Annotated in this window: 53 protein-coding genes, 1 tRNA gene and 1 pseudogene; 23 read left to right on the forward strand and 32 right to left on the reverse strand. The window is 60.8% G+C overall.

What is annotated here, in order from left to right:
• Positions 1-164: 164 nt before the first annotated feature.
• Positions 165-1358 carry an acyl-CoA dehydrogenase family protein gene (locus tag CYD26_RS00005; RefSeq protein WP_102051470.1) on the reverse strand — a complete coding sequence of 398 codons (1194 nt, stop codon included), beginning with the start codon at positions 1356-1358 and terminating at the stop codon, positions 165-167.
• On the reverse strand, positions 1355-2527 hold the full coding sequence (locus CYD26_RS00010) for an acyl-CoA dehydrogenase family protein (RefSeq protein ID WP_102051471.1): 1173 nt from the start codon (positions 2525-2527) through the stop codon (positions 1355-1357). The genes CYD26_RS00005 and CYD26_RS00010 overlap by 4 nt, the downstream gene beginning before the upstream one ends.
• Positions 2528-2728: 201 nt before the next feature.
• Here CYD26_RS00010 and CYD26_RS00015 point away from each other — a divergent pair, with 201 nt between their 5' ends.
• From CYD26_RS00015 to CYD26_RS00100, 18 genes are all read left to right on the forward strand, one after another.
• Positions 2729-3619, forward strand: coding sequence for a VOC family protein (locus CYD26_RS00015; RefSeq protein ID WP_065761514.1), 891 nt, complete (start codon positions 2729-2731; stop codon positions 3617-3619).
• An 11-nt stretch (positions 3620-3630) separates the two neighbouring features.
• A complete protein-coding gene (locus CYD26_RS00020) occupies positions 3631-4506 on the forward strand; it encodes a CoA transferase subunit A (protein WP_065761513.1) in 876 nt (291 codons plus the stop codon).
• Positions 4507-4518: 12 nt separating this feature from the next.
• The gene (locus CYD26_RS00025; protein ID WP_065761512.1) at positions 4519-5316 is read left to right on the forward strand and encodes a CoA-transferase subunit beta; all 798 of its coding nucleotides are present in this window, start codon (positions 4519-4521) and stop codon (positions 5314-5316) included.
• Positions 5317-5332: 16 nt separating this feature from the next.
• On the forward strand, positions 5333-6250 hold the full coding sequence (locus CYD26_RS00030) for an enoyl-CoA hydratase (protein WP_102051472.1): 918 nt from the start codon (positions 5333-5335) through the stop codon (positions 6248-6250).
• Positions 6247-7371 (forward strand): nitronate monooxygenase family protein, encoded by a 1125-nt coding sequence (locus CYD26_RS00035; RefSeq protein ID WP_102051473.1) that lies wholly within the window; start codon positions 6247-6249, stop codon positions 7369-7371. Before CYD26_RS00030 ends, CYD26_RS00035 begins: the two co-directional genes overlap by 4 nt.
• Entirely contained in the window at positions 7368-8120 is a 753-nt protein-coding gene (locus tag CYD26_RS00040; protein WP_065761509.1) for an enoyl-CoA hydratase family protein, read from the forward strand. The genes CYD26_RS00035 and CYD26_RS00040 overlap by 4 nt, the downstream gene beginning before the upstream one ends.
• 9 nt (positions 8121-8129) lie before the next feature.
• Entirely contained in the window at positions 8130-9293 is a 1164-nt protein-coding gene (locus tag CYD26_RS00045; RefSeq protein WP_099775136.1) for an acyl-CoA dehydrogenase family protein, read from the forward strand.
• 10 nt (positions 9294-9303) lie between these two features.
• On the forward strand, positions 9304-10362 hold the full coding sequence (locus CYD26_RS00050; RefSeq protein ID WP_102051474.1) for an acyl-CoA dehydrogenase family protein: 1059 nt from the start codon (positions 9304-9306) through the stop codon (positions 10360-10362).
• Positions 10363-10365: 3 nt separating this feature from the next.
• Complete coding sequence (locus tag CYD26_RS00055; RefSeq protein WP_099775134.1) at positions 10366-11517, forward strand: acetyl-CoA C-acetyltransferase; 1152 nt, start codon at positions 10366-10368, stop codon at positions 11515-11517.
• A 69-nt stretch (positions 11518-11586) separates the two neighbouring features.
• On the forward strand, positions 11587-12465 hold the full coding sequence (locus tag CYD26_RS00060) for an SDR family oxidoreductase (RefSeq protein ID WP_102051475.1): 879 nt from the start codon (positions 11587-11589) through the stop codon (positions 12463-12465).
• Positions 12466-12590: 125 nt separating this feature from the next.
• Entirely contained in the window at positions 12591-13376 is a 786-nt protein-coding gene (locus CYD26_RS00065; RefSeq protein ID WP_099775132.1) for an SDR family oxidoreductase, read from the forward strand.
• A 10-nt stretch (positions 13377-13386) separates the two neighbouring features.
• Entirely contained in the window at positions 13387-13857 is a 471-nt protein-coding gene (locus CYD26_RS00070) for a MaoC family dehydratase (RefSeq protein ID WP_102051476.1), read from the forward strand.
• An 8-nt stretch (positions 13858-13865) separates the two neighbouring features.
• A complete protein-coding gene (locus CYD26_RS00075) occupies positions 13866-15074 on the forward strand; it encodes an acetyl-CoA C-acyltransferase (protein WP_083199915.1) in 1209 nt (402 codons plus the stop codon).
• A 147-nt stretch (positions 15075-15221) separates the two neighbouring features.
• Positions 15222-16196 (forward strand): YCF48-related protein, encoded by a 975-nt coding sequence (locus CYD26_RS00080; protein WP_102051477.1) that lies wholly within the window; start codon positions 15222-15224, stop codon positions 16194-16196.
• An 8-nt stretch (positions 16197-16204) separates the two neighbouring features.
• Positions 16205-18616, forward strand: coding sequence for an RND family transporter (locus CYD26_RS00085; protein WP_178081676.1), 2412 nt, complete (start codon positions 16205-16207; stop codon positions 18614-18616).
• 83 nt (positions 18617-18699) lie between these two features.
• The gene (locus CYD26_RS00090) at positions 18700-19908 is read left to right on the forward strand and encodes a LuxR C-terminal-related transcriptional regulator (RefSeq protein ID WP_102051478.1); all 1209 of its coding nucleotides are present in this window, start codon (positions 18700-18702) and stop codon (positions 19906-19908) included.
• A gap of 101 nt (positions 19909-20009) precedes the next feature.
• Complete coding sequence (locus CYD26_RS00095; protein ID WP_256587911.1) at positions 20010-21422, forward strand: DUF1329 domain-containing protein; 1413 nt, start codon at positions 20010-20012, stop codon at positions 21420-21422.
• Positions 21423-21638: 216 nt separating this feature from the next.
• Entirely contained in the window at positions 21639-22679 is a 1041-nt protein-coding gene (locus tag CYD26_RS00100; protein ID WP_099775128.1) for a Rieske 2Fe-2S domain-containing protein, read from the forward strand.
• 433 nt (positions 22680-23112) lie between these two features.
• On the opposite strand, the gene CYD26_RS00105 is transcribed toward CYD26_RS00100, so the two are convergent.
• From CYD26_RS00105 to glaH, 13 genes are all read right to left on the reverse strand, one after another.
• Positions 23113-24042 (reverse strand): electron transfer flavoprotein subunit alpha/FixB family protein, encoded by a 930-nt coding sequence (locus tag CYD26_RS00105; protein ID WP_102051479.1) that lies wholly within the window; start codon positions 24040-24042, stop codon positions 23113-23115.
• Positions 24042-24791 carry an electron transfer flavoprotein subunit beta/FixA family protein gene (locus tag CYD26_RS00110; protein ID WP_102051480.1) on the reverse strand — a complete coding sequence of 250 codons (750 nt, stop codon included), beginning with the start codon at positions 24789-24791 and terminating at the stop codon, positions 24042-24044. The genes CYD26_RS00105 and CYD26_RS00110 overlap by 1 nt, the downstream gene beginning before the upstream one ends.
• A gap of 281 nt (positions 24792-25072) precedes the next feature.
• On the reverse strand, positions 25073-26038 hold the full coding sequence (locus CYD26_RS00115) for a helix-turn-helix domain-containing protein (RefSeq protein WP_102051481.1): 966 nt from the start codon (positions 26036-26038) through the stop codon (positions 25073-25075).
• Between the two features lie 95 nt (positions 26039-26133).
• Complete coding sequence (locus CYD26_RS00120; protein ID WP_102051482.1) at positions 26134-28224, reverse strand: hydantoinase/oxoprolinase family protein; 2091 nt, start codon at positions 28222-28224, stop codon at positions 26134-26136.
• A gap of 34 nt (positions 28225-28258) precedes the next feature.
• Positions 28259-30004 carry a hydantoinase B/oxoprolinase family protein gene (locus CYD26_RS00125; RefSeq protein ID WP_102051483.1) on the reverse strand — a complete coding sequence of 582 codons (1746 nt, stop codon included), beginning with the start codon at positions 30002-30004 and terminating at the stop codon, positions 28259-28261.
• Positions 30005-30150: 146 nt separating this feature from the next.
• On the reverse strand, positions 30151-31329 hold the full coding sequence (locus tag CYD26_RS00130) for a hypothetical protein (protein ID WP_102051484.1): 1179 nt from the start codon (positions 31327-31329) through the stop codon (positions 30151-30153).
• A 121-nt stretch (positions 31330-31450) separates the two neighbouring features.
• Positions 31451-32812, reverse strand: a complete 1362-nt coding sequence (locus CYD26_RS00135; protein ID WP_102051485.1) for a cytosine permease — start codon at positions 32810-32812, stop codon at positions 31451-31453.
• An 806-nt stretch (positions 32813-33618) separates the two neighbouring features.
• A complete protein-coding gene (locus tag CYD26_RS00140; protein ID WP_102051486.1) occupies positions 33619-34995 on the reverse strand; it encodes an aspartate aminotransferase family protein in 1377 nt (458 codons plus the stop codon).
• A gap of 34 nt (positions 34996-35029) precedes the next feature.
• Positions 35030-36442, reverse strand: a complete 1413-nt coding sequence (gene gabP / locus CYD26_RS00145) for a GABA permease (protein ID WP_102051487.1) — start codon at positions 36440-36442, stop codon at positions 35030-35032.
• Positions 36443-36557: 115 nt separating this feature from the next.
• Entirely contained in the window at positions 36558-37838 is a 1281-nt protein-coding gene (gene gabT, locus CYD26_RS00150) for a 4-aminobutyrate--2-oxoglutarate transaminase (protein WP_065761892.1), read from the reverse strand.
• A gap of 56 nt (positions 37839-37894) precedes the next feature.
• Entirely contained in the window at positions 37895-39343 is a 1449-nt protein-coding gene (gabD, locus tag CYD26_RS00155) for an NADP-dependent succinate-semialdehyde dehydrogenase (protein ID WP_099775119.1), read from the reverse strand.
• Between the two features lie 13 nt (positions 39344-39356).
• Complete coding sequence (gene lhgO, locus CYD26_RS00160; protein ID WP_065761768.1) at positions 39357-40625, reverse strand: L-2-hydroxyglutarate oxidase; 1269 nt, start codon at positions 40623-40625, stop codon at positions 39357-39359.
• Between the two features lie 93 nt (positions 40626-40718).
• Positions 40719-41696 (reverse strand): glutarate dioxygenase GlaH, encoded by a 978-nt coding sequence (glaH, locus tag CYD26_RS00165; RefSeq protein WP_102051488.1) that lies wholly within the window; start codon positions 41694-41696, stop codon positions 40719-40721.
• 190 nt (positions 41697-41886) lie between these two features.
• Between glaH and csiR the strand changes: the two genes are divergently transcribed.
• Positions 41887-42603, forward strand: coding sequence for a DNA-binding transcriptional regulator CsiR (gene csiR / locus CYD26_RS00170; RefSeq protein ID WP_245704411.1), 717 nt, complete (start codon positions 41887-41889; stop codon positions 42601-42603).
• A 73-nt stretch (positions 42604-42676) separates the two neighbouring features.
• Here csiR and CYD26_RS25740 read toward each other — a convergent pair whose 3' ends face one another.
• The 17 genes and pseudogenes from CYD26_RS25740 to CYD26_RS00245 all read right to left on the reverse strand — a co-directional run bounded on the left by CYD26_RS25740 (position 42677) and on the right by CYD26_RS00245 (position 54182).
• The gene (locus CYD26_RS25740; RefSeq protein WP_371917173.1) at positions 42677-43441 is read right to left on the reverse strand and encodes a methyl-accepting chemotaxis protein; all 765 of its coding nucleotides are present in this window, start codon (positions 43439-43441) and stop codon (positions 42677-42679) included.
• 93 nt (positions 43442-43534) lie between these two features.
• Positions 43535-44698 (reverse strand): annotated as a pseudogene (locus CYD26_RS25745) (cache domain-containing protein); the annotation flags it as partial.
• 296 nt (positions 44699-44994) lie between these two features.
• Positions 44995-45609, reverse strand: coding sequence for a LysE family transporter (locus CYD26_RS00180; protein WP_099775117.1), 615 nt, complete (start codon positions 45607-45609; stop codon positions 44995-44997).
• A 69-nt stretch (positions 45610-45678) separates the two neighbouring features.
• Positions 45679-45906 (reverse strand): hypothetical protein, encoded by a 228-nt coding sequence (locus tag CYD26_RS00185; protein ID WP_102051489.1) that lies wholly within the window; start codon positions 45904-45906, stop codon positions 45679-45681.
• 149 nt (positions 45907-46055) lie between these two features.
• A complete protein-coding gene (locus tag CYD26_RS00190) occupies positions 46056-46700 on the reverse strand; it encodes a metalloregulator ArsR/SmtB family transcription factor (protein ID WP_102051490.1) in 645 nt (214 codons plus the stop codon).
• A gap of 61 nt (positions 46701-46761) precedes the next feature.
• The gene (locus tag CYD26_RS00195) at positions 46762-47409 is read right to left on the reverse strand and encodes a hypothetical protein (RefSeq protein ID WP_102051491.1); all 648 of its coding nucleotides are present in this window, start codon (positions 47407-47409) and stop codon (positions 46762-46764) included.
• A 267-nt stretch (positions 47410-47676) separates the two neighbouring features.
• The gene (locus CYD26_RS00200) at positions 47677-48093 is read right to left on the reverse strand and encodes a glycine zipper domain-containing protein (protein WP_065761789.1); all 417 of its coding nucleotides are present in this window, start codon (positions 48091-48093) and stop codon (positions 47677-47679) included.
• A 71-nt stretch (positions 48094-48164) separates the two neighbouring features.
• The gene (locus CYD26_RS00205; protein ID WP_256587490.1) at positions 48165-48350 is read right to left on the reverse strand and encodes a hypothetical protein; all 186 of its coding nucleotides are present in this window, start codon (positions 48348-48350) and stop codon (positions 48165-48167) included.
• 185 nt (positions 48351-48535) lie between these two features.
• A tRNA-Leu gene (locus CYD26_RS00210) sits at positions 48536-48620 on the reverse strand.
• A gap of 110 nt (positions 48621-48730) precedes the next feature.
• Positions 48731-48988 (reverse strand): hypothetical protein, encoded by a 258-nt coding sequence (locus CYD26_RS00215; RefSeq protein WP_178081677.1) that lies wholly within the window; start codon positions 48986-48988, stop codon positions 48731-48733.
• 487 nt (positions 48989-49475) lie between these two features.
• Positions 49476-49673 carry a carbon storage regulator CsrA gene (gene csrA, locus CYD26_RS00220; RefSeq protein WP_065761791.1) on the reverse strand — a complete coding sequence of 66 codons (198 nt, stop codon included), beginning with the start codon at positions 49671-49673 and terminating at the stop codon, positions 49476-49478.
• Positions 49674-49982: 309 nt separating this feature from the next.
• Entirely contained in the window at positions 49983-51071 is a 1089-nt protein-coding gene (gene modC, locus CYD26_RS00225; protein ID WP_099775115.1) for a molybdenum ABC transporter ATP-binding protein, read from the reverse strand.
• 2 nt (positions 51072-51073) lie between these two features.
• Complete coding sequence (gene modB / locus CYD26_RS00230) at positions 51074-51754, reverse strand: molybdate ABC transporter permease subunit (RefSeq protein ID WP_102051492.1); 681 nt, start codon at positions 51752-51754, stop codon at positions 51074-51076.
• Positions 51754-52509 (reverse strand): molybdate ABC transporter substrate-binding protein, encoded by a 756-nt coding sequence (gene modA / locus CYD26_RS00235; protein ID WP_102051493.1) that lies wholly within the window; start codon positions 52507-52509, stop codon positions 51754-51756. Before modA ends, modB begins: the two co-directional genes overlap by 1 nt.
• A gap of 81 nt (positions 52510-52590) precedes the next feature.
• On the reverse strand, positions 52591-53664 hold the full coding sequence (locus CYD26_RS00240) for a nitronate monooxygenase family protein (protein WP_102051494.1): 1074 nt from the start codon (positions 53662-53664) through the stop codon (positions 52591-52593).
• A 39-nt stretch (positions 53665-53703) separates the two neighbouring features.
• A complete protein-coding gene (locus CYD26_RS25200; RefSeq protein WP_176717480.1) occupies positions 53704-53874 on the reverse strand; it encodes a hypothetical protein in 171 nt (56 codons plus the stop codon).
• 2 nt (positions 53875-53876) lie between these two features.
• Positions 53877-54182: a DUF1883 domain-containing protein gene (locus tag CYD26_RS00245; RefSeq protein ID WP_065761796.1), complete on the reverse strand. Its 306-nt coding sequence runs from the start codon at positions 54180-54182 to the stop codon at positions 53877-53879.
• Between the two features lie 154 nt (positions 54183-54336).
• Here CYD26_RS00245 and CYD26_RS00250 point away from each other — a divergent pair, with 154 nt between their 5' ends.
• From CYD26_RS00250 to galU, 4 genes are all read left to right on the forward strand, one after another.
• Positions 54337-54687 carry a hypothetical protein gene (locus CYD26_RS00250; RefSeq protein ID WP_065761840.1) on the forward strand — a complete coding sequence of 117 codons (351 nt, stop codon included), beginning with the start codon at positions 54337-54339 and terminating at the stop codon, positions 54685-54687.
• Positions 54688-54847: 160 nt separating this feature from the next.
• Positions 54848-55498 (forward strand): cytochrome c, encoded by a 651-nt coding sequence (locus tag CYD26_RS00255; protein ID WP_102051495.1) that lies wholly within the window; start codon positions 54848-54850, stop codon positions 55496-55498.
• The gene (locus CYD26_RS00260; RefSeq protein WP_099775110.1) at positions 55495-56406 is read left to right on the forward strand and encodes a c-type cytochrome; all 912 of its coding nucleotides are present in this window, start codon (positions 55495-55497) and stop codon (positions 56404-56406) included. The genes CYD26_RS00255 and CYD26_RS00260 overlap by 4 nt, the downstream gene beginning before the upstream one ends.
• A 189-nt stretch (positions 56407-56595) precedes the next feature.
• The gene (galU, locus tag CYD26_RS00265; RefSeq protein ID WP_065761837.1) at positions 56596-57435 is read left to right on the forward strand and encodes a UTP--glucose-1-phosphate uridylyltransferase GalU; all 840 of its coding nucleotides are present in this window, start codon (positions 56596-56598) and stop codon (positions 57433-57435) included.
• Positions 57436-57460: the final 25 nt, after the last annotated feature.

The following is a 57460-nucleotide window of genomic DNA, read 5'->3' on the forward strand; positions in this document are numbered from 1 at the left end:
GGCTTGCCCGCGATGCAGGCGCCGCGCACGTACTGACACCGCGCCAAGGCCATCGCAGGCAAGCCTGCTCCAACAGAAAAGGCAGTGCCCTGCGCAGATCCCTGTAGGAGCCGGGCTTGCCCGCGATGCAGGCGCCGCGTATGCACTGCCCCAGAACCTGTGTATCAACCACGCACACGCGCTTCGCGCGGCATCCCCAGGGCCCGTTCAGCGATGACATTGCGCTGGATCTCGTTGCTGCCACCATAGATCGTGTCGGAACGGGTGAACAGAAACAGCGACTGCAACCGGCTCAATTGGTAAGGCGCACCTTCGAGAATCTCCCCCTCGCTGCCCAGCACGTCCATGGCCAGCTTGCCAAGGTCGGCATGCCAGGTCGACCAGGCCAGTTTATAGATCATGGCCTCGCGGCTCAGGCTACCGTCCTGCGGCCCGGACAGCATCCGTAGCGAGTTGTAGCGCAGCACCTTGAGCCCTGCCCAGGCCTGGGCAATGCGTTGTCGCAGCAACGGGTCGCGGGAGGCGCCGTTGTCACGGGCAATGCGGATGATCTCGTCAAGTTCGTTCTGGAACTGCATCTGCTGACCCAGCGTCGATACCCCGCGTTCGAAACCCAGCAGGGCCATGGCGATTTTCCAGCCATCGCCGGGTTGTCCGATCAGGTTGTCAGCCGAGGTGCTGGCCTGGTCGAAGAACACTTCATTGAATTCACTGGTACCGGTCAGTTGCTGGATAGGTTGCACACGAATCTGCTCCTGGGCCATCGGCACCAGCAGGAACGACAGCCCATGATGCCCGCTGCTGCCCGGCTCGGTTCGGGCCAGGACGAAGCACCAATCGGCCTCGTGGGCCAGTGAGGTCCAGACTTTCTGGCCACTGATCAGCCAGTGCTCGCCGGTGGCATCAAGCCGGGCGCGGGTTTGCACGTTTGCCAGGTCAGAGCCGGCACCGGGCTCGGAATAGCCCTGGCACCAGAATTCAGTACCGTTGAGGATGCCTGGCAGCAACCGCTGCTGCTGGGCTGGGGTACCGAACGCGGCGAGTGTCGGCCCGACCAGGCCTTCGCCGATGTGGCCCATGCGTCCAGGACCGCCGGCGCGCGCGTATTCTTCATGGAAAATGACCTGCTGGCTGATGCTCAGACCGCGCCCACCGTGCTCCTTGGCCCAGCCCACACCGATCCAGCCGCCAGCGGCCAGTGTTCGCTCCCAGGCTTTGCGTTCGGCAGGAAAGCTGTGCTCGTCGCCAGGGCCGCCGCGAAAACGCAGGGGTGCGAAGTCGCCTGTCAGGTGTTCGGTCATCCACTGGGCAACCTGTCGACGGAACGCTTCATCTTCGTTGTTGAAACCGATTTTCATGGTTGCTCTCCAAATAGATGCGCGGCCAGGCGCTCGCGGTGGAATGCGGGTGTGCCCAGCAACTGCTCGCTGGCACGGGCCCGCTTGAAGTACAGGTGCGGGTCATATTCCCAGGTGAAGCCAACGCCGCCGTGCAGTTGAATGGACTCGGCGGCGCAGTGGAAGAACGCTTCGCTAGCGTGGATCTTGGCCGTTGCGGCGGCTGCATCGAGCTCGCTCGAGACGGCGGCATCGCCCGCTGGATCAAGGCGCTCCTGGGCTACGCAAGCGGCGTAGTAGGCTGCCGAGCGGGCGCATTCGACCTGCAGCATCATGTCGGCGCAGCGGTGCTTGATGGCCTGGAAGCTGGCGATGCTGCGGCTGAACTGCCGGCGTTCGGCGGTGTAGGCCAAGGTCAGGTCGAGGGCCTGTTGCGCGCCGCCGGTCTGTTCGGCAGCCAGGCCGATGGCGGCGATCTGCAAGGTGTCACGCAGCAACGGCCAGCCTTGGCCGGTTGCGCTCAGCAACTGGGCGTCGCTCACCTCTACCGCATGCAGTTCGATCCGGGCCAGGCGCCGGGTTTGATCCAGCGTCGGCAGTGCCTGGCGCACGACGCCCGCAGTATCCGCAGGCAGTGCGAACAGGCTGATGCCGTGTTCGCCCTGACTGCCAGGGGTACGCGCGGCGACGATCAGCAGGTCGGCCTGGGCCCCATCGATCACTTGGGTATAGGTACCTGAGAGGCGAAAACCGCCGGTGCAGGGGCGGGCCTCGGTCTGCACGCTGTTGGCGTCCATGCCCGGGCCACTGGCGAAGGCCAGGCTGGCAGTGGTCGTGCCGGCCGCAATGGCGCTGAGCCAGGTGGCCTGCAATGCGGCGTTGTCGCCCAGCAGCAGGGCTGGGGTCGCCAGGCAGGTGGTGGCAAAAAGCGGTGAGCAGAGCAGGTAACGGCCGCTTTGTTCGAGCAGGATCGCCAGCTCGACAAAGCCCAGGCCCATGCCGCCCAAGGCTTCGGGCACCATCAGGGCGGGCCAGTACAGCTCCTGGCCGATGCGTTGCCAGACGGCAGGGTCGTAGCCGTCAGGGCGGCTCATGGCGGCACGTACCGCATGCGAGTCGCTGACTTGTGTCAGAAAGCGTATCGCGCTGTCCCGAATCATCTCGTGTTCTTGAGTAAAGGCGAACTCCATGGGGCTGTCTCTGCTGGGCGGATGGATGCCCGAGTCTAGGGTTGCGGGGCTTTTTGCCGAATCATTGAAACGGACTAGTCCGCCATCTACCCAAGGGCCCGGAATGGCCAACTTGCGTAGTCTCAACGGACGATGAAGGCAGCGCCGCGGGTTTGCACAATGTTCATCAGGCAATGAACTCAGCCATTGAGGAACATAGGCATGATCGACATTCGCGGTTTGAGCTATTTCGTCTCGCAGATCGAGAACCTCAGCCAGTGGCAGCGTTACGCCGAGGACGTCCTCGGTATGCAGGTCCATCCGGCGCCAGGTGGCGGCCTGTACGTGAAAATGGACGAGCGGCCGTTCCGCATGCTGATCGTCGAGGGCAGCGAAGCGCGTTATCTGGCCTCCGGTTGGGAGTTGGGTTCCGAGCAGGCGTTCAGTGATGCACTTCAGCACCTGACCCAGGCCGGCGTTGAGTGGGAACTGGGCAGTGCCGCGCAGGTCGAGCAGCGCGGCGTGCAGGCACTGGCGACGCTGGTCGACCCGTCCGGCAACCGTCATGAGTTGAGCTGGGGGCATCGCTCCGACTGCCAGCCGTTCGTCTCGCCCCAGGGGGTGCCGCGTTTCGTCACCGGCGACATGGGGCTGGGGCACACCGTGCTGCCGGCACCGAACTTCGACGCAACGCTGGCGTTCGCCAAGGACGTCCTCGGCTTTGGCCTGTCGGACATTTTCAACTTCCGTCCTGATCCGGCGGCCGCGCCGATCCGTATCCATTTCCTGCATTGCCGCAATGCCCGGCACCACAGCCTGGCGCTGGCCGAGTACCCGGTGCCGTCGGGCTGTGTGCACGTGATGGTCGAAGTTGACTCGATGACCGAGGTTGGCCGTGCCCATGACCGCCTGCTGGCACATGACGTGCGCCTGTCGGCGACGTTGGGGCAGCACCTGAACGACCGCATGACCAGTTTCTACATGAAGACGCCGTCCGGCTTTGACCTGGAGTACGGCTACGGCGGGTTGCAAGTCGATTGGGCCGAGCACTCGGCGTTCGAATTCACCCGCGTGAGCATTTGGGGGCACGACTTTTCGGTCGGCCAACAGTAAGGAACCTGCACATGAACAAACAACTGACAGCGGCCGATGCGGTTGCTCAATTGCGTGACGGCATGACCATCGGTTTCGGTGGATGGGGGCCGCGGCGCAAGCCGATGGCGATTGTCCGCGAGATCCTCCGTTCGCCAGTCAAGGACCTGACCGTGGTTGCCTACGGCGGCCCCGAGGTGGGCATGCTCTGTGCGGCGGGCAAGGTGCGCAAGCTGGTGTTCGGCTTTGCCACCCTCGACGCCATTCCACTCGAACCTTACTACCGCAAGGCCCGTGAAGCCGGTGAGCTGGAACTGCTTGAACTGGATGAAGGCATGTTCCAGTGGGGGCTGCGCGCTGCCGGCATGCGCTTGCCGTTCCTGCCGACCCGCTGCGGGCTGGCCACCGATGTGACCCGTCTCAACCCGGAACTCAAGACGATTCAGTCGCCCTATGCCGATGGTGAAGTGCTGTTGGCAATGCCCGCGTTGAACCTCGATGTGGCGTTCCTGCATGTCAACGTCGCGGACCGCCTGGGCAACTGCCTGGTGACCGGGCCAGACCCGTATTTCGATCACCTGTTCGCCCGTGCCGCCGCGCAGTGCTTTGTCTCGTGCGAAACGCTTGAAGAGCGCCTTGAGCTGAGTGCCGAACTGGCCCGTTTCAATACCTTCGAGCGTTATCTGGTGACCGGTGTGGTGCATGCGCCGTTGGGTGCGCACCCGACCTCTTGCCCGTCGGATTACGGCTGGGACCTGGAACATCTCAAGCGCTATGTCGCCAGCAGCCAGGAAGAAAACGGCTGGCACGCCTATGTCGAGACGTATGTGGCGGGTGGCGAGCAGGCCTATCAAGCGCAGAACGGCGGTGCCGTACGCATGGGCGCCTTGCCCCTACCCGTGTTCTGAGGAGTATGAACAATGTCTGCAACCTGTGATTTCACCCTCGCGGAATTGATGATTGTCGCCGCAGCCGAAGCCTGGCGCGGCAATGGCGAGGTGATCGCCTCGGGCCTGGGCGTGATCCCCCGTTTGGGCGCAAGCCTGGCCAAGCTGACCCACAGCCCTGAACTGCTGATGACCGACAGCGAGGCCTTCCTGGTCGAAGAGCCGATCCCGCTTGGGCCGCGTGGCGATTTCGTGCCGCGCTACTCGGGCTATCTGTCGTTTGAGCGTGTGTTCGAATGCGTCTGGGGCGGTCGCCGTCACGCGATGATCGGGCCAACCCAGATCGACCGTTGGGGCCAGACCAACCTGTCGTGCGTCGGCGACTACCAAAAGCCGAAGACCGCGATTCTGGGGGTGCGCGGCTTGCCGGGTAACAGCATCAACCACCTCAATTCGTTCTTTGTGCCCAACCACAACACACGGGTGTTCGTCAGCGGTGAAGTGGATATGGTCTCGGGCGTCGGCTTCAAGGCCGAGCGCTGGCCTGAGGGGGTTCGCCGCGACCTGATGGACATTCGCCGGGTGGTCACGGACCTCTGCACCCTGGATTTCGACGGCCCGCAACGTGCCGCCCAAGTGCGCACCCTGCACCCCGGGGTGAGTTTCGACGAGGTTCAGGACAAGACCGGCTTCCCGTTGCTCAAGTCTGCGCACCTGCAGGAAACCGCGCACCCCAGCGCTGAACAGTTGGCGCTGATCCGCCGACTTGACCCCCACGATTACCGGGCCTCGGCGATCAAGGGCAACCCGGCCGGTATCCGTACGGCCTGAGGCGAGGACAGCGAACATGCACAGCCGCGACAGTGAATTCGTCGTCCGCGAAGACCAGGCGGTCTATGAGACAGATGCACCGGTGCTGTACGGCGTGGCTGAGGGTATTGCCACGCTGACACTGAACCGACCGACCTTCAACAATGCACAAAACTCGCAGATGACCTATGCGCTGGACGCCGCCTTTCGCCAGGCGGTCGACGACGACAGCGTCAAGGTCATCGTCTTGCGCGGCAACGGCAAGCATTTTTCGGCAGGGCACGATATTGGTACCCCAGGGCGGGATATCAACAAACCGTTCGAGCGGGCGCACCTGTGGTGGGACCACACCAACAAGCCGGGCGGGGAGCAATTGTACGCCCGAGAACAGGAAGTCTATCTGGGCATGTGCCGCCGTTGGCGTGACCTGCCCAAGCCGACCATTGCCATGGTCCAGGGCGCCTGTGTGGCTGGTGGGCTGATGCTGGCGTGGGTCTGCGACCTGATTGTCGCCAGTGAGGACGCGTTCTTCCAGGACCCGGTGGTGCGCATGGGCATTCCGGGCGTTGAGTATTTCGCCCATCCGTACGAGTTGAACCCGCGCATCGCCAAGGAATTCCTGTTCTGCGGTGACCGCATGAGCGCCGCACGGGCTTATCAGATGGGCATGGTCAATCGGCTGGTGCCGGGCGAGGAACTGGAACAGGCGACCTACGCGCTGGCCGCCGGTATTGCCCGACAACCGCGCATGGGCCTGGCCTTGACCAAGCAGGCCATCAACCATGTCGAGGACCTTCAAGGCAAGCGCACTGCCATGGACGCGGCGTTTGCCTGGCACCACTTCGCCCATGCCCACAACGAATTGCTCTCCGGCGACAAGCTCGGCGGCTTCGATGCCAAAGGCATGGCCCAGGCCAACAAGCGGGCGGCCACAGCCGAGGATAAATCCGTATGAGTCGCTGGTTGAACACACCGCTGACCGAGGCCCTGGGCTGTCGTTACCCGATCGTGCAAACCGCCATGGGCTGGGTCGCCGACGCGAACCTGGTGATCGCCACCACTCAGGCCGGCGGTTTCGGTTTCCTGGCGGGGGCGACCATTCCCGCGGATGAGCTCGAAGGCGAGATCCGCAAGGTGATCGACGCCACCGGTGGCAGCAACTTCGGGCTCAATTTCCACATGTTTCAGGACAACGCTGCGCAATGCGTTGACCTGGCCATCCAGTACCGCTTGCGTGCCGTCAGTTATGGCCGTGGGCCGGACAAACAGACCATCGCCCGTTTCAAGGCGGCCAAGGTGCTGTGCATCCCGACGGTGGGTGCGCTCAAGCATGCTCTGAAGGCGGTGGAGCTGGGTGCCGACCTCATCACTATTCAGGGCGGCGAGGGCGGTGGCCACACTGGCGGCGTGCCCAGTTCGATCCTGTTGCCGCAAGTCTTGGCGGCGGTCAACGTACCAGTGATTGCCGCTGGCGGTTATGCCACCGGGCGCGGCCTGGCCTCGGTGCTGGCGGCAGGTGCCAGCGGGATTGCCATGGGTACGCGGTTTCTGATGACCCGCGAGTCGCCAACCCCGCGCGCGACGCTTGAGCGTTACCTGAAAGTGGCCGATCCACAGCACGTGCGGGTTACCACTGCGGTGGACGGCATGCGCCACCGAATGATCGAAAACCGTTTTATCAATGAGTTGGAGCGGGCCGGGCCTTTTGGCCGGTTGCGCATTGCCCTGGGCAGTGCCTGGCAGTGGAAACAGCAGACTGGCATGAGCCTGGCGCATATGGCCGGGGTGTTCTTCCGGTCGCTGCGCGAAGACCCGTCCGCTTTGTCGCAGGTGGTCATGGCTGCCAACCAGCCGGTGCTGCTGCAGCGTTCGATGGTCGATGGGCACCCGGACGAAGGCATCTTGCCCAGCGGCCAGGTGGCTGCGGCCATCGATGAACTGCTGAGTTGCCGCCAGGTGATCGAAGGCATCGCCGATGAAGCCGAACAGTGCCTCGACGCGCTCCTGGCCCGTTGCCAGCCCACCGCCGAGCCGTGCCAACCCCATCATCCCGCCAGCATTGGAGAACCCCTGTGAACCAGGCCTTTACCACGCAGCTCAATCAGGGGATCGCGGAACTTGTGATCGCCAAACCACCGGTCAATGCACTCGACAGCCAGGAGTGGCTGGCATTGGCCAAGCAGATCGAAGCGCTCGGAGCCAACCCCGAGGTGCGCGTCATCGTCATCCGCGCCGAAGGCCGGGGGTTCTGTGCCGGGGTGGATATCAAGGAACTGGACGCTCACCCGGAGCGCATTGTCGAGGTCAACGCGGGCAACTACGCGACCTTCAAGGCCGTACACCGCAACCCGGTGCCGGTGATCGTCGCTGTGCACGGTTTCGTGCTCGGTGGTGGCATCGGCATTACCGGCGCGGCCGATATTGTCGTGGCCTCCGAATGCGCAACCTTTGCCTTGCCGGAGGTCGATCGCGGCGCCATGGGCGGCGGCGCGCATTTGCAGCGGCTGTTTCCGGTGCAGAAGGTGCGTTACCTGTTCTTTACCGGCGCCTCGATTGGTGCCATCGAGGCTCAGCAATACGGCTTTATCGAACAGGTAGTGCCGAAGGATCAACTGCGTGAAACCGCACTGGAAATCGCTGCGCGCATCGCGGCGAAAAGCCCGGGGATGATCCGCATTGCCAAGGAGGCCTTGAACGGTATCGAAGACGGCAACCTGGAAGACAAATACCGCTGGGAGCAGGGCTTCACTTTACAGGCCTACAGCAGCCCCGATTCGGCGGAGACCCGTCGGGCCTTTGTCGAAAAACGCGACGCCAAGTTCTGAGAGAACGCCATGGAACTGACTTACACGCCAAAACAAAAAGCCTTCCGCGCCGAAGTCCGCGCGTGGTTGGCAGACAATCTGCCGCGTGAACCGCTGGCCAGCTACGACACCCGCGAAGGCTTTGAGCAGCACCGCGCCTGGGAGGCGAAGCTGTTTGACAGTCGCTGGTCGATGGTGATGTGGCCCTCTGAACTGGGGGGCCGTGGTTGCGACCTTATCGAGTGGCTGATCTTCGAGGAAGAGTACTACGGTGCCGGGGCGCCGATGCGCGTCAACCAGAACGGCCAGTTACTGCTGGGCCCCACGCTGATGGAGTTCGGCACCACCGAGCAGAAACAACGCTTTCTGCCGCGTATGGCGGCCAGTGCCGACATGTGGGCCCAGGGCTGGTCGGAGCCCAATGCCGGTTCTGATATGGCGGCGATCACCAGCAAGGCGGTACTTGAGGGTGAACACTACGTCATCAACGGTCAGAAAACCTGGTCTACCCGGGCGATCTTTGCCGACTGGCTGTTCGGGCTGTTCCGCAGCGAACCGGGCTCCACCCGGCACCACGGCCTGTCGTTCCTGATGGTGCCGCTGAATGCGCCGGGGGTGAGTATTCGCCCGATCAAGGCCCTCAATGGCAAGGACGCGTTCGCCGAAGTGTTTTTCGACGACGTGCGGGTGCCGGTCGGCAACCGTATTGGTGCCGAGGGGCAGGGCTGGCATGTAGCGATGGCCACTGCCGGTTTTGAGCGCGGGTTGCTGCTGCGTTCACCGGCACGTTTCCAGCACACCGCCCGCAAGCTGGTCGAGCTGTACAAGGCCAACCGCGAAAGCGCCGACCGTGACCCCGGCCTGCGTGACGCCGTGCTTGAGACCTGGATGGGCGCCGAGGCCTACGCATTGTCTGCGTACCACACCGTCGGCCGGCTGAGCCGGGGAGAGGCGATTGGTGCCGAGTCGAGCATCAACAAGATCATCTGGTCGGAACTGGACCTGAAGATGCACGAGACCGCCATGCGCATTCTCGGCGCGCGCGGTGAGCTGCTGGCCACTGCACCTGTCGCTGGCGATGCGGCGGGCTGGCTGGAGGGTTTCCTGTTCGCCCAGTCCGGGCCGATCTATGCCGGTACCAACGAAATCCAGCGCAACATCATTGCCGAGCGGATGCTCGGCTTGCCGAAGTAAGGAACAGGCCATGGACTTCACTTTTACCGATGACCAGCTCACGTTTCGCGAAGCCATCAGCCGTTTTCTGATGACCGAAGCTGCGCCGGAAATGCTCCGCGAAATCTGGGAAACCGATGCCGGGCGCTCGCCCGACCTGCGTAACAAGATCGCCGCCCAGGGCCTTACTGCACTGTCGGTGCCCGAAGCTGAAGGTGGCCTGGGCATGGATGACGTGGCGTGGGCCTTGATGACCCAGGAGTTGGGCTACTACGCCATTCCCGACTCCATGGCCGACACCGCTTATGTCGCCACGGGCCTGCTTGCAGGCCTGGCGCCAGCGCATCCGGCGCGTGCTCGCCTGCTGCCCCGTATCGCCGAGGGCAGCTTGCGCCTGGCCATCGGTCACCCGGTCAACCCGCTGGTCAGTGATGCGCAACTGGCCGAGGTTCTGATCTTGCTTGATGGGGATGACATTCATGTCGTGCCGCGGGCTGAGGTTGATGTCGAGGCCAACCCGAGTATCGATGCCTCGCGGCGCCTGGGTCGGGTGACCTGGAACCCCAGCCCGGCAACATTGATCGCCAGCGCAGAGCAAGGGCGTGCCTTGCAGGCCCAGTTGCTCGACCGTGGCGCGTTGTCGGTGGCCGGGCAACTGCTGGGCTTGGCGCAACGCATGCTCGACCTGTCGGTTGACTACGTGGCCCAGCGCAAGCAGTTCGGCAAACCGATCGGCAGCTTTCAGGCGGTCAAGCACCACCTGGCTGATGTGGCCCGGCAAATCGAACAGGCCAAACCGGTGCTCTACCGTGCCGCCCATGGCCTGGCCCGGGGTGAGCGCAATGCCAGCCTCTGGGTCTCCCAGGCGCGCCTGGCCTGTTGTGAAGCGAGCTGGCTGGCGGCGCGCAAGGGTATCCAGGTGCATGGCGCCATGGGGTACACCTGGGAAGTCGATTTGCAGATGTTCATGAAACGCGCCTGGTCGCTCGACGCATCCTGGGGTGACCGTGCCTTCCACAAGTCGCGTGTCAGCGACTACCTGTTCGCCGACGGCGCCCGACTCGGGCCAGGGCATACCTTCGAGGAGTGAATCATGGCACAAGCCTATATTGTCGATGCGCTGCGCAGCCCGACCGGCAAGCGCAAAGGGGCGCTGTCGGAGGTTCACGCGATTGATCTGGGTGCCCATGTGCTCAAGGCACTGGTGGCGCGCAACGTCATTCCCGGCGAAGACTATGACGATGTGATTTTTGGCTGCGTCGATACCATCGGCTCACAGGCCGGGGATATCGCCCGCACCAGTTGGCTGGCTGCCGGGTTGCCGCTGAACGTGCCGGGTACCACGGTCGATCGCCAGTGCGGTTCGTCGCAGCAGGCGCTGCATTTTGCCGCGCAGGCGGTGATGAGCGGCACCCAGGACGTTGTTGCCGTGGGCGGTGTGCAAACCATGACGCGCATCCCGATTTCCTCGGCGATGCTGGCCGGGCAAGCGCTGGGTTTTGCTGACCCCTTCTCCGGTAGCGAAGGCTGGCGCTCGCGTTTCGCCAACCAGCCGGTCAACCAGTTCTACGCCGCGCAGCGTATCGCCGACCATTGGCAGATCAGCCGCGAGCAGATGGAAGTGTTCGCCCTGCAGAGCCATCACCGCGCCTTGGCGGCCATCGAGAGCGGGCGCTTTGCCCGCGAGATCGTCGCCTGCCAGGGGCTGCAGCATGATGAAACACCGCGCCTGACCAGCCTGGAAAAAATGGCCGAGTTGCAACCGGTAGACCCGCAGTTTCCTTCGATCACCGCTGCCGTCTCCAGCCAGACCTGTGATGCCTCGGCCGCCTTGCTGGTGGTCTCGGAGGCCGCCCTCAAGCGCTACGACCTGACGCCACGGGCACGTATTCATCACCTCACGGTGTTGGGTGATGACCCGATCTGGCATTTGACCGCCCCGATTGCGGCGACGCGCCACGCCTTGAAAAAGGCCGGCATGCGCATGGCTGATATCGACCGGGTGGAGATCAACGAGGCCTTTGCGTCGGTGGTCATGGCCTGGGCCAAGGAGCTGGATTACGACCCGGCGCAGACCAACGTCAACGGCGGCGCCATCGCCCTTGGCCATCCACTGGGCGCCACCGGAGCACGGTTGATGACCACCTTGCTGCACGAACTGGAGTGCAGCGGTGGCCGTTACGGCCTGCAAACCATGTGCGAAGGCGGTGGCCAGGCCAACGTCACCATCATCGAGCGCCTGTAGTCCCGTTCCCTCAATCAATCCGTGCCGCCGCCCTCAGGGCGCGCGGCCATGCAGTCAAAGGAGTCAAACATGGCTATTTGCACAGACCGCACCGTGATCATTACCGGTGCTGGCGGTGGGCTCGGTCGCGCCTATGCGTTGGCGTTCGCCGCGCAAGGCGCCAATGTGGTGGTTAACGATATCCGTGCCGACGCGGCGCAGGATGTTGCTGGCGAGATCCGCGCCAGTGGCGGCCAGGCCATCGCCAACAGCGACGACATTACAACCCTGGACACCGCTCAGCGTATCGTCGACGCCGCGTTGGCGGCCTTCGGTGAGGTGCATGTACTGGTCAACAATGCCGGGGTGTTGCGCGACCGAATGTTTATCAGCCTCTCGGAAGAGGACTGGGACACGGTGATGCGTGTTCACCTCAAGGGGCATTATTGCCTGGCAAATCTTCTAGGGCGTCGTTGGCGCGACCTGGCCAAGGCGGGAACCCCGGTCGCCGGGCGAATCATCAACACCAGCTCCGGTGCCGGCCTGCAGGGCTCGATCGGGCAGTCGAACTATTCCGCAGCCAAAGGGGGTATCGCCGCACTGACCCTGGTGCAGGCCGCTGAACTGGCTCGATATGGGGTCACCGCCAACGCCCTGGCACCGGCGGCACGGACGTCCATGACCGAGAGCGCCATGCCCGACGTGGTGAAAAAGCCCGAGGACGGCAGCTTCGATGCCTGGGCGCCGGAAAACGTCGCACCGCTGGTGGTCTGGCTCGGCAGCCTTGAATCGTCCCATGTCACGGGGCAGGTCTTCGAGAGCCAGGGCGGGCGAATCTCCCTCGGCGATGGCTGGCGCACCGGCACCACCCGTGACAAGGGCGGGCTTTGGCAGGTCGAGGAAATTGGCCCGGTCGTCGATGCGATTCTTGCTGAAGCGCCTGCGGCCCAGCGTGTCTGGGGCAGTTGAATCGGGGGCCGTTGAAGCGGCCCTGAAATGGCCGCTTCATGCGGCCATACCCCGTTTTGACGATGTGCCCGCCGGGGCGGCGCTTTATACCTGACAGCGTATTGATTTCTTCGGAGGTAATCGCTGTGAAACAAGCTCCCCCTTATGTACCCGGCCATCAACTGCTGGCCGGCAAGTCCGTACTGATTACCGCCGCTGCGGGTGCGGGTATCGGTTATTCGGCGGCCCGCCGCAGCGCCGAAGAGGGCTGCCGGGCATTGATGATTTCGGATGTGCACCCGCGCCGCCTGGAAGAGGCGGTGGAGCGGCTCAAGGCCGAGACGGGTTTACAGGCCATTTACGGCCAACTGTGCAATGTCACGGTAGAGGAAGAGGTTCAGGCCTTGGTCGACAGCGCCGAAACCCTGCTGGGTGGTGTCGATGTGCTGATCAACAACGCCGGCCTCGGTGGCCAGAAGCGGCTGGTCGACATGAGCGACGAGGAATGGTCGCGGGTACTCGACGTGACGCTCACCGGCACCTTCCGCATGACCCGCGCCATGCTCCCGCACATGCAGCGGCGCGGTGCTGGTGCCATCGTCAACAACGCTTCGGTACTGGGCTGGCGCGCCCAGAAAGAGCAGGCGCACTACGCCGCCGCCAAGGCCGGGGTGATGGCCCTGACCCGTTGCAGCGCCCTGGAGGCTGCCGAATTCGGGGTTCGGATCAACGCCGTCTCGCCCTCGATTGCCCTGCACGACTTTCTCAAGAAGGCCTCCAGCGAGGAGCTGCTTGCCCGTCTTGCGGACCGCGAGGCCTTTGGCCGTGCGGCAGAAGTCTGGGAAGTGGCCAACGTGATGATGTTCCTGGCCAGCGACTACGCCTCCTACATGGTTGGCGAAGTGTTGTCCGTCAGTTCGCAGCAGGCCTGAGGAGTCCGTGATGAGTCATACCTTCAGCAGCGCCCAGGCGTTGCTCGAGGCCGAGGGCCTCGACCTTGGCTACACCGAATGGCTGAGCATCAGCCAGGAGCGGATCAACCTGTTTGCCGAAGCCACGGGCGATCACCAGTGGATTCATGTCGATCCCGTGCGTGCCGCCAGCGGCCCTTTCGGCGTTTGTATCGCCCACGGCTACCTGACCCAGGCACTGGCGAACCTGTTCATGCCGCAGTTGCTCACCCTCGAAAACATGGCGATGGGGGTCAACTATGGCAGTGATCGGGTGCGCTTTCCCGCGCCGGTCAAGGTCGGTTCGCGTGTACGCGGGCATGGCGTCATTGTGCGCGCCGAGCAACTTGGCGAAGCCGTGCAACTGGTGGTGCGCATCACCGTGGAAATCGAGGGCGAGGCGCGCCCTGGCTGCGTGGTGGACACCATCAGCCGTTACACCTTCAACCCTATTGTCGAGTGAGCCTGTTCATGGACCTGAATGAAGTTGTGATTGTCGCCACCGCGCGTACCGCGCTGGCCAAGTCTTTCCGTGGATCGTTCAACGACACCGAGGCCCCTGTGCTGGGCGGCCATGTGGTACGTGCCGTGGTCGAGCGGGCCGGTATCGAAGCTGAGGCGGTAGAGGATGTGATCATGGGCGCTGCCGTGCAACAGGGCACCCAGGCCTACAACATCGGTCGTCTGTGTGCCTATACCGGTGGTTTGCCGGACACTGTGCCGGGCATGGCCCTGGACCGCATGTGCGCATCAGGCCTGATGAGTATTGGTGTCGCCGCCAAGGGCATCATGACCGGCGAGATGAGCATTGCCATTGCTGGCGGCGTCGAGTCGCTGTCCCTGACCCAGACCAAGCACAAGAACACTTACCGTGCCCAGTCCGAGGCGGTGTTGGAGGTGATGCCCAGTGCTTACATTCCAATGCTGGAAACGGCCGAAATTGTTTCGCGTCGCTATGGCATCAGCCGGGCTGCGCAGGATGAGTATGCCTTGCAGAGTCAACTGCGCACTGCGGCCGCGCAGCGTGACGGGCTGTTCGACGATGAAATCGTCGGCCTGACGGTCGACAAACTGTGTTTCGACGAGGCGGGCCAACCCAGCGGGCATACCCGGGTGTTGGTCGAGCGCGATGAGTGCAACAGGCCAGGTACCCGTCTGGAGGACCTGACGGCGCTCAAGCCGGTCTGGAAAGACGGCAAATGGGTTGCACAGGGCGAGTTCATTACCGCGGGCAACGCCTCGCAGTTCTCCGATGGCGCCTCGGCAAGCCTGTTAATGAGCCGTGCGCAAGCCCGGCACCGTGGCCTGACGCCGCTGGGCATCTATCGCGGGATCGCCGTCGGCGGTTGTGCACCCGAAGAAATGGGCATTGGCCCGGTGGTGGCGGTCCCTCGCTTGCTCAAGCGCTTTGGCCTGAGCGTGGCGGACATTGGCTTGTGGGAAATCAACGAGGCCTTTGCTTGCCAGGTGTTGCATTGCCGGGACGCGCTGGGCATCCCGGCCGAGCGCTTGAACGTCAATGGCGGGGCCATTGCCATTGGCCATCCGTTCGGCATGTCGGGCGCTCGTATGGTCGGTCACGCCTTGCTTGAAGGCCGCCGTCGCGGCGTGCGTTACGTGGTCGTGGCCATGTGCATTGGTGGCGGCATGGGTGCTGCCGGCTTGTTCGAGCTGCCGTGATCGCCAACGAACCCGGCCGAGCGCTCTGACTAGGCCGTTTGGACGATGTAGCACGGGCGGGGCGGTCTGATGATCCTTCAAACAAAATCAAGAGGATCGCCCCATGATGCCCGTCCCGTGCCCCTGCGTTTCGCCATGGAGTCCAGTATGCGCCAGCTGATTGGATACGCCATGAGCGCCATCATCATCGCTGCGGTGGCCTTTGCCTTCTCGCCGCGTAACCCCACACCGTTGGCGATCACCCGGATCAATGCCGACCGGGTTCAGGTCAACGCCTTGCTGGCCAATGGTTCGCAACTGATCGCGGTGGGAGAGCGTGGCACGATTCTGACCAGCACCGACAGCGGCCTGTCCTGGCAAACCAGCCAGGTGGCCGCCGGACGTGAGGCGACCCTCACCGGGGTCATTGCCCTGAGCCCCGAGGTACTGGTCGCGGTTGGCCATGATGGCTGGATCCTGCGTTCAAGCGACAGCGGCAAGACCTGGCAGGAGATGCGTTATGACGCGCAGCTGGGTGAGCCGTTACTGGGTGTGTGGAGTGGCGACGGCAAGCACGTGGTCGCCTATGGCAGCTACGGAAAGTACCTGGAGTCGAGCGATGCCGGCGAACACTGGACGCCCCGTGACATGCCGGGCGAGGGCGCGCATTTCAATGGCCTGGACGGCGGCGCTGATGGCCGGCAGATGCTGGTGGGCGAGCAGGGGCTGGTGCTGCGATCCAGTAATGGTGGGCAAGACTGGCAGAGCCTGACGCCGTTCTACAACGGCTCGCTGTTTGGCGTGGTGCGCTTGTCGGCCTCCCGCTGGCTGGCGTACGGCATGCGCGGGCATGTCTTTATGAGTAGCGATTTCGGGGACAGCTGGAGCCAGGTCGATATTGGCAGCAGCCAGCCAATTTATGGCCATGCGTTGTTGCCCCAGCACGCTGGCCTGGTGCTGGTCGGTGCCGGTAGCCGGCTGATCCGACTGGATGCCGACGGCGCGTTGGTCGACAGCGCGCAACGGGCTGGCTTGGGCACCTTGACCTCGGCGGTGGTGCTCAACGCCCGTCGTTTGCTGGTGGCCGGGGAGCGTGGGGTATTTCAGGGCGCAGACGGTGGTCTTGCCGCCGTTGCACAGTGAGTAGGCATATGACACAGACTACAGGTTGGATCGAGCGCCGCGTGCAAGACTGCGCGGACGTATTGCTGAACCATCGACGCTGGTGGTTGGGGCTGTTCATGCTGGTGACGGTGGCCCTGGGTTATAGCGCAACCCAGGTGCGGCTGGACCCCGGGTTCAACAAACAGATTCCGGTACGCCACGAGTACATGTTGAGCTTCCTGGACTTCAGTCGGGTGTTCACGGGTGCCAACCGGTTGCTGGTGAACGTGCACTGGAAGGGTGAGGGTGACATCTATAACCCGGAGTTTCTTCGGGTGCTGCAGCAGGTTACCGATGACGTGTTCTTCATCTCCGGGGTCAGCCGCCCGAGTGTGACCTCGCTGTTTACCCCGAACGTGCGCTATGTCGAGATCACCGAAGAAGGGTATGTCGGTGACCTGGTGGTACCGCCGCAATACGCCGGTACCGATGAGGACCTGCAGAAAGTCCGCAGCAATGCCGCCCGCGCCGGGCAGGTTGGCCGGCTGCTGGCCAACGATCAGCGCTCGGCCATGGTGCGGGCCGACTTGCAGGACACCGATCCGAAAACCGGGCAGCCGGTGTCCTATGTCGAAATCGCCAAGCGCCTCGAAGAGATCCGGGCCAAATACAACAGTCCGACCATCGAGATCAACGTGGTGGGGTTCGCCAAGTTGGTCGGAGATGTGGTCGAAGGGCTCAATACCGTCATGCTGTTCTTTGTCGTGGCGTTCATCATCACCGCGTTGCTGCTCTGGGCTTACTCGCGTTCCTTGCCATTGACCGTCGTGGCCCTGGTCGTGGCGCTGTTGCCCGTGGTCTGGTTGCTCGGGCTGCTGCCACTGTTGGGGCTGGGCATCGACCCGATGTCCGTGCTGGTGCCGTTCCTGATCTTCTCCATTGGTGTTTCCCATGCGGTACAGATGACCAACGCCTGGAAGCAGGACGTGCTGGCCGGCAGTTCCTCGCTGCAGGCGGCGCGCTCGGCGTTCTGCAAGATCTTCATTCCAGGGTCCCTGGCGCTGCTGATGAATGCCCTGGGTTTTGCGGTGATCATGCTGATCGATATCCCCATCGTGCATGAATTGGGGGTGACTGCCTGCATGGGCGTAATGCTGATGATCATCACCAACAAGATGATGTTGCCACTGATCATTTCTCATTTGTCCCTGGGATCGTCTGCGCGTGCAGCACGACCGACGCATGACGAAGCTCGCCACCCATTGTGGTGGCGGTTGTCGGCGCTGGCTGAGCCGCGTCCGGCACTGGTGGTGTTCGCCATCAGCCTGGTGTTGCTCGGCTTCGGCGTGTTCAAGGCGCGGGAACTGGCGGTCGGCGACATTGGCCCGGGTGCCCCTGAGCTGCGCGCCGACTCGCGCTACAACCAGGACAACCAGCGCATTATCGACAGCTACTCGATCGGCCTGGATGTGCTGGCGGTCTTCCTTCAGACCCAGGGTATCGACGAAGCCTGCCTGAACCCGGGTGTCATGCGTGCGGTCGAGGCCTTTGACTTCCAGATGCGCAATGTCGCGGGCGTGCAATCGGTGCAAAGCGTTGCCGGCATGGGCAAGGAAATGATTGCCGGCAATAACGAAGGGAACCCGCGCTGGTCGGCCATCCCGGGTTCGTCGCGCGGCTTGCAGCAGGGCTCGATGGCCTATTCGCCGGATTCCGGGCTGGTCACCGATGGCTGCAAGCGCATGCAGATCCTGGTGTTCCTCAACGATCATGAGGGCGCGACGGTGTTCCATGTGGTCAATGAAGCCAAGCGGATTATCGCCGGTATCCGGGCCCCTGGGGTTGAGTTCAAGCTGGCCGGCGGCAACATCGGGGTCATGGCAGCCTCCAACGAAGCGGTGAAACGTGCCGAAGTGTGGATGCTCGCGGCGTTGTTCTGCTCGGTGGCGTTTTTCTGCCTGCTGACTTTCCGTTCATTGCGCGCAGTGCTGTGTATTCTGGTGCCCATGGGCATCGTGGCGATTCTTTGCAATGCGCTGATGGCCATGCTCGGTATTGGCCTGAAAGTCGCGACCTTGCCGGTGATGGCGCTGGGCGTCGGGGTCGGTGTGGACTACGGCATTTACTTGTATGAGCGCATCCAGCATGAAATGGCGGAGGGCCGGGACCTGCGTCATGCCTTTTATCGCGCCATGTGCCAGCGTGGCACGGCAGCGGTGTTCACCGCCCTGACCATGTCGATCGGGGTCGGTACCTGGGCCTTTGCCCCCCTCAAGCTGCAGGCCGACATGGGCATTTTGCTGGCGTTCATGTTCCTGGTGAATGTCTTTGGCGCAATCTTCCTGTTGCCCGCGCTTGCGGCCTGGTTCAATCGTGGCCGGCCACTGGTTGCTGTGAAAGCCGTTTCACTCGGCACCAAGGCGTCGCCGCCGTTCTCCGGTGTGCTCGCAGGTCGTTAAGCGCGCAGCTAACCCATCACAATAAAAATCATGCAGGCCCTGGTGATTCAGACCACCACAGGGCCTGCGCTTGGGGAGTGTCTATGCAAACTAGCGTGCCCAATACTCAGGTCCTGGCGGAAATGGGGCTTGAGTTGGCCGAATACGAACAGATCATCGGCAATATGTACGATTCGGCCCTGGATACCCGCCACATGACCGAATCGCTGCAGCAGATCCGGACATTGTTCCAGGCCAATTTCGTCACGCTGATCCTGCGGGTGATGGATGAGCCGTTCCTGTCGCCGATGATGGTCGCCGGCGATATCGAACTGGGGGAGGGTGGGATCAACCATTACGCGTACTACGCCAAGTCCACGTTGTTCAACAATCTGCCCACGGATCAGGTGTTCACCATCGATGACCTGATGAGCGATGCCGAGTGGGTCAGTTCATCGTTCTACCTGCTGTTTTGCGAGCCCTATGACTGCTACCAGATGCTAGGCGCCGACATCGGCATGCCCGATGGCGGCACCTTGCGTTTCCGCATCAACCGGCCCAAGGACCACCCGCGTTTTTCGGCCGCCGAACGTGCCATGTGCGCGATGTTGCTGCCGCATTTGCGTCGCGCCTTGCACATGCACTCATTGCTGGACCGCAGCGAGTCGCTGGGTAGCCTGTACTCGCAGACCATCAGCCGCTTGTCGGTGGCGACGATTGTGCTCGACGAGGGCGGCAACGTACTGCAACTGAACCCGGTGGCGCGGGAGATCCTCGACAGTAATGACGGCCTCAAAGTGGTCGGTGGCCGGCTGGAGGCCACCTACCCGAGCGATAACCGAGAGCTGCTGCGGCTGGTGCGCAATGCGTTCCTGCGGGCCAGGCAAGGCGGCGATGTGTTGCAAGGAGCCGAGGCGATGTCGATCTCCCGGCCGTCCGGACAGGTCAGCCTGGGGGTCGTGGTGGAACTGATCCCGTCACAGGAACTGGTCGAGGGCAAGGGCAAGCCCACCGTGATGGTGTATGTGCGTGATGCCGTGAGCAAATCGCTGGTCAGCAATGCAGTGACCTCGCAGCTCTACAACCTCACGCCGGCAGAGACGGCGCTGGCGCTGGAGCTGGCCAACGGCCTGTCGTTGGAGGAAGCCTCCGAGACCCTGAACATCCGCCGCAATACGGCACGGGCGCACCTGCGCTCGATTTTCTCCAAGACCGGTGTACGGCGCCAGACCGAACTGGTGCGGATCATGCTCAACAGCGTTGTTGCACTGGGTAAGCCGGGCGCGTTACCGGTGGCGGTAAGCGTTGGCTAGCGTGTCGCTGTAAAAATGCGTTAGTCCGTGCGGACGATGCTCCTGGCTCCATTGGCTGCTGATACTGAGGGACCGCTATCGGTAACCAAGGAGAATAAGAAATGACCGGCAGTAATCTGGCCTCTCGTTGTTCTGTTTCGCGGACTGCCAATGTCACGCATAGGTGGACGTTAGCGCTGTTGCTGGGGTGCAGTGTGATTGGCACGGCCAGTGCGGCGCCGGAAGATCTGGCACGCCTGGGCAAGGATCTGACCTGTTTGGGGGCTGACAAGAGCGGTAACGCCGACGGCAGCATCCCGCCGTACAGTGGCGAGTGGCTGGGGGTTCCGCCGCATGTCGACTTCAAAGGTACTGGCAACCACCCGGTTGACCCTTACCCGGACGAAAAACCGCTGTTCGTGATCACCGCAGCCAACCTGGCGCAATACAGTGACTACTTGTCCGACGGGCAGAAAGCCTTGTTCAAGCTTTACCCCGCAACCTTCAACATGCCGGTCTATCCGTCGCACCGGGACTTCCGCGTCCCCGACTCGGTGTGCCAGGCGACCCGCGAGAACGCCAGCGTTGCCCGCCTGGTCGATGACGGAGAGGGTGTGGTCGGCAAAACCGGCGGTACGCCGTTCCCGGTACCCCGCAGTGGCCTGGAACTGCTGAAGAACGCCTCGACCTTCACCCTGCGTGCCTGGACCGAGGAATACACCTCCGACAACGCCTACGTGCTCAAGGACGGCAACATCAACTGGGGTCGCGTGCATTCACGCAACCTGGCGCCGGCACTGGAGCCGGGCAAGATTGGCGACACCGTTGGCAACTCTTCGTTCTACTTGAACGAAACCTTGCTGCCGCAGCGTGACAAGGGCGAGATCAACACCGGCACCGAATTCTGGAACGACAAGACCGAACCCCGCCAGAGCTGGCGCTACGACCCGGGCACCCGCCGCGTGCGGCAGTCGCCGGGGTATGGCTTCGACATGTCGTTCCCGGGCAGTGGTGGTTCGATCACCGTCGACGAGGTACGCCTGTTCAACGGTTCGGGGCAACGCTATGACTGGAAGATCGTCGGCAAGCGCGAGATGTACATCCCCTACAACGCCTACCGGCTGCACGCCTCTAACCTGAAGTATGCCGACCTGCTCACCCCAGGCCACATCAACCCGCAGGCCATGCGCTACGAGCGCCACCGCGTGTGGGAGCTGGAAGGCACCCTCAAGCCGGGTTACCGCCATCTGTATGGCAAGCGCAAGTTGTACATCGATGAAGACACCTGGTTCCCGATGCTTGCGGACAACTACGACAACCGTGGCGAGCTGTGGCGTACCTCGATGGTCAACTACTTCTATGCCTACGAAAGCCAGGCACAGCAAGCGGGTGTGGGGCTTTACCACGACCTCAACGCGGGCAGCTACCTGGCCTTCAACCTGATCAACGAGCAGCGCAACGGCTATCAACTGAACAAGCCAGGCTTCAGCCCGCGCGACTTTGGCCCGGAGGCCGCACGTCGCTTCGGTCAGTAGTGCTTGAGTGGGGCGCCGTTCAGGCGCTTCGCCTGCAGTGTGGTGACAGGGGCGAATCCATCATGGGGTGGCGCGTTGAGAGTCGATCTCGCTTGATCTAGTCCAATTGGAGGATGAGCACCTTGCTCAGGCTGCTCAATGATGTCTGCCATGGATTCACCCTGTTTTTTCAGGGGGTATTGCTCCCCCAGAGTTTCCAACAGAGGAACAACAACAATGACGAAACTCGCTGAACTCTCGATCGAGAACGCCCAGCGTACTCACCGTTATGCCCGTGGCTGGCACTGCCTGGGCGTGGCCGACGATTACCGCGATGGCAAGCTGCACACCCTGAATATCTTTGGCACCCGTCTGGTGGCGTTTGCCAACAGCGAGGGCGCGATCAGCATTCTTGACGCCCATTGCCCGCACATGGGCGCCGACCTGTCCCAGGGCACCATCGAGAACGATACCGTGGTATGCCCCTTCCACCATTGGAAGTACGACACCACCGGCAAGTGCGTCGAAATCCCTTACTGCAAGCGCATTCCGCCCAAGGCCAAGACCCGCAGTTGGCTGACCTGCGAGGAGAACAACCTGCTTTTCGTCTGGAACAACCCAGAGGGGCGCCCGCCGAAAGACGGCGTGATCATCCCGCACCTGGCCGAGATGGACGATCCCGAGTGGATTCACGACTGGAACATCGACACCATGCTGATCGAAACCAACCCGCGCGAGTTGGTCGACAACCTGGTGGACGCCCAGCACTTCGGGCCTGTGCATGGCACCCCGACCAAATATTTCGCCAACGTCTTTGAAGGGCATATCGGCCGGCAGATTTTCCATGGCGATTCCGAGCGCCTGGGCGGTGACCTGATCGCGCCGTCGGCCTACTACGGTCCTGCCACCCACTTCACCCACCTGAGCTCGATGTTCGGTGACGTTCGTGTGCATGCCATTCTGCTCAACAGCCACGTGCCCGTCACCCCGGACAGCTTTGAGCTGCGCTTTGGGTGCATGGTCAAGCGGATACCGGGCTGGAGCGAGGAGCAGAACCTCGAAGTGGCCAAGGCCTATGTCATGGGTAACCGCGCCTCGTTCTACCAGGACGTGGACATCTGGAAGCACAAGATCCGTATCGACAAGCCGGTACTGGCGGAAAACGACGGCCCGGTGTACCAGCTGCGCGAGTGGTACCAGCAGTTCTTCACCGATGAAGACCTGGTGCCCGCGAGCATGGCCGAGCGTCGTGAGATCGTCACTGTCGACGAGCGCTGAGTTGTAACGGGGCCGTGAACGGCGAGCCGGCACTCTGCGTGCTTGCCGTTTGACGGGCTCCGGCCAGGGAGGGTGAACCTGTACTTCGTCACGTTGTAACGACGTAGGTCCGAATCAAAGGTCACGAGAAAGCCGACAATGAAAATAAAAAGCCTTCTAGCCTATTCCGTTCCTCTGTTGATCCTGCTTTTCCTGGTGTTCACCGTGCTTGTCTCGGTGCCACCGGAAGCGCACAGTCCCTGGGCCTGCAAGACGTCCCCGGCCTGCGTTGGGGTGACGCCAAGCTTCCAGGGCTGGCCGAACGTGCGCTAACGCCAACGTTCGCACGGCATCTGGCTGATGCAAACAGCACGGGCAGGGCCCGGCGCTGTTCGGCTCGGAGTCAAGGTTCTCCGAGCCTTTTTTCGTCTGTAAACAGCGTTTGTGCGTGAACCTACAGCAGGTTTTCCAGTTCCGGGACGGCCTCGAACAAATCCGCCACCAGGCCATAGTCGGCCACCTGGAAGATCGGCGCTTCCTCATCCTTGTTGATCGCAACGATCACCTTGGAATCTTTCATACCCGCCAGGTGCTGGATGGCACCGGAGATACCGACAGCGATGTACAGCTGCGGCGCAACGATCTTGCCGGTCTGGCCGACTTGCATGTCGTTGGGTACGAAACCGGCGTCGACGGCAGCACGGGAAGCACCGACCCCAGCGCCCAGCTTGTCGGCCAGCGCATACAGGTGCTTGAAGTTGTCGCCGTTCTGCATGCCGCGGCCGCCGGAAACGACGATCTTGGCAGCGGTCAGCTCAGGACGATCGGACTTGGCCAGCTCTTCACCGACAAACGCCGACTTGCCCGCGTCGTGGGCAGCGGCAACCGCCTCCACAGCCGCCGAACCGCCTTCTGCGGCAACGGCGTCAAAGCCGGTAGCACGCACGGTGATGACCTTGACCGCAGCGCTCGACTGCACGGTGGCAATGGCGTTGCCTGCGTAGATCGGACGCTTGAAGGTGTCGGCCGACTCAACCGAGATGATCTCGGAGATCTGGTCAACGTCCAGCAGTGCGGCAACCCGCGGCAGGATGTTCTTGCCGTTGGAGGTCGCAGGTGCCAGCACGTGGCTATAGGCTTTGCCGATCTCGGCAACCAGCGGCGCAACGTTCTCTGGCAACTGGTGCGCGTAGGCAGCGTTGTCGGCGACCAGCACCTTGCTGACGCCAGCGATGTTCGCAGCGGCCTGCGCTGCGGCGCCAACGCCCTGGCCAGCAACCAGTACGTGAATATCACCACCGATTTTCGCAGCAGCGTCAACAGTGTTCAGGGTAGCCGGGGCAACGGCACCGTTTTCGTGTTCAGCGATAACCAGGATAGCCATCAGATCACCTTCGCTTCAGTTTTCAGTTTCTCGACCAGTTCAGCCACCGATTTGACCTTGATGCCGGCGCTTCGGTTAGCTGGAGCGTCGACGCGCAGGATCTGTTGGGTAGAGACAGTGGATACGCCCAAGGCGCTCGGGGTGACGGTTTCCAGCGGCTTCTTCTTGGCCTTCATGATGTTCGGCAAGGACGCGTAGCGTGGCTCGTTCAGGCGCAGGTCGGTGGTAACGATGGCTGGCAGGTTCAGCGCAACGGTCTGCAGGCCGCCATCGACTTCACGGGTCACGTTGAGCTTGTCGCCTGCCACGTCAACCTTGGAGGCGAAGGTGCCCTGAGCGAAACCGCTCAACGCTGCCAGCATCTGGCCGGTCTGGTTGTTGTCACTGTCGATGGCCTGTTTGCCAAGGATCACCAGCTGTGGCTGCTCCTTGTCGACAACCGCCTTGAGCAGTTTGGCCACGGCCAGGGAATTGAGCTCTTCAGCGGACTCGACCAGGATGGCACGGTCGGCGCCCAGCGCCAGCGCCGTACGCAGTTGTTCCTGAGCCGTGCTCGGACCGATGGTAACGACGACGATCTCGGTCGCCACGCCTTTTTCCTTCAGGCGTACGGCCTCTTCCACAGCGATCTCGCAGAAGGGGTTCAGGGCCATTTTCACGTTAGTCAGGTCGACGCCGGAGTTGTCCGCCTTGACGCGAACCTTGACGTTGTAATCGACCACTCGTTTGACGCTTACCAGCACTTTCATAGCGCTCTCCAAAGGTGGTGCATCGTGATAGCGGGCAGTGACGGCAGCAGTGGGCCGCCCCGCGTGGATCGCGAATCAGATCGCGGTGGGTGGTGCCGACAAAATGCGTCGGGCAGGCGTTCGTTAGTGTGTTTCACGGCCGCAGCCGTACTGCCGTGGCGCCGTTTACGATACCGACGCCCCTGCGGTGTCCGAATCGTCCGTTCGGATCAGGTCAGGCCTTGTTTTCTGGCGCAATGCCGCCGCCAGCAGGCGGCGGCGTGGCCTTTTTCAGTGCCTTTTCAGTGAGGGTGCCCGCTGGCGGTGGCGCGTACTTCCTTGGCGGTGCAACCGAAGCGTTGGCGGAAGCTGCGGGCAAATTGAGCCTGATCACTGAAGCCCCAGCGCATTGCCAGTTCGCCGATGGACAAGTGGCAATAAGGGTCATGCAGGTCTCTGTGCACCGCTTCAAGACGCCGTAGGCGGATCCACTCGCTGAGGCTGTAGGGGGTGGCCGTGAACAGTTTGTGCAGATAACGCACCGACAGCTTGCAGGCGTCAGCGATCATTTGCGGGGCGAGATCCGGGTTGCCCAACTGTTGCTCGACATAGTGTTCAATACGCTGCAAATGCAGGGCTGCCAGGCTTGAACTTTCGCTGTTGAGTACCCGCTGGTCATCGCGTAGCGCCATCAGCAAGGTTGAGAGCGCTTGCTCCAGCAGCATATGGCGGGCGGTATCGTCGCATTCATCGAAGCGTGCCGCGCACATTGCCAGTTGGTCGACGAAGATTCGACCCAGCCCGCGCTTGGCATCAAAGCACAGGCGGGTATAGCGCTCGGCGCCGCGCAGTTGGCCATGCAGGGCGCGTTCGGGAAGCTTGAACACCCACAGGTCGTTGTCGCTGGCATAGTGAAAGCGGTAGGGCGCATCACCGCGCTCAAAGATAAACCCGCCAGGCTGGCAGTGCAGTACGCGGCCATCCTGCTCGAAGTGCACCTCGCTGCGGCGCGGTACCGTGACCAGGTAGCACGCCTCGCGGTCCTCACTGACCTGGGCCTTGCTGCGCGAGTAGCCCATTTGGGTGGAGCGCAGCCGTGACAGGGTCAACGCGGTGCTTTGGGTTTCCCACACTTGCAGGTTGCCACTGAAACGTGCGCCGGGATCGAAATTCAGTGACAGCGGGAAATAGGTACTGCCGATCGCCGCGGCCCAACGTGCCTGGCGTTCGTTGTCGGGCCAATAGCGGCTGCTGAGTGTGATTGCCATGGCCGATCCTCGTGTCTTTTTTATTGTGAGGACGGTGCCGGGGGTAAGCCCCCGGCACCGTTGCTTTGCCATAATTTGCCAATGCTTAGCTAAGGTCAATCACTGGGCGTCAGCCGGTAGGTAGCCGAAGGCGCCAGTGTGGCTTGCCAGCCTGGTGGCACGACGATGTTGGTGGTCGCTTCCTCGATCACGCAGGGGCCTTGAACCGTGTGCCCGGCCAGCAGTCGATCACCGTTGTACACGGGGGTTTCCTGCCAGGCGTCTTGCGCGTCGAAGAGCATGGCCCGGTGAGCGATCGGGCTGGCCGGATCGAGGTTGGCCTGCACGGGCAGTTCCGGCATTGGTGGGCGCTGCAGGCGGGCGATCACCGAGCACTCCAGGTTGACCAGCTCTGCCGGGCTGTCCGGCTCGCTGTAGGAGAAGAGTGCCTTGTGTCGCTCATGGAACGCCGTGCGCAAGGCTTGAAGGCGCTCATGATCCAGCTGATCGCAGTCCAGTTCGACGCTGCATTCGTGGACCTGGCCCAGGTAGCGGATTTCCAGGTTGTACAGGCATTCGACCGCGTTGCCCGCACTGAAACCATCATCGCGCAGGTTGTTAAGGCCGCGTTCGCGCAGGGCGCGCAGGGTTTGGTTGAGCAGTGGCAGGTCGACCAGGTCGTCGTCCAGGCGCATGGGCAGGGTGCTCAACTGATCGTAACGGATGTCCGAGAGGATCTGCCCGAACGCGCACAGGCCGGAGGCGACTTTAGGGATCAGTACCACCTTGCTGCCGATTTCCTCGGCCAGGCGCATGACGTGCATGCCCGCTGCGCCACCCGCGCCGATCAGGGCAAAGTCGCGGGGGTCGTAGCCGCGTTCGACCGATACCCGGCGGATGCCGCTGACCATGTTCAGGTTGACCAGGGTAATGATACCGATGGCCGCACGCTCGACGCTGATGCCCAGCGGTTCAGCGATCTTGTTGCGAATGGCATCAATCGCCGCTTGCCGGTTCAGGCGAATGCTGCCGCCCAGCAGCGCACCGTCGGCCAGGTAGCCGAGCGCCAGGTTGGCGTCGGTGACGGTGGGTTCGACGCCACCTTTGCCATAACAGACCGGGCCAGGGGTGGCGCCGGCACTGCGCGGGCCAACCTGCAACATGCCAAAGTCGTCCAGGTAGGCAATCGAGCCGCCGCCAGCGCCCAGCGTTTCGACCTGGATCATCGGTACGCCAATACGGTAACGCAGGAAGTCGGTGTCTTTGCTGAAGTTGGTTCGCCCGGACTTGCTCAGCGTGATATCGAACGAGGTGCCGCCCATGTCCACGGTGATCACGTTGTCGATGCCGAACGGCGCGGCCACGCACAGCCCGGCTTGTGGGGCGGACGCCGGGCCTGAGTTGATCGCATTGACCGCGCGCTCGCGCATCACGACACCCGGCGCCAGGCCACCATTGGACTGGAAGTACCGGGTGGGTTGTTGCGCACCGAGTTCTTCGAACAGCGCATCGATCCGTTCGATGTAACGGCCCATGACCGGGCTCAGGTAAGCGTTGACCACGGTGGTCGAGGTACGGGTGTACTCGCGAATCTGAGGGAACACCTCGTTGCCGGTGCACACGAACACGCCGGGCAGGGCGTCACGGACCATGGCTGCGGCGCGTTGTTCATGGCTGGGGTTGCGCACCGACCAGACGAACGAGATGGCCACGGCCTTGACGTCCTGCTCGCGGAAGTAGTCGATGGCTTCCCGGATGGCGTCCTCGTCAAGCGGGCTGTACTCGCTGCCGTCGCTGAGGATGCGGCCACCAACAGGGCGGCGCAGATGACGCGGTACCAGCATGTGCGCCGGTGGGTAGCTGGCATCGTAGCGGTGGCCATCCTCTTTGTGGCCCAGGCGGATTTCCAGGCTGTCTTCATGGCCTTCGGTGCACAGCAGGCCGACCTTGACGCCGGTTTTCTCGATCAGGGCATTGAGGGCCACTGTGGTGCCGTTGATGCACAGGTCGCAGTCGGCAATGATCTGCGCCGGTGTGCGGCCGATGGCGTCGGCGATTTGCGCCAGGCCATTGCGGATGGCGAGGGTGCCGTCCTGTGGCGTCGAAGGCGCTTTGAACAACTGAACGTTGCCACTGCGGTCAGCGAGGATGAAGTCGGTGAAGGTGCCGCCGGCGTCGATGCCCAGGCGATATTGCTGCTTAGTCATGGTAAAAGTCTCTGCATTGCTCAAGGGGCATCAATCAGTGTGCGGCGCGCATGGCGTGTGTCGCGGCTTCGTCGAGGTTGCCGTTGCTGTCGAGCACCACCCCGTATTCCAGGCGGGCGCCTTCAGGCGACACCAGGCCGTTCAGCACGTCGTTCAATACCGTGGCGACAGGCCGGCGCATGGGGTTGCCGTAGCCACCACCCCCTGGATTGACGTTGATGACCCGCTCGCCCGGTTGGGCAGTCAGCAGTGCGTTGTAGGTAAAGTGGGCTTCCTCGCCGTCGACCTTGCGGTGGATCAGGCGGCCAAGCTTGGGTTCGAGCAGGACGTTGGTCGCACCCGCAGCGCCCGCCGTTGGCAGTTGCCGACCTTCACCAAACCCCACCACGGTCATGGCATGGTTCAGTGGCTCGATCTCGATGCGTGTGCCCGAGCCGCCTCTGAATTCCCCGGCGCCACCGCTGTCGGTCATCAGGCTGTAGCGGTGGATCAACACCGGGTAGGAGTACTCCAGCAGCTCGATATCACCGGACATCAGTGCACCGAAGCAGCACAGCGGACCACAGGCCGGCCAGCCATCCATTTCCTTGTTCGCACCCGCGCCGGAAATGATCGAGGCCAGCACCATGGTCACGTATTCGTCGTTGCCGTTACGCGGATCGTGACCGGCAATGTTGATGCCGCTGGCGTGGCCCCAGGAGGCGGTGACCCGCTCCGGTGCGGCTTGCTCAAGCGCCTGGCGCACGGCGTCGGCGAGGGTTTCCATGGGCGTGGTGGTGCTGTTGACGTGCGGTGCGGGTTCCTGCGCGTTGCACAGGGTGCCTGGTGGCCCGAGGTCGACGCTGACGCAGCGGTAGAGCCCTTCGTTGTAAGGCGGTGGCACCTGGGCAAACATCATCAGCCCCAGGTACACCCCGGAGACCGAGTTGCCGGCATAGGAGTTGATGAAGTAGGGCACCTGTGGCGGGCTTTCGATCAGCACGTGGGCTTCGTCACCGCGAATCTCCACCTGGGCGGTGATCGACAGTTGGCCCAGGCCATGGCCTGAGTCTTCAAGCACCGCCGTACCGCTGTAGATACCGTCAGGAACGTCACGCAGCAAGGCACGCATATGGCGGTCAGCCATGTCTTTCAACTCGGCGATGCAGGCGCGAACCTGTTCCACGCCATAGCGGTCAAGCAGCTCGATCAAGTGCCGCTCGCCGACACTGCAAGCACCGTATTGAGCATTCAGATCACCTTCCTGGTAAGCCCGGGCGCGCATGTTGGTCAGCAACAGGTTGATGACGTCTTCGCGGCGCTGGCCTCTGGACCACAGCTTCACTGGCGGAATACGCAGGCCTTCGGCGTAGATTTCCTTGGCGTCCGGGTTGTAACCGGCCGGTACCGGGCCACCGATGTCGGTCAGGTGGCCTTTGCAGACCGTCCAGAACACCAGTTCCCCTTTGTAAAAAACCGGCTTGTACATGCAGCAGTCGAGAATATGACTGCCGTTGTAGGCAGGGTCGTTGTGATAGATCACGTCGCCTTCAAGGATGTCATCGCCAAAGAAGCCGGCAACGCACTTCATCGCGGGGATCAGCGACCCCAGGTGTATGGGGATGTCCTGGCCTTGCAGGATCATTTCCGGCAGGTGGTCGAAGAGGGCGTTGGAATAGTCGTGTGCCAGGTTGAAAACACTCGAACGGCCGGTTTTTTCCAGCGTCAGGGTCATTTCCCGCTGCGCGGTTTCGAGTGCGCCTCGCACGACGGCCAGGGTGATCGGATCTACTGTACTCATGGGTCACCAAGAATCTTGTTGTTATCTGGGTGGGGCAGGACGGATGCCTGACCCACGACACAAAGCTACGCGTACCTCGAGGCGGCAGGCTTGTCGCCGCGTGCACTGTTTTTTGATACTGAGGGCACTGGTACTGTCGCGCGGGGTCAGAAGTAGTACCCGATGTTGGTGTAAAGCTGGTTCTCCCATTGATTGCTGCCACCCGCGCCCAGGCTCTGGGTGAAGCTGCTGCCACCGATGTACGGGTCGTTCTTGCCGTGCAGCCACTCCACGGCTATCCAGAGGTCCTTGAGTGAGAACGACGTGCCGAGAATGAAACGCTGGGAGTCATGGAACGCACTGTCGCGCTTGTCGAAGAGGCTGTAGTTGCCGTACAGCTTGATGCCTGACAACCAACCGTATTTCCCGGCGATGTCATAGCTGAGGTCGGTCACATACAGGTCGCCCTTGGCCGCAACGTTGAACGTCGCGTCATAGCTGCCGAACGTGACGTACTTGTCGTTACCGGGATTTCTCGGCGTCATGTCCTGGCGTGTGGCCTGCAGTTGAACGCCCCAAGGGCCATTCTTGCCCATGTAATGCACGGCCACGGCGTTACGTCGACCGCTGTCATGGGTGTCGCGGTTCTCCAGTTCCGAAGTAAGCGCCGATGCGCCGACCTCCGACTGCCAGTTGCCGAGCTTCAGGTTACGGGCCAGGCGTCCGACGACAATATTGCGCTCCTGGTTGCTGCTGCCGTCTGCCACATAGGTGTCGGCCTTGGCGACGCTGGTCGAATAGGTACGTCCACCGCGGCTGGTGCCCTGGCCCTGATCAATCGGGCGCAGGTAATAACCGGCCTGCAGGTTCCAGTCCGGGGTGTTCTGGATGTACTTGATGCCCAGGTCCTGAATGTCCTCCAACCCGATCACATTGCCCAGCGATTCAAAGAAGGGGCTGCCGAAGTAGGGCTGCAAGCCAAACGGAATGTGGTTCAGGCCGACCTGTACCTGTTGCGAATCGTTGAATTTGTAGCCTAGCCAGGCGTACTCGGGAAAAGAGATGTCGCCGATGCTGTCTGTGTAGGAAAAGGGGTAGGCATCTCCGTAGAAGCGGTATTTCGCGGCACCTATCCAACTGCTGGAGGTGTAGGTGGCGGTCAGGAAAAACGTATCGAAGCTGATTTTTTCCAGGTCTTGATCCGGGTCGTAGTCAACACGCGCACGGATGGCGCCGCCAATATCCAGGTTTTCGTTGATGGCCACGGCAAACGCGGGAGCGCCGTACAGGGTCAGTAGTTGTGCAAAAACTGCAGCCGTCACCGTGCGATAGTTCACTGAACGCATGTGTATGTCCTTGGGTCTTATTGTTGTTTTAGGCGCGTAAAAAAGCCGAACCGCAGTCATCCCGCGGCTCGGGGAGGTAAAGCGCTTTCAGGTGCTGAAAAGGGGCGGTGTGAAGTGGTTGTCAGGAACAGTGCGGTCGCACGAACCAACTGCGTTTGGCACTGTTGAGCAACAGCCAATAGGCAGCAAAGGCACTGATGAACGTCACCGGGGCAGAAAAAGTGGCGAGCGTGGCGCTGCCCGAGTTGAGCAGGAGAATCCCCAGCCCGGCGGCGAAGAACCAGGCGCCAAGACCGCAAGGGTTTATCGCGCTGACACGTTCCAGTTCATACTCGATCTTGCCGTCGAACAGTTGGTGGTACTTGGGCGAGAAAATATGCGCCAGTGCAATCGCCACCCAGGCCACGACAAAGATGCTCTGGTAAGCCAACGCCTGCAGGATGTAGTCGAACACGTTCAAGCGCATCAGTGCGTAGACCAATGCCCCGACTGCGACTGCCCACGCGATGTAAGGCACCCTGGCCAAGCCCAGGCGGCCAAAGAAGGCTTGCATGTTGGTCGCTGCCAGGAAGAAGTTTGCCGAGTTGATGCGTGTTTGGCTTACCCAGACGAAAATCAGGCCCCACACACCCATCAGCTCGACGATCGCCTTCACGACCGAAACTTCTGTCAGCCCTCCTGGCGTGGGAATCGTCCCGGCAATGAAAATTCCCACCAGGCCGTTGATGAGAAAGGTAAAGGTGTAGAACGGCAGGCCGAAGTTGAATCGGCTGTGGAACGACACGTCCTGTTTACGGCCGAACCGGGCATAGTCCCAGGTGTACATCATCAGGATCCACACGCCCATGAAGTAGCTGAAACACTGCCACCAGCCGTTTTCCACCGGGCCGCTTGCCGGCCCCATGTGCAACCACGCCGAGCTGTAGCCGTATTCGGCGATGGTCATGATCACCAACGCAACCAGGCCCACCAGGTAAAACGGCAACAGCACCCCGTTGAGCTTGTCCATCCAGTTTTGCACGCTGCCGAAGATCAACGGCACGCTGTACAGCACAACCAACAGGTAGGCCTGATTCAACGACATTGACGACACGTAGTCATGAATGGCGATGGCAATGACCGAACCTTCAAAGACGCTGTAGTAGGTGGCCGTGGCGAAGAAGATCAGTGTGGCAAGGGTTGCACCGGTTCGCCCGAACAACACCCGGGAGAAAAGCGCTACCGAAAGCCCGGTTTTCATTGCATAGCGGGAGATGACGGTGTTGATAGCGGCGTAGGCGATGACCGACAGCACCAGGCCGATAATGGCCTGCTCAGTGCCGAAGGTCATGGCCAGCGTGGCCGAGACCACTAGCCAGAACATTGCGCTGCAGATGCCCCACCAGGCCATCGTTAGCGATAGTTTACTGAGGCGGTGCGTGTCTGGAACGGCAAAGGCGGTGCAGTCGGTACTGTCGACCTGTTTGGGGATGGGTGTGGCCATGGCTCTTCTCTTTATTGTTGTATGAAGAGTCGCGATTATAAAAAGGCTCATCCGCTGAATAATTGTGCTTGGCTGCACTGTCTTTTGCAGGTCAGCGCATTGAGAACCTGTGGAGCATTGGCTTGCCAACGATGCAGGCGCCGCGTACTCGCTGACACCCCACCGACACCATCGCAGGCAAGCCAGCTCCAACAGAGCCCGCGCCAGCTGTAGGAGCCGGGCTTGCCCGCGATGCAGACGCCGCGCACTCACTGACACCGCGCCGAGGCCATCGCAGGCAAGCCTGCTCCAACAGAGCCCGCGCAACCTGTAGGAGCCGGGCTTGCCCGCGATACAAACGCCGCGAACCCACTGACACCCCACCGACGCCATCGCAGGCAAGCCAGCTCCAACAGAACCCGCGCAACCTGTAGGAGCCGGGCTTGCCCGCGATGCAGGCGCCGCGCACTCACTGACACCGCGCCGAGGCCATCGCAGGCAAGCCAGCTCCAACAGAGCCCGCGTAACCTGTAGGAGCCGGGCTTGCCCGCGATGCAGACGCCGCGCACTCACTGACACCGCGCCGAGGCCATCGCAGGCCAGCCTGCTCCAACAGAGCCCGCGTAACCTGTAGGAGCCGGGCTTGCCCGTGATGCAGACGCCGCGGACGTGCTGACACCGCGCTGAAGTCATCGCGGGCAAGTCCCGCTCCTACAGGAAAAGCAGTGTTCTGTGGGGATCGCTGTGGGATTCAGCCTGGAAAAACAAACCCCCGCTAAAAAGCGGGGGCTTGTCGTTCACGTGCCTTCCTGGCGTATGACGGTGACTTAGCGGCTGGCGTTGAACCAGTGCTCGGTCTCGTCAAGCGAACGGGCAAAGCGCTCGACGATCAGGCGGATCTCCGCTTCGCTGGAAATCAACGGCGGGCAGAAGGCAATCGCATCACCCATGTTACGGGTAATCATACCGTGCGCCTGGGCGCGACCGGCCAGGAAGCGTCCCAGTTTGCCGGTGACCTCGAACGGGGTCTTGAGCTCGCGGTCGGCAACCAGTTCGACCGCTGCAATCAGGCCACGGCCACGAATTTCGCCCACCCGTGGGTGGTCGGCGAATTGGCTCAGACCCTCATGAAGAATCGCGCCCATGGCCGCAGCATGCTCGACCAGGTTCTGTTCTTCGATGATCTTCACGTTTTCCAGCGCAACCGCCGCCGCAACCGGATGGCCACTGGCGGTGAAACCATGGCCAAGGGTGCCCAGCGAATGGCTTTGGTCAGCAATGCCCTGGTACAGCGCATCGTTGATCAGGATCGCCGAGATCGGCTGGTATGACGAAGACAGCTGTTTGGACAACACCATCACGTCTGGTTTGATACCGAAGGTCTGGCTGCCGAACAGGTTGCCGGTACGGCCGAACCCGCAGATCACTTCGTCGGCGACGACCAGTACGTCATATTTGCGGCAGACCGCCTGGATTTTTTCCCAGTAGGTGCGTGGCGGCACAATGACGCCACCGGCCCCCATCAAGGGCTCGCCATAGAAGGCGGCGACGGTTTCCGGACCTTCACGCAGGATCAGGCTTTCCAGCTCGGCGGCGAGACGGTCGGCAAACTGTTCTTCGGTTTCGCCTGGCAGCGCATGGCGGTAATGATGTGGTGCGCCGACGTGGAAGAAGCCCGGCAACGGCACGTCAAAGCCGCGCTGGTTGGCCGGTAAGCCGGTCAGGCTGGCGCTGACGATGGTGATGCCGTGGTAGCCGTTGAGGCGGCTGATGAATTTCTTCTTGGCCGGCTTGCCAATGGCGTTGTTGCGGTACCAGATCAGCTTGACCACGGTATCGTTGGCTTCGGAGCCCGAGTTGGTGAAGAACACCTTGCTCATCGGGACCGGCGCCATTTCGATCAGCTTGTCCGCCAGCTCGATGCTGGGGGCATGGGCCTTGTGGCTGAACAGGTGGTAGAACGGCAGCGTGCGCAATTGCTGCTCGGCGGCCTTGATCAGGCGTTCGTTATTGAACCCCAGGGCAGCGCTCCACAGGCCGGACATGGCCTCAATGTATTGCTTACCCTGGTCGTCATACACATAGATGCCTTCGCCGCGCTCAATGATCAGCGGGCCAAGCTCTTCGTGCATGCGGGCATCGGTGTAGGGGTGCAGTTGATGCTGGACATCTTTTTCAGCCAACGACAGTGTTTGCTTGCTCATTCGTCAACACTCATCAAATAGGTAAATGGACCTGTCAGCGCCCCAGCGCGACAGGGATGCCACTTTGTGCGGTAGCCAAGGCCTTGGCTTTGGCATGGCGACGGCTGACCAACAAGCCCGAACAGACCACCAACAGGCTCAATACGCCGGTGGAGATGACTTCAAGCTGATGATCGGGACGGAACAGCATCACGATGAGCACGGCGCTGATGAACAGGATCACGCCCCAGGTCAGCCACGGGAAAAGCCACATGCGGTAGTTGAGCGTCTTGCCTTCGGCGATCAGCTTCTTGCGCATACGCAGTTGCGAGATGGCGATGACCAGATAGACCAGCAGGGCAATGGTGCCGGAGCTTGCCATCAGGAAGCCGAATACCTTGGAAGGCACCAGGTAGTTGGCGATGACCGTCAGGAACGCCGCGCCGGTAGACAGCAACACGGCATAGATCGGTGTGCCGATGCTGTTGGTGTAACGGGCGCAGGCTGGTGCTTCACCCCGTTTGCTCAGGGAGAAGAGCATGCGCGAGGCGGTGTACAGCGAGGAGTTCAGGCAGCTGGTCACCGAGGTCAGTACGACCACGTCGATCAGCAGCTTGGCGTGCGGAACACCCAGGATTTCCAGTACGGTCACGTAGGAGCCTTGGGAGGCCAGGCGCGGATCGTTCCAGGGTACCAGGGCTACGACGATGAAAATCGACAGGATGTAGAACAGCGTAATCCGCCAGATCACCGAATTGGTGGCCCGGGAGATCTGCTTCTCGGCCGCGTCGGATTCGGCGGCCGCAATGGTCACCACCTCGGCGCCAAGGAACGAGAACATGGTGATCAGCATGGCACTGATGACTGCGCCGAAGCCGTTAGGCATGAAGCCGCCATTGTCCCACAGGCGCGAAACGCCGCTGACCGGGGCATCGGGCAGCAGCCCGAAAATGGCGCAGGCGCCCAGTGCGATGAAACCGACGATGGCGAGTACCTTGACCAACGCGAGCCAGAACTCGAATTCGCCATAGTTCTTCACGCTGGCCAGGTTGGTCGCGGTCAGCACCAGGGTGATGATCAGGGACAGTACCCAGATATCCCACTCGGGCACCCAGGTGTTGATGATGGTGGCGGCGATGTTGGCTTCGATCGGAATGATCAGTACCCAGAACCACCAGTACAACCAGCCGATGCTGAACCCCGCCCATTTGCCGATGGCGCGGTCTGCATAGGTGGAAAACGAACCGGTATCCGGCGACGCAACGGCCATTTCGGCGAGCATGCGCATCACCAGCATGACCAGAATGCCGGCAAAGACATAGGCCAGAACAGCCCCTGGGCCGGCTTCGGCAATCGCACGTCCGGAGCCGACGAACAGCCCGGCGCCAATCACCCCGGCAATCGAGAGCATGGTGACATGACGGGATTTAAGCCCGTGACTCAAGTTGTTTTTATGTTTGTTGTTCATGGTCTTACCTTTTTAACGCGATGTCGTTGCCCGCGTGAACGCAGGGCGGCCGCTGCACGCGTAGTGCGGCCACCCTGCTGTCTCGTGTTCACGTGGGCAACGACAAGTGGAGGTCTTACGCCAGTTCGTTGAAGCACTCACCGATGATCGTCAGACCGCGAGCAAGGTCCTCGTCGCTGACGGTCAGAGGTACGAGGATGCGCAGGACGTTGTAGTAAGTACCGCACGACAGCAGGATCAGACCTTTCTCGCGAGCGAGGGCAACGATTTTGCCGGTCAGTTCAGCGGCCGGCTTGTGTACGTCACCACCTTCACACAGCTCCACGGCAACCATGGCGCCGAGGGTCCGCACTTCAAGAATGCTGGAATGCTGCTCAGCGATCTTGCGCAGGCCGGTGCCGAGGATCTCGCCCACCGCCTTGGCACGATCCAGCAGGTGCTCTTGCTCGAAGGCTTCGATGACGGCCAGGGCCGCAGCACAGGACACAGGGCTGCCGGCATAGGTGCCGCCCAGGCCACCCGGGGCAACGGCGTCCATGATTTCGGCCTTGCCCGCCACGCCCGCCAGTGGGAAACCACCGGCGATGGATTTGGCGAAGGTGGTCAGATCGGCGGCGACGCCCATCTGTTCCATGGCGAAGAAGGTACCGGTACGACCGGCGCCGGTTTGTACTTCGTCAGCGATCAGGACGATCCCGTGCTCGTCGCACAGGGCGCGCAGGCGCTGCATGAAAGCTTTTGGCGCGACGTTGAAACCGCCTTCACCCTGTACCGGCTCCAGAATGATCGCGGCGATATCGCTCGGCTGGGCATCGTTCTTGAAGATGCGCTCGATGCTGGCGATGGCCTCGTCGGTAGAGATACCGTGCAGTTCATTCGGGTACTGGGCACGGAAGATGCCGCCTGGCATCAGGCCCATGCCAGCAGAGTAGGGCACTACCTTGCCGGTCAGCGACAGGGTGTAGTGGGTACGACCATGGTAGGCGCCGGTGAAGGCGATGACACCAGTACGGCCGGTGGCAGCACGGGCGATCTTGATGGCGTTTTCGACGGCTTCAGCACCGGTGGTGACCAGCAGGGTCTTCTTCGCGAAGTTGCCTGGTACCAGCGTGTTGAGTTTCTCGCACAGTTCGACGTAAGGCTTGTAGGCGAACACGTGGAAGCAGGTGTGGGTCAGTTTGGCTTGCTGTGCTTGCACGGCAGCCATGACTTTTGGGTGCAGGTGGCCGGTGTTCAGCACGGCAATGCCGCCTGCGAAGTCGAGGTACTCACGGCCTTCGACATCCCAGACAGTAGCGTTTTCTGCGCGCTCGGCGAAGATCTGGTGGATCTGCCCGACGCCACGTGGGATGGCGTCCAGACGACGTTGCTGCAGCGATTGGTTGGTGTCGCTCATTATTACCTCATAAACCGCAACGGGTTGCGGTCTTGTCCGATGTAGAAAGGAAAGGTTCAGATACCGATGCAGAGGTACTTGATTTCCAGGTAGTCCTCGATGCCGTACTTGGAACCTTCACGGCCCAACCCCGAAGCCTTGATGCCGCCGAACGGGGCCACTTCGTTGGAGATGATGCCGGTGTTGATTCCGACGATGCCGTATTCCAGGGCTTCGCCGACACGGAACACCCGGCTCAGGTCACGGGCATAGAAGTAGGACGCCAGGCCGAACTCGGTGTCGTTGGCCATGGCAATGACCTCAGCCTCGTCCTTGAAGCGGAACAGCGGCGCCAGTGGGCCGAAGGTCTCTTCCTTGGCTACCGCGGCGTTACGCGGTACGTCGACCAGAATCGTCGGCTCGAAGAAGGTGCCACCCAGTGCATGCGGCTTGCCGCCTGCAACGACGCGAGCGCCTTTGCTCACGGCGTCGTCGATGTGCTCCTGGACTTTGGCCAGGGCCTTGGCGTCGATCAGCGGGCCGGTGGTGATGCCATTTTCCAGACCGTTGCCGATGTTGAGCTTGGCGACGGCAGCGGTGAGTTTTTCGACGAAGGCGTCGTAGACACCGTCCTGAATGTACAGGCGGTTGGCGCAGACGCAGGTCTGGCCGTTGTTGCGGTATTTGGAAATCAGCGCACCGTCGACAGCCGCGTCCAGGTCGGCATCGTCAAATACGATGAAGGGCGCGTTACCACCCAGTTCCAGGGAGACTTTCTTGATGTCCTTGGCGCATTCGACCATCAGCTGGCGACCGATTTCGGTCGAGCCGGTGAAGGTCACCTTGCGCACGATCGGGTTGCCGGTCAGCTCGCCGCCGACTTCACCCGCGCTGCCAGTGACAACGCTGAACACGCCTTTTGGAATGCCGGCGCGCTCGGCCAGTTCAGCCAGTGCCAGTGCCGAGTAGGGGGTCTGGGAGGCAGGCTTGAGTACCATGGTGCAACCGGCGGCCAGTGCCGGGCCGGCTTTGCGGGTGATCATTGCCGAAGGGAAGTTCCACGGGGTGATCGCTGCGGTTACACCAATAGGCTGCTTGAGCACCATCAGGCGCTTGTCGACCTGATGCCCAGGAATCATGTCGCCGTAGATGCGCTTGGCTTCTTCACCGAACCATTCCAGGAACGATGCAGCGTAGGCGATCTCGCCTTTCGACTCGGTCAGTGGCTTCCCCTGTTCCAGGGTCATCAGACGGGCCAGGTCTTCCTGGTTGGCCATCATCAATTCAAACCATTTACGCAGCTTGACCGCACGTTCCTTGGCGGTCAGTGCACGCCAGGCCGGCAGCGCGCGGTCCGCGGCTTCGATGGCACGACGGGTTTCGGCCGCGCCCATCTTCGGTACGGTGCCGATCGTTTCGCCTGTGGCCGGGTTCGTGACCGTGATGGTCTGGCCGTTGTCGGCTTCTACCCAGGCGCCGTCGATGTAAGCGTGTTGGCGAAACAGTTTCAAATCGTTGAGTTGCACGTTGAGTTCCTCGTTACTTGGTCGCGGCGGATGCCGCTGCCACGGCAGGCCGGGCGGTATTGGCGGGCTTGACGAAGCTGGCGCCCTGACTGGAAAGCTGTTCGCGTACCTTGTCGACGATGTGGGCGCCGATAGGGATGGCCGAGGTCGCGGCAGGAGAAGGCGCGTTACACACGCTGATGCTGCGTTTGGTGTTCACGAACAGGAAGTCGTCGATCAACTTGCCATCCAGCGAAACGGCCTGCGCGCGCACACCGGCCGGGTAGGCGGTAAGGTCGCTCTTGACGATGCTCGGGCAGTACTTCTGTACTTCTTTCAGGTAGCCACCCTTGAACATCGAGTTCTTCATCTCGATAAGGCCCGGGCGCAGGTTCTTCATCAGTACCTTGAGGATGCCCGGGGTCGTCAGGGTTTCGAACAGGTCGGGAATCGAAATGTCGGTCTTGCGATAGCCTTCGCGCTTCATCGCCAGCACCGCGTTCGGCCCGACAGTGACGGTGCCATCGATCATCCGGGTCAGGTGTACGCCGAGGAACGGCATGGACGGGTCCGGGATCGGGTAGATCAGGTGGTTGACGATCTGGTTGTGCTGCTTGGGCAGCAGGTAGTACTCGCCACGGAATGGGCAGATGATGAAGTTCGGCTTGACCCCCAGCATGCGCACCACGCGGTCGGCCATCAGGCCCGAGCAGGTGATCAGGAAGCGTCCGTGGTACTCGTGGCCGTCGGTGCGCACCAGCACTTCATCCGCACGTTCGTCGATGCCGTTCACTTCACTGTTGTAGCGAATTTCGCCACCGGCCGCTTCGAACTCGCGGCCCATGGCGGCGGTCACTTGTGCGTAGTTCACGATGCCGCTGGACGGCACGAAGATGCCACCCATGCCGACAATGTTCGGCTCGCGCTCGCGCAGCTCGTCAGCACTCAGCCACTCGCGTTTCAAGCCATTGGCTTCGGTGCGGTCCCACAGCGCACTCATGCGCTGCATTTCCAGCTCGTTGGTTGCCACCAGCAGCTTGCCGCACTCGTCATAGCGGATGCCGTGCTTGTCGCAGAACGCCTTGGTGGCCTTGTTGCCTTCCAGGCAGAAGCGCGCCTTCAGGCTGCCGGGGGTGTAATAGACACCGGCATGAATCACGCCACTGTTATGGCCGGTCTGGTGTTTGGCCGGGCCGGATTCTTTTTCCAGCAAAAGGATTTTTGCGTCGGGGTAAACCTGGATCAGTTGCATGGCCGTGGACATACCCACGATGCCGCCACCGATGATAATGAAGTCGTACATAGCCATTAGCCTGCACCCACCTGAATTAGGTTTATTGGAGAGACGACGAAGGCCACCCGGTGGTGGCCTCGTCGCTTCAGCGTGTTGCGCGCATTATTGGCCGCGCTTGTACAGGGTCTTCTGATAGCTGATGTAGCCGCGCTGACGCATCAGTTCGCGACGCAGTTCCGGGTGCGGGGTAAAACGATCACGACCGTGCAGCCAGAACATGTTGTTGATCAGTACGAAGCTGCCAACCGGTACCGGTACCGAAAGCTTCTTCTGGCTACCTTCGATCGACTCGGACATGGCGTTCAGCCAGATGCCTTCCTCGAAGTCCTGCGGCTGCACGAACTGGTCGATGTAGCGCATGGTTGGACGGCCCTGGTCGTCATTGTCAAACACCGGGTGGAAGACATCTTCACGCACGTTCTTGCTCGGTGGTGCGGTGAAACGCATCTCACGGCGCGCCAGTGGGTGAGAGAAGTAGTGGTCGATGTCTTCCCAGTCGTCCAGGTGCAGCAGCAGGGTGTTGCCACCGACCATGTTCTGCTCGTCGATCTTCATCATCAGCACGTAGTCGGTGTGCTCTTTGACGAAGGTGCCGTCGTTGTGCAGTTCCATTACACGGTGAGGCTGACGCAGGTAGCTGTCGGAGTTGTCGGTGTTGACTACCACGAAGCGGGCATAGAACTGACCGCTCATGGCATCGAAGTTCGAGCGACCGATCAGGTGCGCGATGGCCGAGGAGAACTTGACCATGTCGTCGGCCTGGGTCACGTCACACAGGCCCTGCGGGGTGACCAGCATGCCGCCGGTAGCGCGGTCCAGGATGGTGTTCAGCAGTACCGGACGCAGTGTGCCTTCACACAGTTCGTCGAGGATCTGGCCGACGCGGAAACGCAGGAACGACTTGTACTCCAGCGCCTGTACCGGCCATTGGGCTACGGCGCTGACGAAGGCATCGACGACTTCCTTGCTGAAGGTCAGTTCCAGCAGGCGTGGGGACTGCTTGGACGGGCTGACGGTAAAGCCCTTGGTCTCTACCGGAAGCGGCATAACGGGGTCTTGAATGTGAGTGAAGGCGTTCATGGAGGCTCCTGGCAGAGGTAGTAAAAGGCGTCTTCCAGCAATGATCTGGATCAGGCAGGAGTAAAATATCGCTACAAATTAAAAATGTCTACATTTTTCAATTTGAGCGACATAAAATCTTTTTGTCTAATGTTTTTCCGCTGCAAGCGGTTTGGGTATGATTGATTTTTTTGAGTTCAGGAGCAGTACCTTGGAAAGCCTCGCCCCCAGGCATAACTCTGCATTCAGTGGGTACGAGCGGCTTAAGCACGACATCATTCGCGGCGTATTCAAACCAGGTGAAAAGCTGCTAATGAGCGGGCTCAAGGAGCGCTATGACCTGGGCGTCGGCCCGCTACGCGAGGCGCTGTCGCAGCTCGTGGCAGAGCATCTGGTGGTGGTCATCAGCCAGAAGGGCTATCGGGTTGCGTCCATGTCGCTGCAGGAGCTTCAGGATATTTATGATGCTCGCGCGAACCTTGAAGCCATGATCGTGGGCCTCGCCATCGAGCGCGGCGATGATGCGTGGGAAGCGCAGGTCGTGGCCCAGTCCCATACCTTGTCCAAAGTGATGGATGTACAAACCCGCGAAAAAGTCCTCGATGTCTGGGATATGCGGCACAAGGCTTTTCATAGCGCCATCGCCGCAGGCTGCGGTTCCAAGCACTTGTTGCAGGTGCGCACCTATCTGTTCGATCAGGCCGAGCGCTACCGCCATCTGTGGTTGACCCAGACGGTGTTCTCGGAGGAAGCGTTGGAGATCAAGCGCAAGGAGCATGCCGCGCTGGTTGAAGCGATCCTGGCGCGGGACACGGAGCGCGCGACGACCATGATGCGTAACCACCTGATGTCGCCCGTGCCGATCATTCTTGAGGTCATGCAGCGTGAAGGGTTGGGGAAGGCGGTATCGCTTGTCCCGGCGTCCTGACACGCTCGGGCAGTGATGCAGTGATGCAGTGATGCAGTGATGCAGGGGCGCACGGGCGCCCCTGTCGATCAGATCAGATGCGGAAGCTGTCCACCAGGCTCTTCAGGCGTTCGGCCTGTTCGTCTAGCGCCTTGCAGGCTTGCAACGTTGCATTGAGGTTGGAGATGCCTTGTTGGTTGAGGCTGTTGATCTCGATGATGTCGACGTTCAGTGACTCGATGACCGAGGTCTGCTCCTCTGTTGCCGCCGCGACGGACTGGTTCATCCCGTCGATTTCCACGATGCGGCCGGTTACGCCATTCAGGTGTTCGCCCGCCTGATTGGCAATCGTCACACTTTCCTCACTGTGTTGCTGGCTTTCCGTCATGGTTGCCACGGCTTCGCGTGCGCCGACCTGCAACTCTTGAATCATCGTCTGGATTTCCTGTGCGGACTCCTGGGTACGATGTGCCAGGCTGCGTACTTCGTCCGCCACCACGGCAAAGCCACGTCCTGCCTCACCCGCCCGAGCCGCTTCGATGGCCGCGTTCAGGGCCAGCAAATTGGTCTGTTCGGAAATGCCCTTGATCACCTCGAGGATTCGACCGATGTCGACGGTACGGTTGTTCAGGGTTTCGATATTGAGGCACGACGCACTGATCTTCGAGGACAACTCGCTCATGGCCTGGAGGGTTCGGGCCACGACCTGGCCACCGTCCTCGGCTTGCAGGCTGGCACCTGACGCCTGGCGTGACGCATCTGCCGCGTTGCGCGCAATCTCCTGGGCTGCGGCGCCCAGTTCGTTGATGGCCGCGGCGACACTGTTGGTGCGTTGGCTTTGCTCGTCAGAACTGCTCATCGACGACTCTGACGATCGGATCACTTGCTTGACGACGTTGTTGACCTGAGCCGTGGTAGACGCCACCTCGCGGATAGACCCATGGATGCGCTCAACGAAGCGGTTGAAGGCGATGGCCAGTTGGCCGAATTCATCGCGCGATTGCACATCGATTCGCCGGGTCAGGTCGCCTTCGCCTTGGGCAATGTTTTCCATTGCGCGAGAAAGGTTGTTCAGGGGTTTCATGAGCACCTGGATCAGCATCCCCAGCAGGGCGATGATCACCACGACCGCCACAATGCTGGCGATCAGTGCGCTGGCACGAAACTCTCGTTGTTGGCTGTAAGCCATGTCTTTGTCGATTGACAGGCCAATGTACCAGTCGACTGAGGGCAGGCCCTTGATGGGCGTGAAGCTGACGATGCGGGGTTTGCCATTCTCTTCAGCTTCGGCGAAGCGCTGGTCGATACCCGGGGTATGGTTCGGGTACAGATCCTTCAGCGACTTCATGACCAGTTTGCGGTCTTGGTGGACCAGAATCGTACCGTCCCTGCTGACCAGGAAGGCATAGCCGGTGCCATTGAAGTCGAGGGCGTTGATCATGTCCGTCATGGTCTTCAGGCTGAGGTCTACACCGGTGATACCGGCCAGGCGCCCGTCGTGCCGCACAGGTGCGGTGATCGACATCACCAGCTCATTGCTCACCAGGTCCATGTAGGGGTTGGTCAGTATGGCCTGGCCTGCAGTCTCGGCCTCTTTGTACCAAGGGCGGACCCGTGGGTCATAGTCTTTGCCCAGGTCCGTCGGCTTGTTGGCCAGGAAGCGGCCATCTGCCTGGGTTCCGATGTAGGCCAGTTCGAATGCCTGACGAATGGCTTTCAATGACATGGCAGCCATGATCGAGTCATCGCTCAGGTCGCGCTCAATGTTTTGCTGCATCGACTCAAGCAGGGCGACGCGTCCGGAGAGCCAGCTCTGAATGTTCTGTGCGGTGAGTGTTCCGTTGTTCTGCAGGTCACCCCGCAGTTCGTTCTCGATGTAGGCGCCTTGGCGAACATCGTTGTAAACCGAGAACAGCGAGAGAATGGCGATCACCACCAATGAGGCAGCGATCAGGATCTTGTGGCTGAATTTCAGGTTTTGCAGCACGGCGTTTAGTCTCCGACTAAGACCCTGGTGGTGTGAAATGCACGCAGCGAGGCTTTTTATAATGTGTGGTCTGTCAGCGCTTGAGCGAGACAGGGAGGCCGCCTGATGTGGCTGGCAGGACTTCGGCATGGCGACGACGGATCAGCGGTTCAGGTCGCCAAGCGGTTAAAAGTATCGCTAAAAACTAAAAATATCTACGTTTTTGATGGGCGGTGCTGAGGTTTGCCCGTGGCACGCAGCTGCAACGCCTTTGGCAGGCATGAACAAGCACCGTACGCGGGTTCAGGAGATACTCTTGCGGTCACTTGGGAGAGGTCCCTCGGTGGCGACGGCACTATCTTCATTGCGCTATGTTTAGCCGCCAGCCCGGTCGCTGGCGGCTTTTTTTATGACGGTGACTCGAGGTGTTTGAAACAGGTGGCGCTTCAGCGAAGCACAGCCAATTTGATGCCAAATCCCAATAGGCATGCGCCTGCCAATTTTTCCAGGGCACTGGATACCTTCGGATTTGCACGCAAACGCTCGGCCAGAAAGTGAGTCAGCAGCACCGCTATCAGGCCATACAGAAACGTGAGCACCGCGATTGTCACGGCCATGAAGGCAAACGTCACCAGCCCCTGGTGGCGTACCGGATCGACGAACAGCGGAAAAAACGCCATGTAGAAGACGATGGCCTTGGGGTTAAGCAGCGTGATCATGAGGGTTTGGCGCAGGTAACGGTTGGGCTTCATCTGTCGAAGAGGAGCTGTACCCGGTTTTGCCAGCAGCATCCGTGCGCCCAGCCAGGCCAGGTAGGCTGCACCGAGCCACTGCACCAGATGGAAGGCTGCCGGGTAGGTGTTCAACAGTGCCGCAACGCCAGCGACCGCCAGCCACAACAACACCTGGTCACCGAAGATGACGCCGAAAGTGGCCGCGAGCCCGCCTTTTATTCCGCCCTTGCCGGTCGACGTGATCAAGGCGAAGTTACCTGGGCCGGGGATGGCCAGCAAGATAATGAAGGCAATGACAAAAGCGCTGTAGTCCGTTACACCAAGCATGAAAATCTCCATCGGTATCTGCTGGCCAGAACAGGGTCTGATTCAAAAACAGGATACGCCTGTTGGGGTTTAATCTGACTTGCCCCGTACGATTTTTCCTTCTTTGATCTCGTCTGCGTAGGCCTTCAGCCTGTCAGAGTCCTTGTACAGACGATTCATCAAGTGCAGTACCGCCACGACATCGACGTCTTTGACCCGCTCGGCGAGTTTGCTGATTTCCCCGGCGGTTCGTTCCAGGTTTGATGCAACCGCTTTCAGGTCGCGTTTCAGTTCACTGGTTGATTTCCTGGTGCCCATTCCTACCTCTCAAAACATCGTCAGGTACTGTCACCTGGCGCTTGCTGGCCGCGGAGTGCCGCCGGTCAGAATACTCAGTCAGGTTTGAATTTTCATCTTCACTTTTGCGTCCGCCAGAACAACGCCATTGCTTTGACCGCCTGATGGGATCAGTCCGTGGTCGAACCTTCATTGGGTGTGACGGGCAGCGGCTTCAGATGAAATGTGCACACTGTTGCCCCTCGAACCATGCACGTCAGGTGTTCAACCGTGCTGTGTCCCAGGCTGCCGATCAATGCCAGATCCAGTTCGCAGACCTCGGGGTGGGTTGCGGCCAGGTGATGGAAGACACAGTTGTGCGCGACAATTTCTTTTTCGCCACCGGAACGGAAAAAGACGTTGGCTTCATAGCCTGTGTTGTTCATGTGTTCGACGATTTTTTCTTCTTTAATCGCCTGTTGTTCAAGGTCGGCTGCCATCCTGCTACCCAGATTGCGCATCAGGGTGATCAGGCCGTCATGGCCGACGAGCTTGGCAACCTCACCAATGACCAGGCTGGCCAGCAGGTGGTACTGGCGGGGAAACAGCTCCTTGCCCCGGTCAGTCAGTTGGTGCAACTGCTCGGGTCTTCTGCCGGTTGGTCGCGTTTGCCCGCGTGCGACCAGGCCGTCGCGCTCCAGTGCGGCCAAGTGCTGACGTACTGCGGTGCGTGTGATCGTCAGGGCATGCGCCAGCTCATCGATGCTCATGCCGGAAGGCTGATAGAGCAGGGCGCTGAGCAGGTCCTGTTGGGTGCGGCCCAATCCTTGAAGCATTTAGTTGGATCTCCACTCGATAAGTTCGCGCGAGGCGCCAGAGACACCCCGCGCGGCTTGCTCAGAACTTGTCCGGGAACTGTTTGACCAGTGCGGCGGTGAGGGTGTCGGCCAATGTCAGGATATGTTCGCGCATTGCCATCCAGGTCTTGGCTTCGGCAGCGTAGTCCTTCATGGCCAATTGATCGATCTGGGCTACATGATGCCCGCCATGAGCGCTGAGCATGGCCACCAACGACGCTTCAGGCAGGTTGGGGTTGGCCTTGGCCAGGAACGCGGCGATCGCTTTGGCATTGCTGGTGAGCTCGTTTACGGCGGAGTCCTTGCCCGCGGCATTCTTGCTTATCGTTGCGTCACTGTAGTGTTTCACTGCCCCCCAGTGCCCGGCCAGCAGTTTGAGCAACTGATCAGCGGCGTGTTGGCCGTAGAGCGGTGCCAGGCTGTTGGCAATACGGGTAGCATTTGCGACGACTTCTGTACTGGCGACTGTGGCTTGCTTGTTGTCGCCGGTCTGGTTGGCAATCGCGTAGTTTCTGATCCAGAAGATATGTTCGACCCACAAGTCCCGCAATGCCAAGCGTGTGCTAAGCGCAGCGGGCTCACTGGCGACAGGTTTTGCAGTGTGGTTGGTAGGTTCACCGTATGACGCACTCCAGGCGGGTTGTACGCAGAGCGCGAGCAACAGCATTGCCAGAATCTTGATGTTCATGACGGAATCCTCGTGGCATGGATGACCTTGCAATATCAATTAAAGCATAAAAATATGCCATTAACAGGTCGAGTGCATTTTTCCAGCAGGCGCACATTCAGGCAGGATTCTTTTGGGCGGGCAGGCATAAAAAAACCCGCACTGGGCGGGCCAAGGGAGATTCTGTAGGAGCATTGCCAGAATAGGGCGCTCGACGTGAACTGTTTGTGAAGAGGGTGTCGAGAAAACGCAAAACCCGGCGCCAGGCCGGGTTTGTGTCGCGAGGGATCAATCGTGCTTGTGGTGACGCTTGTGCTTGTGTCGCTTGCCACCATCGTTGTTGTCGCCATCGTCACCCAGATGGTTACCCAGTGCGCCACCCGCTGCGCCACCGAGGCCTGCGCCGATAGTGGAACCGGTGGAGCCGCCGATCTGGTGACCGATGATCGAGCCGCCCGCAGAACCGAGCCCGCCACCCAGAGCAGCTTCGGTGCGGTTGCCTTTCTTGGCGCCGACAGCACTGCCGGCTGCGCCGCCAACACCAGCGCCAATCGCTGCGCCTGTGCTACCGCCGATTTGCTGGCCGATGACATTACCCAAGGCGCCACCCAGGCCGCCGCCGACTGCGGCAGTACCATCGCCGGCAGCCAACGCGCATTGAGACAAGAGAAGACCTAGAGCAAGGGTAGGCAATGTAAAACGCATGATATGAGCCTCAGAAAAGGGGGGCAGTGTTCAAATGGGCAGGTCGTACAACAAACATGTCGGCGAGGGCTTTAGCGGTCCTCGTCCCGGTAGCGATCATCATGTCGGTGATGACGGCGGTGATCCCGGTCTTGCGAGTAGCGGTGGTCCTGATCGCGCCAGCCATCGTCATCCCGGTCATGGTAATGATGGTGATAACAGCCGGAGGACGCCAGGAAAGTGGCGATCAGGGCGAATTGCGAAAGGCGAGTCAGCACTGTTGTTTCCTTGATCCGCAGCGCGGTTTTTTAGTTGCAAGGCTCTGACAGTGTTTTCTGTTATTGGTTTCGGCAGGATGCCGCATTTGTAGGCTGTATGGAGCGGTTAGCCTAAAGGGCTGGATGACTGTTCTGGATGAATCGCAGGCAGCAAAAAGGCGCCTATCAAGGCGCCTTCTCTAATATGGTGCGAGTGGCGGGACTCGAACCCGCAAGGCTCACGCCGGCAGATTTTAAGTCTGCTGTGTATACCAATTCCACCACACTCGCATGCTCGATTTCTTTACTGCGCTACATCAAGCAACTCAAAGCAAGCTACATCAAGCCACTCGGCGCAACTAATCAGTGGCGCAAAATCGAGGCGTCTTTATAACTCATCGTTATATTTGAGTCAACCGGGCAGGGGCTTTGCCCTGTTCAAGCTGTTGCTGCTCAATGCTCTGCGCCACGTCGCGCAGGTCATCTACAGAGGCCTGTAAGCCTGCTATTCGTCCCTGTATATCCGCGGCATCCTGCGTATGTACCGAGTGTTGCAGGTAGAGCGCATGGCCCGCTAACGTTGTCGCAACCTGCTCAAGTTTCTCGGCCGTGTGCTCCAAGTCGTCATGAATTCCCTTCATCCGCATGTCTGATACCAAGACCTTATCCTCTAGTCCCTTATCGGCAGTGGGCTTTGCTATGGCCGCGGGGGGACTATAGCAAGTTACCAGTGCCTGATCAGGTGTTTGCGCAGCGAAGGGAAGGCCGAGGGCCGGTGCGCGGACAATGGCAACTACGGTTTGCCACAGTTCGGCGGGTTGCAGCTTTTCTACTGCTGAACCTGGCAGGTGCGCGGGAATAGTGTTTACGGTCAGTGCTGAAGTCGGTTTGCCCGACGGTCAACGGTTACCGGCATTTGTGGCAGGCACACTTATCACGCCGTTGTGGCTGAATCTGCGTGTTCCAGGACGAAATCCTGAGCAAGAGACGCCTCAATAGTCGGCTATTGGCTTTTCGCTCATGGGGCGGCACGTTGCAGTTGCAGGCGTTGATCGGCGCGCCTGGGCCTCCTGAAAGGCATGCGATCTGCGGTCATGGCCGGTCTTCAGCGACCAAGCGCATCCGTGCGACTCGAGTCATGGGCTGTTAGTGCTGATCGTCTCCTTTCTCTGGTGCTGGGTTGCCAGCCTGGATGCGCTTGAAAATCTCTTCTCGATGCACTTGTACATCTTTGGGTGCATCAATGCCGATCCTCACTTGCATCCCCTTGACGCCGAGAATGGTGACCTTGATGTCATCATCGATAACGATGCTTTCGCCGACCTTTCGGGTGAGTATCAGCATGTATTTCTCCTTGGTAGCTTGAATTGCCTGGCAACGTTGTTGCCCAGGCCGGTCGCGCACTATATGCGCTTCCTCTTTCCTTTATTAAAGACGCATTCGTTGAAAATAAATTCTCCGAGCAAAGATTCTGCTGCGTGTCTTTAGTCGCAGGAGGCGACTGGGCGGATGCAAACGTAGGAACGCACCTTTGCCCGCAGACGCAAGCATAGGGGGGTTCGACGAATATGGGAAATTTCTCTGCTAGGCATGAGCAAAATCTTAATATGCCGTATCCCAACAGCCTAGAATTTTAACGCGTGGCACGTGTGATCAGCCAAGCAAAGCCACCGATTTAATTTGCGCCCAAAGCTGCTGCCCTTCATGGATACCCAATTGGTCGTATGAGAAGCGGGTGATGCGCGCCAGCAATGGTGTGCCACTGGCATCAAGGCTGAGCAGCACGTGGGCGTCATTGTCGGCAATGCGGTGTTGACCAACACGCACGGGCAGGCGATTGAGGATGCTGGAATGGTCGTTTTCGACCAGGCTGAGGCTCACATCGCGCGCGCGGACCTTGAGCCGCAGGTACGTTCCAAGCGCCAGCGGCGTATGAGTGACGCGCAGTTGCAAGGCTGTGCCGGGCAGATGCAGCCCCAGCAATCGATAGGCCGGGTCATAATGTGCGACGCTGCCTTCGATGATGACCCCGGCATCTTCGTCCTGCGCCAGCGGCAGGTCGATGCGCGCCAGGGTTGGCGCTATGGCACCGCTGGCCAGTACGTTGCCCTGTTCGATGATCACCAGGTGATCAGCCAGTTGTGTCACTTCGTCCAGCGCATGGCTGACGTATACCAGGGGAATCTCCAGTTCGTCGTGCAGGCGCTCAAGGTACGGCAGGATCTCGCGCTTGCGCGGTGCATCGAGTGCCGCGAGTGGCTCATCCATCAGCAGCAGCTGCGGGCTGGTCAACAAGGCGCGAGCGATGCCTACGCGTTGCCGTTCGCCGCCAGAGAGCGTATCAGGCTGACGCTCAAGCAGGTGGCCGATGCCAAGCAGTTCGCAGGCCTGCTCAAACGCCACTTTGCGCTCACGGGGCGGGGTGCGGCGCTGTCCGAACTCCAGATTGCCACGCACCGACAGATGGCTGAACAGGCTGGCTTCCTGGAACACGTAGCCAATGGAACGCTTGTGCGCGGGCAGGAAGTACTGCCTGCGTGAGTCTTGCCAGACCACGCCATTGACCTCGATATACGCTTCTTTCGCTCGCTCAAGGCCTGCCAGGCAACGCAGGCAGGTTGTCTTGCCAGAGCCGGAGTGACCGAACAGGGCGCTGATCCCGCGGCCGGGCAACTGCAGGTCGACGTTCAGTTCAAACGCCTTCCAGGCCACTTTCAAGCGGGCATGAATCATGGGGTGCATGTTTAGCTCCAGCCCGGTTTTTCACGGCGGCTGGCATACAGGGCCAACAACACCACAAATGAGAACACCAGCATGGCGCCCGCCAGCCAGTGTGCTTGCAGGTACTCCATGGCTTCCACATGGTCGTAGATCTGTACCGAAACCACGCGTGTTTTGTCGGGAATATTGCCGCCAATCATCAACACTACGCCGAACTCGCCAACGGTGTGGGCGAATCCAAGAATGCTGGCGGTGATGAAGCCGGGTTTGGCCAGCGGCAGTACTACGCTGAAAAAGGTGTCCCAAGGCCCGGCGCGCAATGTTGCCGCAGCCTCCAGTGGACGCTCGCCGATGGCGCTGAAGGCGTTCTGCAAGGGTTGTACGACGAAGGGCATGGAATAGATCACTGAGCCGATTACCAGGCCGCTGAAGCTGAACACCACAGTGCCCAGGCCCAGTGCCTGGGTGGCCTGGCCGATCAAACCATTGGGGCCCATCGCCAGCAGCAGGTAGAAACCGATGACGGTGGGCGGAAGGACCAAGGGCAGGGCGACGATAGCCCCAACCGGGCCGCGCAGCCACGAGCGGGTGCGTGTCAGCCACCAGGCGATGGGGGTGCCAACAATCAGCAGAATCAGCGTGGTCAGGCTGGCCAGTTTGAAGGTCAGCCAGATCGCGGCAAGGTCGTTGGCGTCCAGTGGCATTAGCGTGAGTAACCGTAGGCGGCAATGACGGCAGCAGCCTTTGGACCCTTGAGGTAGTCAACCAGGGCCTGAGCGGCTGGGTTGTCTTTGCCTTTGGCCAGAATCACGGCGTCCTGACGGATCGGTTCATGCAGTGCTGCTGGCACTACCCAGGCTGAGCCGTGGGTGATCTTGCCCTCCTGGTAAATCTGCGACAGCGCCACAAAGCCCAGTTCCGCATTGCCGGTGGCGACGAACTGATAGGCCTGGGTGATGTTCTGGCCCTCCACGAGCTTGGCCCGGGTTGCATCGGTCAGGTTCAGCTTCTGCAGTACCTGAGTGGCGGCAAGGCCATAAGGTGCGGCCTTGGGGTTGGCGATGGCCAAGTGCTGGAACTGGTTCTGTTTCAGCACGCTGCCTTCGGCATCGACATAGCCGTCTTTGGCTGACCACAGCGCGAGCGTGCCGATTGCATAGGTAAAGCGCGAGCCCTTGACGGTATCGCCCTCGGCTTCGAGTTTGGCTGGTGTGGTGTCGTCTGCGGCGAGGAACACCTCGAAGGGTGCGCCGTTCTTGATTTGTGCATAGAACTGCCCGGTGGCACCGAAGGCCGTGACCAGCCTGTGGCCAGTGTCTTTCTCGAATTCTTTGGCGATGGCCTGAATGGGCGCAGTGAAGTTGGCTGCCACGGCAACCTGCACGTCATCGGCCCAAGCGCTGCTGGTCACAACGGCGCCCAGGAGGGCCAGGGCGAAACGGGGGGCTTTCATACGCATGAAACACGGCTCCGTGTGCTGAAGGGGTATCGCTATGTACGTAAATATATAGCGATACGCAGGTACACCGGAAGGATTGTTTCAGCGTGCGAGGAGCGCCAGGGCCTTGTTCGCCAACTGTTGGGTGAGTTGTGCAGCCGGCAGTTCAACGCCCAGCCTCAGCGCCTGGCCGGACCACAGGTTGCTGAAATCGGTATTGCCCTGGGGCTCGCTGATCGCCCGCAGTGGCATCAAGGCACCACCTGCCAGTGGAAAGGCGGGTGCGGCGGGGTTCATCGGGCCAAGTTCACGCATGATGCGGGTAGTAATCCCGCGGGCCGGGCGCCCGGTGAACAGGTTGGTCAGTGCCGTATCGCTCTCCGCATGGGTGTGCAGGGCCTGGCGATGGGCGGCCGAGATCTTGGCTTCCGGGCAGAACAAGTAGGCGGTTCCCATCTGTACGGCTGAAGCACCCAGTGCAAACGCTGCAACGATGCCGCGTGCGTCGCCAATACCGCCAGCGGCAATGACCGGGACCTGCACGGCATCAACAACCTGGGGGACCAGCGCCAGGGTGCCGACCTGGGTATTCAGGTCGCTGCTGAGAAACATGCCGCGGTGCCCGCCGGCTTCGTACCCCATGGCAATGATCGCATCGCAACCCTGTTGCTCCAGCCACACGGCTTCAGCGACGGTCGTTGCGCTCGACAACACCTTGGCCCCCGTTGCCTTGACCCGTTTTACCAGCTCGGCGTCTGGCAGGCCAAAGTGGAAGCTGACAACCGCCGGGCGGAAGGCTTCTACCAGTTCGCAGGCTGCGGCATCAAAAGGGGCGCGGTTTGAAACCGGTGTAGGCGCCTCGAAATCGGCGCCCAAGGCGTCGTAATACGGTTTTAATGCCTGTTTCCAGCGCGCATCGCGTTCACTGTCGGGTGTTGGCGATCGGTGGCAGAAAAAATTGACGTTAAGCGGGCGTTGGCTGGCCTGGGAAAAAGCCTGCAGCTCCTGGCGCATCTGCTCGATGCTCAGGGTTGCGCAGGGCAGGGAGCCCAGGCCGCCAGCGTTACTGACGGCAATGGCCATGGCGGACCCCGTAGAGCCGGCCATCGGTGCCTGGATAATGGGCAGTTCTATGCCCAGCAAATCGAGGATACGGCTGTCTGGCCAGCGGCTCATTGCCCGGTTCTCCTTGTGGCGTAATGTGCAGTCCTGCGGTTAAAGCGCTCGGGTGACGCGAATTTCAGTGATGCGTTCGGCGTCTTCGCCGTGCATCGCCTTGAGTGCGGCTTGAGCTTGTTCGAGCGAATCATCAGTCAGCTGGGCAAAGTCCCAGCGGCGTTGATCGTCGAGTTTGTAATGGATGACGTACTTGCGTGTGTCGCTCATGTTCAGCTCAGCTTTGAAGAAGATCGACGGATGATCTTGATGGAATGGGTGAACGTCGTCTTGCGTGAGGCGGCATTGTTCAGGCGCGGGCCGGCGGTATCGATGGTGATGTTCCAGAAGCCGGAACTGGGTACCGTGATTTTTGCCGGGAACCGGTCGAAAGCGCCACCGTGGTAGGTATGGCGACCACCATTCTTGAAGCTGCGGAAGTTGGCATCGCTCATCAGGCGAATATTGCAGCGCTGGGAACACTCGATAACGACAATGTCGTCCTCATTGAGATGTTCGCGCCGATGTACAAATTTCATGTGACTCTCCGCAACGGAACTTTTCGCAAATCAAAACGATACCACGATGTCGGTTACACTGTCGGCCTTCGCGCCAGACCTAGGAGAAATCTGCCAATCAAGGGAGCAAATCTGTCGGCGCGTGGTCAGAACTTTTTTCGATGGAGTGGTATCGATGAGATGGCTTGTCCCAGCGTTGGCAGTAACGCTGACTGGTTGTGCGAGTGTGGCAGAGCTTGAGCAAACCCCCGAGACCCTGGATGTTATTTCAGGCAAGTCGCCCCAGGCGTATGCCCATTGTGTCCAGCAAGCGCTGGCCGACAGTCGCGCACCTTTGCAACTGGAAGAGCGCCATGATGGGGTTCGCTTGATCGTGCCGCAAAAACTTTCCGCTGGGCCTGCAGCGGTATTCGATATTGAAAAACGTGGCAGTGGCAGCAGCATCAAGTTGTATGAACGCCTGAACAACTTCCCAATGCGTTTGGGGGATGTGAAAACCGCAGCCACGCACTGTATCTCGGGCTGAGGCCGGTGTTTCGATGATGGTCTCCAGATAGAACGATTCAGTGCGGTATCCCTCCTTTTCCAGTGTTGGCGCAATGTTTGTAGCGGGCGGTATATAGGCCTACTATCCATAGGCTTATATTTTATGTGCCTAAGCTAATAACTAGAAAATGGAGTTCGTGATGATCCCACTGGATCGAATCCTGGCGAGCGGCGCATTGCTGCTCTCGCTTCAGGTCGCGCAGGCTACGGAAGGTCAAAACGTTTTCACTCAAGGCGGCCAGAACCCCGCCGCCATGGCATGCATGGGCTGTCACGGCGCTGATGGCATGGGCATGGCAGCGGCCGGGTTCCCACGGTTGGCAGGCTTGCCTGCCGGCTACCTGAGCAAGCAACTGGCCGACTTTCGTAGTGGCAGCCGCAAGAACCCGATCATGGAGCCGTTGGCCAAGGCCCTGAGCGCCTCGGAAATCCAGGCAGTCAGCGCTGCCCTGGCAGCCATGCCCACCCCGAAAACCCCGCTTGTCCGCCGTCAGCAGATGGCGAGCAGCCCAGATGAGAAGCTGGCGCTGTACGGCGATTGGGCACGCAGCATTCCTGGCTGTGTTCAATGCCATGGCCCTGCCGGCGTGGGCGTCGGCGAGCATTTCCCGCCACTGGTGCATCAGCCGGCCACCTATCTGGCGGCACAGCTCAACGCGTGGCGAGACGGCACTCGCAGCAACGATTCCAACCAGCTCATGGTTGGCGTAGCCAAGGCATTGAGTGACGACGAGGTCAAGGCGGTAGCGGAGTACTTTGCCAACCTTGGCAGCCAGGAGGGCAAACAATGACGCGCTTTATCTTGGCTTCGCTGGCATTGTCCATGGGCAGTGTTCACGCTGCACAGGTTGTCATGGAGGACCAGTCCCAGTTGAACGTGCCACCTGCCAGCACGGCAAGTGGCTTCGTTCCTCCTGCCGAACGTGAACTGCCGGACAACGCGTTCGGCAAGATGGTCCGTGATGGCTACGCCCTGTTCGTCGATACTCGGCGGCTGATGCCGAACTACGTCGGCAATGGTCTCAATTGCAGTAACTGCCACCTTGATCAGGGGCGCCTGGCCAACTCGGCCCCGCTGTGGGGGGCGTACCCCATGTACCCGGCGTATCGCAAGAAAAACGACAAGGTCAACACCTTCGCCGAGCGTATCCAAGGGTGTTTTCAGTTCAGCATGAATGGCAAGCCGCCTGCAGCGGATAGCCCGGAAATGACCGCCTTGTCGGTCTACGCCTACTGGTTGGCCAGCAAGGCGCCGATTGGCGTCGAGACACCCGGGCGTGGTTACCCGGACGTACCGGAACCTGCTCAGGGTTACGATTTCAGCCGGGGCGAGCAGGTGTACAAGGATCAGTGCGCGGTGTGTCATGGCAACAACGGTGAAGGCCAGAAGGTTGCCAGCGACTATGTGATGCCGCCACTTTGGGGCAAGGACTCCTATAACTGGGGCGCGGGCATGCACCGGATCAATACGGCCACCTCGTTCATCAAGCACAATATGCCCTTGGGCAAGCCCGGCAGCCTCTCGGACCAGCAAGCCTGGGACGTGGCGGCTTACATCAACAAACACGAGCGCCCTCAGGATCCACGGCTGATCGAAGGCTCCATCGAGAAGACCCGTCTGAAGTTCCACGCCAATGATGGCGTGAACCTGTATGGGCAAAAGGTCGAGGGTGTCTTGATTGGTCAAGGCACTGAGTAAGCTCAGCCCCTGCCATTTTGTGCCTGTCGAGGGTGATCGGCAGGTGCAATATTTACCTGGCCAGGGAACTATCTACACTGGTATTTCTCTATTTGGCATCGGCTAACCGTGGGTGGGGCATTGTAAGGTGACCGCCGCCTGATTAGACTGCGCCGAATTTCGTACGCACAGCCCTTGTTAAGGACTTTTATGATCAAAAAATGCTTGTTCCCGGCAGCCGGTTACGGCACTCGCTTCCTGCCAGCAACCAAAGCCATGCCCAAGGAAATGCTGCCGGTGGTGAACAAGCCACTGATCCAGTACGGCGTTGAAGAGGCGCTGGAGGCAGGTCTGAACGAGATCTCCATCGTTACCGGTCGTGGCAAGCGTGCTCTGGAAGACCATTTCGACATCAGCTACGAGCTGGAAAACCAGATCAAGGGCACCGACAAGGAAAAGTACCTGGTCGGTATTCGCCGCCTGCTCGACGAGTGTTCATTCTCCTACACCCGTCAGACCGAAATGAAAGGCCTGGGCCACGCGATCCTGACCGGTCGTCCGCTGATCGGCGACGAGCCGTTTGCCGTAGTACTGGCCGACGACCTGTGCGTCAACCTGGAAGGCGATGGCGTGCTGACCCAGATGGTCAAGCTGTACAAGCAGTTCCGCTGCTCGATCGTGGCCATCCAGGAAGTCGATCCTTCGGAAACCAACAAGTACGGCGTGATTGCCGGCGAGATGATCCGTGACGACATTTACCGCGTCCACAGCATGGTCGAGAAGCCAAAGCCTGAAGATGCGCCGTCGAACCTGGCCATCATTGGTCGCTACATCCTGACGCCGGACATCTTCGACCTGATCGAGCAGACCGAGCCAGGCAAGGGTGGCGAGATCCAGATCACCGACGCCCTGATGAAGCAGGCGCAGAACGGCTGCGTAATGGCCTACAAATTCAAGGGCAAGCGTTTTGACTGCGGTGGTGCCGAAGGCTACATCGACGCCACCAACTTCTGCTTCGAAAACTTCTACAAGACCGGCAAGGCCTACTGATTTGTTGGCGTAACCGTTGAAGTCG

This window comes from Pseudomonas sp. FFUP_PS_473 (genome assembly GCF_002858665.1).
Lineage (GTDB): Bacteria > Pseudomonadota > Gammaproteobacteria > Pseudomonadales > Pseudomonadaceae > Aquipseudomonas > Aquipseudomonas defluvii.

What these genes read in the sequence shown, in the direction of transcription:
- CYD26_RS00180 (WP_099775117.1), bottom strand. Translation starts at nt 45,609, where the DNA reads ATGCTTGGTGTAACGGACTACAGCGCTTTTGTCATTGCCTTCATTATC.
- CYD26_RS00130 (WP_102051484.1), bottom strand. Translation starts at nt 31,329, where the DNA reads ATGCGTTCAGTGAACTATCGCACGGTGACGGCTGCAGTTTTTGCACAA.
- CYD26_RS00105 (WP_102051479.1), bottom strand. Translation starts at nt 24,042, where the DNA reads ATGGCTATCCTGGTTATCGCTGAACACGAAAACGGTGCCGTTGCCCCG.
- glaH (WP_102051488.1), bottom strand. Translation starts at nt 41,696, where the DNA reads ATGAACGCCTTCACTCACATTCAAGACCCCGTTATGCCGCTTCCGGTA.
- CYD26_RS00135 (WP_102051485.1), bottom strand. Translation starts at nt 32,812, where the DNA reads ATGGCCACACCCATCCCCAAACAGGTCGACAGTACCGACTGCACCGCC.
- galU (WP_065761837.1), top strand. Translation starts at nt 56,596, where the DNA reads ATGATCAAAAAATGCTTGTTCCCGGCAGCCGGTTACGGCACTCGCTTC.
- CYD26_RS00110 (WP_102051480.1), bottom strand. Translation starts at nt 24,791, where the DNA reads ATGAAAGTGCTGGTAAGCGTCAAACGAGTGGTCGATTACAACGTCAAG.
- CYD26_RS00020 (WP_065761513.1), top strand. Translation starts at nt 3,631, where the DNA reads ATGAACAAACAACTGACAGCGGCCGATGCGGTTGCTCAATTGCGTGAC.
- CYD26_RS00090 (WP_102051478.1), top strand. Translation starts at nt 18,700, where the DNA reads ATGCAAACTAGCGTGCCCAATACTCAGGTCCTGGCGGAAATGGGGCTT.
- CYD26_RS00190 (WP_102051490.1), bottom strand. Translation starts at nt 46,700, where the DNA reads ATGCTTCAAGGATTGGGCCGCACCCAACAGGACCTGCTCAGCGCCCTG.
- CYD26_RS00245 (WP_065761796.1), bottom strand. Translation starts at nt 54,182, where the DNA reads ATGAAATTTGTACATCGGCGCGAACATCTCAATGAGGACGACATTGTC.
- CYD26_RS00255 (WP_102051495.1), top strand. Translation starts at nt 54,848, where the DNA reads ATGATCCCACTGGATCGAATCCTGGCGAGCGGCGCATTGCTGCTCTCG.
- CYD26_RS00260 (WP_099775110.1), top strand. Translation starts at nt 55,495, where the DNA reads ATGACGCGCTTTATCTTGGCTTCGCTGGCATTGTCCATGGGCAGTGTT.
- CYD26_RS00240 (WP_102051494.1), bottom strand. Translation starts at nt 53,664, where the DNA reads ATGAGCCGCTGGCCAGACAGCCGTATCCTCGATTTGCTGGGCATAGAA.
- CYD26_RS00125 (WP_102051483.1), bottom strand. Translation starts at nt 30,004, where the DNA reads ATGAGTACAGTAGATCCGATCACCCTGGCCGTCGTGCGAGGCGCACTC.
- modB (WP_102051492.1), bottom strand. Translation starts at nt 51,754, where the DNA reads ATGCCACTGGACGCCAACGACCTTGCCGCGATCTGGCTGACCTTCAAA.
- CYD26_RS00005 (WP_102051470.1), bottom strand. Translation starts at nt 1,358, where the DNA reads ATGAAAATCGGTTTCAACAACGAAGATGAAGCGTTCCGTCGACAGGTT.
- CYD26_RS00060 (WP_102051475.1), top strand. Translation starts at nt 11,587, where the DNA reads ATGGCTATTTGCACAGACCGCACCGTGATCATTACCGGTGCTGGCGGT.
- gabT (WP_065761892.1), bottom strand. Translation starts at nt 37,838, where the DNA reads ATGAGCGACACCAACCAATCGCTGCAGCAACGTCGTCTGGACGCCATC.
- CYD26_RS00025 (WP_065761512.1), top strand. Translation starts at nt 4,519, where the DNA reads ATGTCTGCAACCTGTGATTTCACCCTCGCGGAATTGATGATTGTCGCC.
- CYD26_RS00055 (WP_099775134.1), top strand. Translation starts at nt 10,366, where the DNA reads ATGGCACAAGCCTATATTGTCGATGCGCTGCGCAGCCCGACCGGCAAG.
- CYD26_RS00195 (WP_102051491.1), bottom strand. Translation starts at nt 47,409, where the DNA reads ATGAACATCAAGATTCTGGCAATGCTGTTGCTCGCGCTCTGCGTACAA.
- modA (WP_102051493.1), bottom strand. Translation starts at nt 52,509, where the DNA reads ATGCGTATGAAAGCCCCCCGTTTCGCCCTGGCCCTCCTGGGCGCCGTT.
- CYD26_RS00045 (WP_099775136.1), top strand. Translation starts at nt 8,130, where the DNA reads ATGGAACTGACTTACACGCCAAAACAAAAAGCCTTCCGCGCCGAAGTC.
- CYD26_RS25200 (WP_176717480.1), bottom strand. Translation starts at nt 53,874, where the DNA reads ATGAGCGACACACGCAAGTACGTCATCCATTACAAACTCGACGATCAA.
- CYD26_RS00185 (WP_102051489.1), bottom strand. Translation starts at nt 45,906, where the DNA reads ATGGGCACCAGGAAATCAACCAGTGAACTGAAACGCGACCTGAAAGCG.
- CYD26_RS00070 (WP_102051476.1), top strand. Translation starts at nt 13,387, where the DNA reads ATGAGTCATACCTTCAGCAGCGCCCAGGCGTTGCTCGAGGCCGAGGGC.
- CYD26_RS25740 (WP_371917173.1), bottom strand. Translation starts at nt 43,441, where the DNA reads ATGAGCAGTTCTGACGAGCAAAGCCAACGCACCAACAGTGTCGCCGCG.
- CYD26_RS00100 (WP_099775128.1), top strand. Translation starts at nt 21,639, where the DNA reads ATGACGAAACTCGCTGAACTCTCGATCGAGAACGCCCAGCGTACTCAC.
- modC (WP_099775115.1), bottom strand. Translation starts at nt 51,071, where the DNA reads ATGCACCCCATGATTCATGCCCGCTTGAAAGTGGCCTGGAAGGCGTTT.
- CYD26_RS00120 (WP_102051482.1), bottom strand. Translation starts at nt 28,224, where the DNA reads ATGACTAAGCAGCAATATCGCCTGGGCATCGACGCCGGCGGCACCTTC.
- CYD26_RS00075 (WP_083199915.1), top strand. Translation starts at nt 13,866, where the DNA reads ATGGACCTGAATGAAGTTGTGATTGTCGCCACCGCGCGTACCGCGCTG.
- csrA (WP_065761791.1), bottom strand. Translation starts at nt 49,673, where the DNA reads ATGCTGATACTCACCCGAAAGGTCGGCGAAAGCATCGTTATCGATGAT.
- CYD26_RS00085 (WP_178081676.1), top strand. Translation starts at nt 16,205, where the DNA reads ATGACACAGACTACAGGTTGGATCGAGCGCCGCGTGCAAGACTGCGCG.
- CYD26_RS00200 (WP_065761789.1), bottom strand. Translation starts at nt 48,093, where the DNA reads ATGCGTTTTACATTGCCTACCCTTGCTCTAGGTCTTCTCTTGTCTCAA.
- CYD26_RS00010 (WP_102051471.1), bottom strand. Translation starts at nt 2,527, where the DNA reads ATGGAGTTCGCCTTTACTCAAGAACACGAGATGATTCGGGACAGCGCG.
- CYD26_RS00140 (WP_102051486.1), bottom strand. Translation starts at nt 34,995, where the DNA reads ATGAGCAAGCAAACACTGTCGTTGGCTGAAAAAGATGTCCAGCATCAA.
- CYD26_RS00250 (WP_065761840.1), top strand. Translation starts at nt 54,337, where the DNA reads ATGAGATGGCTTGTCCCAGCGTTGGCAGTAACGCTGACTGGTTGTGCG.
- CYD26_RS00080 (WP_102051477.1), top strand. Translation starts at nt 15,222, where the DNA reads ATGCGCCAGCTGATTGGATACGCCATGAGCGCCATCATCATCGCTGCG.
- CYD26_RS00015 (WP_065761514.1), top strand. Translation starts at nt 2,729, where the DNA reads ATGATCGACATTCGCGGTTTGAGCTATTTCGTCTCGCAGATCGAGAAC.
- CYD26_RS00115 (WP_102051481.1), bottom strand. Translation starts at nt 26,038, where the DNA reads ATGGCAATCACACTCAGCAGCCGCTATTGGCCCGACAACGAACGCCAG.
- CYD26_RS00035 (WP_102051473.1), top strand. Translation starts at nt 6,247, where the DNA reads ATGAGTCGCTGGTTGAACACACCGCTGACCGAGGCCCTGGGCTGTCGT.
- lhgO (WP_065761768.1), bottom strand. Translation starts at nt 40,625, where the DNA reads ATGTACGACTTCATTATCATCGGTGGCGGCATCGTGGGTATGTCCACG.
- CYD26_RS00095 (WP_256587911.1), top strand. Translation starts at nt 20,010, where the DNA reads ATGACCGGCAGTAATCTGGCCTCTCGTTGTTCTGTTTCGCGGACTGCC.
- CYD26_RS00050 (WP_102051474.1), top strand. Translation starts at nt 9,304, where the DNA reads ATGGACTTCACTTTTACCGATGACCAGCTCACGTTTCGCGAAGCCATC.
- CYD26_RS00030 (WP_102051472.1), top strand. Translation starts at nt 5,333, where the DNA reads ATGCACAGCCGCGACAGTGAATTCGTCGTCCGCGAAGACCAGGCGGTC.
- gabP (WP_102051487.1), bottom strand. Translation starts at nt 36,442, where the DNA reads ATGAACAACAAACATAAAAACAACTTGAGTCACGGGCTTAAATCCCGT.